The organism is Nocardia nepalensis (assembly GCF_048910785.1).
GTDB lineage: Bacteria > Actinomycetota > Actinomycetes > Mycobacteriales > Mycobacteriaceae > Nocardia > Nocardia nepalensis.
Map to the genome: position 1 here is coordinate 420,900 of NZ_JBKBET010000040.1, position 57,671 is coordinate 478,570.

35 protein-coding genes and 1 pseudogene (1 of these 36 only partly in view) are annotated in these 57,671 nt (G+C 66.6%); 11 read left to right on the top strand and 25 right to left on the bottom strand.

The window, feature by feature from the left end; genetic code table 11:
* From ACHQ4I_RS39285 to ACHQ4I_RS39295, 3 genes are all read right to left on the bottom strand, one after another.
* Positions 1-23,980: WXG100-like domain-containing protein (locus tag ACHQ4I_RS39285; RefSeq protein WP_476445420.1), on the bottom strand; the 23,980-nt coding region annotated here is incomplete at its 3' end.
* A gap of 17 nt (positions 23,981-23,997) precedes the next feature.
* Positions 23,998-24,513, bottom strand: coding sequence for a YbaB/EbfC family nucleoid-associated protein (locus ACHQ4I_RS39290; RefSeq protein ID WP_420776987.1), 516 nt, complete (start codon positions 24,511-24,513; stop codon positions 23,998-24,000).
* 18 nt (positions 24,514-24,531) lie between these two features.
* Positions 24,532-24,846 carry a hypothetical protein gene (locus ACHQ4I_RS39295; RefSeq protein ID WP_420776988.1) on the bottom strand — a complete coding sequence of 105 codons (315 nt, stop codon included), beginning with the start codon at positions 24,844-24,846 and terminating at the stop codon, positions 24,532-24,534.
* Between the two features lie 676 nt (positions 24,847-25,522).
* On the opposite strand from ACHQ4I_RS39295, the gene dtd reads away from it, so the two are divergent.
* Both dtd and ACHQ4I_RS39305 read left to right on the top strand, forming a co-directional pair.
* Positions 25,523-25,954 (top strand): D-aminoacyl-tRNA deacylase, encoded by a 432-nt coding sequence (gene dtd, locus ACHQ4I_RS39300; RefSeq protein ID WP_420776989.1) that lies wholly within the window; start codon positions 25,523-25,525, stop codon positions 25,952-25,954.
* A gap of 243 nt (positions 25,955-26,197) precedes the next feature.
* Positions 26,198-27,697: a hypothetical protein gene (locus tag ACHQ4I_RS39305; protein WP_420776990.1), complete on the top strand. Its 1,500-nt coding sequence runs from the start codon at positions 26,198-26,200 to the stop codon at positions 27,695-27,697.
* A gap of 52 nt (positions 27,698-27,749) precedes the next feature.
* Here the strand turns inward: ACHQ4I_RS39305 and ACHQ4I_RS39310 are convergent, their stop codons facing one another.
* A complete protein-coding gene (locus ACHQ4I_RS39310) occupies positions 27,750-28,547 on the bottom strand; it encodes an ESX secretion-associated protein EspG (protein ID WP_420776991.1) in 798 nt (265 codons plus the stop codon).
* Positions 28,544-30,421, bottom strand: coding sequence for a PPE domain-containing protein (locus tag ACHQ4I_RS39315; protein WP_420776992.1), 1,878 nt, complete (start codon positions 30,419-30,421; stop codon positions 28,544-28,546). Before ACHQ4I_RS39315 ends, ACHQ4I_RS39310 begins: the two co-directional genes overlap by 4 nt.
* Positions 30,422-31,099: 678 nt before the next feature.
* Between ACHQ4I_RS39315 and ACHQ4I_RS39320 the strand changes: the two genes are divergently transcribed.
* Positions 31,100-32,068, top strand: coding sequence for a class I SAM-dependent methyltransferase (locus tag ACHQ4I_RS39320; RefSeq protein ID WP_420776993.1), 969 nt, complete (start codon positions 31,100-31,102; stop codon positions 32,066-32,068).
* A gap of 1,070 nt (positions 32,069-33,138) precedes the next feature.
* Here ACHQ4I_RS39320 and map read toward each other — a convergent pair.
* The 9 genes from map to rpsH all read right to left on the bottom strand — a co-directional run bounded on the left by map (position 33,139) and on the right by rpsH (position 38,648).
* On the bottom strand, positions 33,139-33,936 hold the full coding sequence (gene map / locus ACHQ4I_RS39325) for a type I methionyl aminopeptidase (protein ID WP_420776994.1): 798 nt from the start codon (positions 33,934-33,936) through the stop codon (positions 33,139-33,141).
* Positions 33,937-33,966: 30 nt separating this feature from the next.
* Positions 33,967-34,512 carry an adenylate kinase gene (locus ACHQ4I_RS39330; RefSeq protein WP_420776995.1) on the bottom strand — a complete coding sequence of 182 codons (546 nt, stop codon included), beginning with the start codon at positions 34,510-34,512 and terminating at the stop codon, positions 33,967-33,969.
* Positions 34,509-35,831, bottom strand: coding sequence for a preprotein translocase subunit SecY (gene secY / locus ACHQ4I_RS39335; RefSeq protein ID WP_420776996.1), 1,323 nt, complete (start codon positions 35,829-35,831; stop codon positions 34,509-34,511). Before secY ends, ACHQ4I_RS39330 begins: the two co-directional genes overlap by 4 nt.
* 135 nt (positions 35,832-35,966) lie before the next feature.
* Positions 35,967-36,410, bottom strand: a complete 444-nt coding sequence (gene rplO / locus ACHQ4I_RS39340; RefSeq protein ID WP_330252248.1) for a 50S ribosomal protein L15 — start codon at positions 36,408-36,410, stop codon at positions 35,967-35,969.
* 1 nt (position 36,411) lies between these two features.
* A complete protein-coding gene (rpmD, locus tag ACHQ4I_RS39345) occupies positions 36,412-36,591 on the bottom strand; it encodes a 50S ribosomal protein L30 (protein ID WP_062983142.1) in 180 nt (59 codons plus the stop codon).
* Complete coding sequence (gene rpsE, locus ACHQ4I_RS39350) at positions 36,592-37,254, bottom strand: 30S ribosomal protein S5 (RefSeq protein WP_420776997.1); 663 nt, start codon at positions 37,252-37,254, stop codon at positions 36,592-36,594.
* Positions 37,255-37,285: 31 nt separating this feature from the next.
* Positions 37,286-37,693, bottom strand: a complete 408-nt coding sequence (gene rplR / locus ACHQ4I_RS39355; protein ID WP_420776998.1) for a 50S ribosomal protein L18 — start codon at positions 37,691-37,693, stop codon at positions 37,286-37,288.
* 2 nt (positions 37,694-37,695) lie between these two features.
* Positions 37,696-38,235 (bottom strand): 50S ribosomal protein L6, encoded by a 540-nt coding sequence (rplF, locus tag ACHQ4I_RS39360; RefSeq protein ID WP_420776999.1) that lies wholly within the window; start codon positions 38,233-38,235, stop codon positions 37,696-37,698.
* A 14-nt stretch (positions 38,236-38,249) separates the two neighbouring features.
* Positions 38,250-38,648, bottom strand: a complete 399-nt coding sequence (gene rpsH / locus ACHQ4I_RS39365) for a 30S ribosomal protein S8 (RefSeq protein ID WP_062983150.1) — start codon at positions 38,646-38,648, stop codon at positions 38,250-38,252.
* Positions 38,649-38,931: 283 nt separating this feature from the next.
* Here rpsH and ACHQ4I_RS39370 point away from each other — a divergent pair, with 283 nt between their 5' ends.
* From ACHQ4I_RS39370 to ACHQ4I_RS39380, 3 genes and pseudogenes are all read left to right on the top strand, one after another.
* Positions 38,932-39,495: a DUF3916 domain-containing protein gene (locus ACHQ4I_RS39370; RefSeq protein ID WP_420777000.1), complete on the top strand. Its 564-nt coding sequence runs from the start codon at positions 38,932-38,934 to the stop codon at positions 39,493-39,495.
* A pseudogene (locus tag ACHQ4I_RS39375) lies at positions 39,431-39,688 on the top strand (hypothetical protein); the annotation flags it as partial. The gene ACHQ4I_RS39370 and the pseudogene ACHQ4I_RS39375, both read left to right, overlap by 65 nt.
* 28 nt (positions 39,689-39,716) lie before the next feature.
* A complete protein-coding gene (locus ACHQ4I_RS39380; RefSeq protein WP_420777091.1) occupies positions 39,717-39,881 on the top strand; it encodes a hypothetical protein in 165 nt (54 codons plus the stop codon).
* A gap of 133 nt (positions 39,882-40,014) precedes the next feature.
* On the opposite strand, the gene ACHQ4I_RS39385 is transcribed toward ACHQ4I_RS39380, so the two are convergent.
* Genes ACHQ4I_RS39385 through rplN form a run of 4 tightly spaced genes read right to left on the bottom strand, consistent with a single transcriptional unit; the run spans position 40,015 to position 41,457 of the window.
* Complete coding sequence (locus ACHQ4I_RS39385) at positions 40,015-40,200, bottom strand: type Z 30S ribosomal protein S14 (protein WP_062983162.1); 186 nt, start codon at positions 40,198-40,200, stop codon at positions 40,015-40,017.
* A gap of 4 nt (positions 40,201-40,204) precedes the next feature.
* The gene (rplE, locus tag ACHQ4I_RS39390; protein WP_150404096.1) at positions 40,205-40,768 is read right to left on the bottom strand and encodes a 50S ribosomal protein L5; all 564 of its coding nucleotides are present in this window, start codon (positions 40,766-40,768) and stop codon (positions 40,205-40,207) included.
* A 1-nt stretch (position 40,769) separates the two neighbouring features.
* Positions 40,770-41,087 (bottom strand): 50S ribosomal protein L24, encoded by a 318-nt coding sequence (rplX, locus tag ACHQ4I_RS39395; protein ID WP_420777001.1) that lies wholly within the window; start codon positions 41,085-41,087, stop codon positions 40,770-40,772.
* Between the two features lies 1 nt (position 41,088).
* Positions 41,089-41,457 (bottom strand): 50S ribosomal protein L14, encoded by a 369-nt coding sequence (gene rplN, locus ACHQ4I_RS39400; RefSeq protein WP_040686591.1) that lies wholly within the window; start codon positions 41,455-41,457, stop codon positions 41,089-41,091.
* Between the two features lie 345 nt (positions 41,458-41,802).
* On the opposite strand from rplN, the gene ACHQ4I_RS39405 reads away from it, so the two are divergent.
* The 4 genes from ACHQ4I_RS39405 (at position 41,803) to ACHQ4I_RS39420 (ending at position 46,686) form a co-directional block, all read left to right on the top strand.
* Complete coding sequence (locus tag ACHQ4I_RS39405) at positions 41,803-43,848, top strand: M13 family metallopeptidase (RefSeq protein ID WP_420777002.1); 2,046 nt, start codon at positions 41,803-41,805, stop codon at positions 43,846-43,848.
* A gap of 96 nt (positions 43,849-43,944) precedes the next feature.
* Positions 43,945-45,981 (top strand): M13 family metallopeptidase, encoded by a 2,037-nt coding sequence (locus ACHQ4I_RS39410; RefSeq protein WP_420777003.1) that lies wholly within the window; start codon positions 43,945-43,947, stop codon positions 45,979-45,981.
* A 111-nt stretch (positions 45,982-46,092) separates the two neighbouring features.
* A complete protein-coding gene (locus ACHQ4I_RS39415; RefSeq protein ID WP_420777004.1) occupies positions 46,093-46,374 on the top strand; it encodes a type II toxin-antitoxin system RelE/ParE family toxin in 282 nt (93 codons plus the stop codon).
* 15 nt (positions 46,375-46,389) lie between these two features.
* Entirely contained in the window at positions 46,390-46,686 is a 297-nt protein-coding gene (locus ACHQ4I_RS39420) for a HigA family addiction module antitoxin (RefSeq protein ID WP_420777005.1), read from the top strand.
* Positions 46,687-46,803: 117 nt separating this feature from the next.
* On the opposite strand, the gene ACHQ4I_RS39425 is transcribed toward ACHQ4I_RS39420, so the two are convergent.
* A complete protein-coding gene (locus ACHQ4I_RS39425; protein WP_420777006.1) occupies positions 46,804-47,130 on the bottom strand; it encodes a hypothetical protein in 327 nt (108 codons plus the stop codon).
* Positions 47,131-47,317: 187 nt separating this feature from the next.
* Between ACHQ4I_RS39425 and ACHQ4I_RS39430 the strand changes: the two genes are divergently transcribed.
* Positions 47,318-48,301: an ABC transporter substrate-binding protein gene (locus tag ACHQ4I_RS39430; RefSeq protein ID WP_420777007.1), complete on the top strand. Its 984-nt coding sequence runs from the start codon at positions 47,318-47,320 to the stop codon at positions 48,299-48,301.
* Here the strand turns inward: ACHQ4I_RS39430 and ACHQ4I_RS39435 are convergent.
* The 6 genes from ACHQ4I_RS39435 to ACHQ4I_RS39460 all read right to left on the bottom strand — a co-directional run.
* Entirely contained in the window at positions 48,253-49,404 is a 1,152-nt protein-coding gene (locus ACHQ4I_RS39435; RefSeq protein ID WP_420777008.1) for a DUF6545 domain-containing protein, read from the bottom strand. The two genes, ACHQ4I_RS39430 and ACHQ4I_RS39435, sit on opposite strands and share 49 nt — an antisense overlap.
* Positions 49,405-49,446: 42 nt before the next feature.
* Positions 49,447-51,216, bottom strand: a complete 1,770-nt coding sequence (locus ACHQ4I_RS39440; RefSeq protein WP_420777009.1) for an MFS transporter — start codon at positions 51,214-51,216, stop codon at positions 49,447-49,449.
* 87 nt (positions 51,217-51,303) lie between these two features.
* On the bottom strand, positions 51,304-52,068 hold the full coding sequence (locus ACHQ4I_RS39445; RefSeq protein ID WP_420777010.1) for an ABC transporter permease: 765 nt from the start codon (positions 52,066-52,068) through the stop codon (positions 51,304-51,306).
* On the bottom strand, positions 52,065-52,829 hold the full coding sequence (locus ACHQ4I_RS39450) for an ABC transporter permease (RefSeq protein ID WP_420777011.1): 765 nt from the start codon (positions 52,827-52,829) through the stop codon (positions 52,065-52,067). Before ACHQ4I_RS39450 ends, ACHQ4I_RS39445 begins: the two co-directional genes overlap by 4 nt.
* Positions 52,826-53,785 (bottom strand): ATP-binding cassette domain-containing protein, encoded by a 960-nt coding sequence (locus ACHQ4I_RS39455; RefSeq protein ID WP_420777012.1) that lies wholly within the window; start codon positions 53,783-53,785, stop codon positions 52,826-52,828. The genes ACHQ4I_RS39450 and ACHQ4I_RS39455 overlap by 4 nt, the downstream gene beginning before the upstream one ends.
* On the bottom strand, positions 53,782-57,671 hold the 3' portion of the coding sequence (locus ACHQ4I_RS39460) for an amino acid adenylation domain-containing protein (protein WP_420777013.1). Its footprint extends 685 nt past the window's final position; 3,890 of the gene's 4,575 nt are visible here — the last part of the coding sequence; its start codon lies beyond the right edge, outside the window; it ends in the stop codon at positions 53,782-53,784. The genes ACHQ4I_RS39455 and ACHQ4I_RS39460 overlap by 4 nt, the downstream gene beginning before the upstream one ends.

Sequence of the window (57,671 nt, forward strand, 5' to 3'; positions counted from 1 at the left end):
GGTGGTGGTCTACTCGGGGTGGGGCGTAGGGGATTTTGGTGCGCCAGTCGGTGCGGGGTGGGCGGTTGGCGTTCCAGTCGAAGCCGATGCGGATGCCGTGTTGGTTGGCGTCGTGCCAGGCGGCGATCGGGTTGCGGTGCAGGTAGTTCGATTCGGCGAGGGCGTCCTGTAGGAGCAGGATGTCTTGTGGGAGTGGATTTCCCGCGATGAGACGGTTCCAGGCCTCGGCGACGTCGGCAACGGCGTCGAGGGGGCGGCGGCGCAGGATGCCGTCCTCGGGGTCGTGCACCAGATGCGGGTCGCGCATGAGGTGGTTCTTGATCTGCTCGATTTCTTCGCGGGTGAAGCCCGGGGTCGAGTTGTCGAGTCGGTCCGCCACCAGGCGGGTCAGTTCGGCGCGGTCGGTCTGCAGGTGGCCGAGGCGGTCGCGGATATCGTCGACCAATCTTGTTGCGTCGCCGGGCTGTTCGTCGCGCAGGTGGCCGGTGAGCGCGTCGGCGATCGGGGCGAGGTCGCCGGAGCTGTCGAGTCGGCGGGCGATCTGATCGACGATCTCCGCGGCACGCACCGTGCGTGCCGCGTCTTCCGCATCCGGGTGCGTGGCAAGGTGTTCGGCGATGCGGTCGATATCGCTGTCGTCGGCGCGGAACCGCCGGTACTCGGTGTCGGCCCAGTCCTGCACTCGCGCCCACGCCGCTTCCTGATCCCGCTGGCGCTGTTTGAACTCCTCGGACAACTCGCCGCGATCGGGCACCCGATCCTGCGGATCCCATTCGCGCGCCATCGGCTGCACATCCGCGGCGCGCGGTCGGAAGTAGGGATGTCCCTTGAATCCCGGGCGGATTCGTCCCGGATGGTCCTTATCGCTGAACCAGGTGAACCCGGTCAGCTTCGCCGTTTCGAGGACGATGCGCATGGTGTTGTAGAACACGCCGGCCATCGGCGGTTCGAAGGTCGGTACGCCGGGATCGAGCGGGTCCATTCCGGGTATCCGCGGCAGCAATTCCTCATCGATCGCGCCGGGCGGCGTATCCAGGAACGGGTCGACAATGGAGGATTGGAACGGATCGACCGCCCAGCCGCTCACCCCCTCCGGCAGTACGCGCGGCTCGAATTCCTTTGGCACCCGGGGACCTTGACGGTTGTTCGTCCAGTCCGGCCGGGTCGGGTTGACCGGATGCCACTTGCCGTCGCCGTCCTGCCACCGGGTGAGGTGCATGCCGGGCGCGCCTTCACGCCAGCCCGCGGTGAGATATTCGCGGCGCGGGGGCGCGAGTTCACGCAGTCGCACGGGCTCCTCCCGCTCGGCGATGATCTCGCGGTACTCCACCGTCGTCTCGGGACGTGTCATCGCCTGTGCCACTGCGGAATTGCGTCGGATCGCATCGGCGAGCGCGGCATCGTGGCCGGCGCGGGGATGCTCGAGCGTGCCGCGTGGGGCCACCACGATGATCCTGGGCCGTTCGCCATCGACGATGCCGACCCGATCGGTGATCCGCCTGGCCCCCTCGGCCGCCAGTGCGTCGCGACCCGCTCCGGCCAATTCGGCCATCTGATCCTGGATGCGCCCGATCCTGTTGTCCGCCTGGCTGACTCGGTCGGCCGCCTCCCGCAGTAGGCGCAGCTGCCTGGTGTCCTCCGCGGTCGGCTCCAGGCGGTTCGCCGCCTCGCGCAGGGTTCGGTCGATCTCGCCGGGGCCCAATGCATCTCGGTTCACACCGAGGCGGTCGGCCACGTCGTCGCGCATGCCGCGCCAGGGCTTAGCGGCGAGCACTTCGGTGGCGCGTTCGGCACCCAGTTGGTCGAGTTCGGCGCGCACCTCCGCCGAAAGTGGCCGGTGGGCACCGACATCCGCGCCTTCGAGAGCGGCGATGCGCCGATCCAGTTCGGCGAGTGCGGAATCGGCTTCGTTGAACCGTTCCGCCGCGTCTTGCAGCTTGAAGACGGTGTTCTCGCGCTGCGTGCGTTCGGCGGAGCCCACCAATTCCGGCTCCGGCCTGATGGTTTCGTCACCGGTACCGGCGATGTCTCTTGTGCCGACGATATCGCCGCTGAGCCGCCGCAGGGTCGGCTCCAGGTTGTCCTGGTTCAGCGCGCGGTCCGGATCGCGAATATCGAAGCGCTCGGCCCGGTCATTTCGCTTGGCCCGCCAGAACTCTCGCTCCGCCGCCAGCGCCGCCCGCTCCCGAACCATTTCGGCGTGCACCGCCTCCGGCGTTCCGGAGAGCTCGAGCGTTGCGATCGCCTCTTCGAGCCGCACCACCTCGGCTTCGGCACGGTTGAATTCGTGGGCTGCGCGCTCGAGTGCGTCGATCCGCGCGTGCCGATCCGCCTGCTCGTGCACCAGCATTGTCCGGTTGCGCAGCTCTTCGAGCGTCGATTCCAGCGGCTGACCCGGCCGCAGCCCCTGCTCGACATCGACCGGCAGACCTGCGGCACGGATCCGGCGCAGATCGCGCAATTCTTCGCGGTCGGCGACGGCCACGGCGCGTTCCGCGCGCAGCCGCTCGAGTTCGGCTCGCTTCTCGGGAGTCAGACCGTCCGCGTCCCCTTCGGGTACCGCTCCGGTATCCGGCTCGGAACCGGTGTGGGCCTCGCGGGATTGTGTCGCTGGATCCGACTGCGCCGCACCGTGTTCCGGAGCGCCCGGTGTTTCCGGCCCGGCCGGGCGAGCCGCTGCTGCGCCTTCCTCGGGCGGGCGGATCGGGGTAACGGTGACGACTCCGGATTCATCCACCACAACGTGCCGGAATTCGACCCCGATGCCCTGCTCGGCCAGCTGACGCCGCACCTCGGCCGACATGACCTGCTCGGGCGCCGACGACGGCGAGGCGACTATCACCCGCTGTCCATCGGGCGCAATCCCGACACCCTCGGCGACCATGTGCACGCGTTCGCCGGTCAGCACATCCCGCGCCGCGAGTACGGCCGCGCCCTGCCTGGCAACGGCCTCGTCGTTTACTGCCTGGATGTAGCGGCGAAGCTCGGCCGCATACGCGCTGGTGGCAGCCCTGACCTCGGCGGCATGTTGTTCGGCGGCGCGAATATCGGCGAAATGTTGCACCATCTCGTTGGCCGGGATGCCTTCGCGATCCCGCAGCGCCGCGACACGCCCCTCCGCCGCAGCGACCAAACCGTTGACGGCACGTTGTATTTCATGTGCGCTCAATCCATCGGGATTGATTCCGAGCCGTCTTGCGCCGTCTGCGATACCGGGTTCCATGGCCTGACGGGCGGCAGTGGTTTCCTCGATCCGGGCGGCCAACCCGGGCAACGCATCTCGCAGTTCTCGCGTGACAGGTTCGTGTACTCGTGGCGGTCCGTCCTGCGGCCAGCCGTGCGAATCGGGCTCGCCGGGCTCGGGTTGCGCTGGGCTCGGCGGGTCTTGCGGCGGATGTTGCGATCCCCCATCGCCGCTCGCCTCGGGCGCACTCGATCCGCGCTCTTCGTCCGGTGTTTCGATCGATCGGACTCGCGCGTCGCCGGGCTCACCGCCCTGCCCTGTTGACGGCTTTCGATCGCGGTTGGATGCCGGATCTTGCTGCCCATCAACGACTTCCGCCGGACGGGAGTCATCTCGCGTCGGCCGCGCGGGCGATCCCGGCTCACCGGAGGATCGCATGGCCTCGTCGAAACGCCGGTTGTTCTCAGCCAACGCCTCCGCATGCCACGCATCGATCCGGTGCTGCAATTCATCGAACCCAGCCTCCGCCCGCTGCCGCGCCTCCTCGATCCGTCGAATCGGATCAGACTGGGCAGCACCGTCATCCGGATCGACCGGCCGCAACCGCTCATCCAGCGACCGGATCGCCTCCTCGTGACGCCGGTTGTTCTCCGCCAGCGCCTCCGCATGCCAGGCGTCGATCCGACGCTGCAGCTCATCGAACCCTGCTTCGGCACGCCGGTGCGCCTCCTCGATCCGACGTTGCGGATCTGCGGTCGGCTCGGCAGCACGCGGCGGCGCCTGCGCCTCGCCGCCCCACACCGGCGCCTCCGGCTCGCTCAGCGACCGAAGCGCCTCCTCGAAACGGTGTTGATTCTCCTCCAGCGCATCCGCATGCCAGGCATCGATCCGACGCTGCAGCTCATCGAACCCAGCCTCAGCGCGCCGATGCGCCTCCTCGATCCGACGCAGCGGATCCGCAAGATCCGCCGTCGACAGCGCCGACTCATCGCGCCACACCGGCGCCTCCGGCTCGCTCAGCGACCGAAGCGCCTCCTCGAAACGGCGTTGATTCTCCTCCAGCGCATCCGCATGCCAGGCATCGATCCGACGCTGCAAATCATCGAACCCAGCCTCAGCGCGCCGATGCGCCTCCTCGATCCGACGCAGCGGATCCGCAAGATCCGCCGTCGACAGCGCCGACTCATCGCGCCACACCGGCGCCTCCGGCTCGCTCAGCGACCGAAGCGCCTCCTCATGACGCCGCTCATTCTCCTGCAACGCATCCGCATGCCACCCATCAATCCGACGCTCCAGCTCATCGAACCCGGCCTCAGCACGCTGATGCGCCTCCTCCATACGGCGTACTGGATCGCTGGTGTCACCGGATTCGCCCGACTCGCGGCTCGCGGGATCTCGGGACGGTCGCTGAGCCGGATCGTCCGCCTCGGTGTGTCCGATGTCGTCGGCGACCGCGCGGCTCAGTTCCTCGTTCAGGCGCGTCAAATCCGCGTCGGCTTCGTCGAATCGGCGTGCGGCAGTTTGTCGTTCATCGGCACGCTGCGGACTCGAGTCGGCCATGGCTCGGTCGAGGGCGGTCCGAGCGTCTTCGCGGGCGACGAACGCGGCGGCCCATTCCCCCGCGATGCGCTCGATGTCGGCCTGTCGAGCCGCAGCTTCGGAAGGCGGCGCAGCAGCCTGCGCGCGCATCTCTGGCGCATCCCCTGCAGTGCCGCCTGATTCGGGCGGCTCGATCGCGCGCGGCTCGCCCAATGCGTTACTCGGCTCGGCGCTTTCAGGGTGGCGCGTACTGCCACCGGAGCTCGAGGTGTCCGGCTTCGTCGGGGTGACCGGCGCGTCCGGCGGTGGCGGCAGTTCCGGGCCAGCGCTCCGGGCGTCCGGCTTCGACGGGGGAACCGGCGCATCCGGCGATGGCGACAGTTCCGGGCCGGAGATCGGGGTGTCCGGCTTCGACGGGGCGACCGGCGCATCCGGCGATGCCGGCAGTTCGGGGCCGGCGCTCCGGGTGTCCGGCTTCGACGGGGCGACCGGCGCGTCCGGCGATGCCGGCAGTTCCGGGCCAGCGCTCCGGGTGTCCGGCTTCGACGGGGGAACCGGCGCGTCCGGCGGTGGCGGCAGTTCCGCGCCGGCGCTCGGGGCGTCCGGCTTCGTCGGAGTAACTGGCGCGGGTGGCAGTTCGGGGCCGCCGGGCCGGGTGGGGGGCGACCAGGACGGGTCCGGCGCGAGGAAATCGACCGCATAGGGGATGTCCGCGCGCCAGTCGGTGAGTGGTGGACGGTTCGCGTCCCAGTGGAAGCCGAGGCCGATGGCGTGCGTATTGGCCGCGGCCCACGTGGCACCGGGATTCGCGCGCAGGAAGTCGGCTTCGGCGCGCGCGTCCTGCAGCAGGACCAGATCCTGGGGCAGCGGCTCGCCCGCCATCAGCCGGTTCCACGCCTCGGCGACATCGGCGAGACGATCCATTGGGCGGCGGACGTATGCGCCGTTCGGATCGGTGTAGTCGCGCACCAAGTGCTCGTCGACCATCAGGTGGTTTTTGATCTGTTCGATCTCGGCGCGGGAGAAATCCGGCACGTCATGGCGCATGTGCTGGGCCAGGATCTCGGCGATGGCATCCGGATCCGCGCCGGCGTGCAGCAGTTCGCGAATGTCATTGATAGTGTCGCGCACCGCGATCGGGTCGTCGACGGTGAAGCGATCGGCCATATCGGTCGCGACGCTGTCGATTCCGTCCTGAATTCGCCGCAGCTGCGCATCGACGTCGCGGGTCGGATCTATACCGCGGTCCGGCGCGACCAGCCTGTCCTGAACAGCCCCGACCACATCGCGCGCCGCGTCGACCTGTTGGGCGCGGCGATGGGCGTCGAGACCGTCCATGATCCGGTCGATATCGGTGTCGTCGGCGAGGAATCGTTCGTACTCGGTGTCGGCCCAGTCCTGCACGCGGCGCCAGTTTGCGACATCGCGATCCCATTCCCGTTGCAGCCCTTCGGAAATCTCCACCCGATCGGCGGGACTGCCGTGTTCGGCCGGATCCCACGGCCGATGCAGCGGCTGAATATTGCGCTCGGGCCCCGCGAACCATGCGTAGTTGCGGAAGACGGTGCCGAACGGCGGAATCTTCTGCAGCCACGGCCGGGCCTGCACCCACTCGCCGATCTCCGGATGGCGCTGGATCCACGCCTGCACCGCGGGATGCTTCGGCGTCTGCGCGGCCATCAGGATCAGCCTGGTTATGTTGTAAGCGTCACCGCCCCAATGCTGTTCGAATATGCCGGTCCCCGGCGGCACGCCGGAGGTGTCGTAGCGCTCCGGCGCCTGCGGCATATTCACCGGGAGCGTGCTCTCCGCGATCTCGCCCGGTGGCACGTGATCGGTCGGCAGGGTGATGTCGTTGACGACATCTTCCATGGCCCAGCCGCTGACGCCGTCCGGCGGATCCTTCGGGGTGAACTTCTTCGGCACGGTCCCGGCGTCGCGATTGCCCACCCAATCGGGACGCGTCGGATCAACGTGGTGCACAGTGCCTGAGGCGTCGACCCACGACGTCATATCCATGCGGCGGCCGTTGTGCCAGCCGGTACTCAGCCGCCTGATCTCCGGCGGCGCCATGCGCACCGTCCGGGTATTGCCCTCGCGATCGGCGAGCACTTGGCGGTATTCGACGCGAGTTTCCGGACGCACCATCGCCTGCGCGACCGCGGGATCGCGGCGCAGTGCGTCGGCCAGGGCCCGATCGTGATCCGCGCGCGGCGCCGCCGGATCGCTGCGCGGACCGTAGACGATGATGCGGGGTCGTTCGCCCTGCACGATCCCGACCCGATCGGTGACCATCCGGCCGCCCTCGGTTTCGACCTGCTGTCGCCATACGCCTGCGGCTGCGGCCATTTCGTCCTGCAGTCGGCCGATTCTGTTGTGCGCCTGGTTCACATCGTCGGCGGCGTCGAAAAGCGCGTCGATCTCGCGATGGCGAGCGGCGACATCGTGCGCATCCTCGCTCACTTGGCGGCGCAAGTCGCTTATCGTGGCGTGCAGCCGATCCGGTTGTAGCGCAGCCTCATCGGGGCGACCCGACTCGTCGACCACACCGAGCCGGACCGCGAGATCGTCGCGCATGCCACGCCGCGGCTTGATCTGGCGCAGCTCCTCGGCCCGTTCGCGGGCCATCCGATCGACTTCGGCGGCCGCATCCTCCGATGGCGGGCGATGGCGGGCGACGCCTTGGTCTTCCAGCTCGGACAGCCGCTGATCGACCTGGCGGATCTGATCGTCGAGGGTTTCGAAATCCTCGGTTGCCGCGATGAGTTTGCGCAGCGCCTCCTCGCGCCGCCCCTGCTCCCCGGCCTCGACCGGGCTGCGCACCTGCCGGTTGGCCTCTTCGAGACCGCCCTGCACCTCGACGACATCGGTACGCGCACGAGCATGCAAGGCCTGGATCGCCTGGTCGCGTGCATCCGGATCCTGGTGCACCCATTCACCGGAATCATCCAGGCCCATATTGGCCGCGCGCACATTGGCCTTGGCCCGCACGAACTCCCGCTCGCGCACCAGATCGCGACGCTCCTGCAGCAACCGGTCGTACTCGTCGACCAGCCCGATCCGCGCCGCAAGCTCACCGACCTCGGCATCAACCCGCGCGAATTCCGGTGCGATCCGCTCGAGTTCGGCGACAACGGCACGATCCGCGTCCGAAAGCAGCCGCCGCCCAGCGAATTCGGCAACGGTCGTCCGAATCCGCCGAGGCGACCAGGCATCCGCATCCTCCTGCGCCGGAAGCCGATCCGCCAACTCGGCAACCCGGGCCGCCAGCGCATCCCGCCGCGCAACCGCATCCGCATGCGCCCGCACCGCGTCCGCATGCTCCGGACCGGTCCGCCCCTCGGCACCCTCGTGGCCCGCCCCCGACGGATCCTCGGGCTCGGACACCGTCGGACCAGGCGGCTCGGACGGCGGCTTCTCCGCCCCACCACCGGCCTCGGCCACCGGTTCTTCGGCCGCATCGGCATCGACGGTCTCCGGACGCGCGGGCTCCACACCATCCGCACCCCCGTGGGTGTGAACCAGGCCAGGCTGCCCGGTCTCATCGGAACCGACCGTCTCCCGACGCTCCGTACCATCCGCACCCTCATCGGCACGAACCGAAACAGGCTTCGGCTCAGCTTGCTTCGCGGCCTCGGAGTGGGGCAGCTCGGCCGCCTCATCCGAACCGGCCGACTCCAGTCGCACACGGGCCGCGTCGTCCGAAACCTCTTCGGCGCGAGACGAATCAGGCTGCCGGACGGTCTCATCGGACGCTGCCGTCTCCGGCTTCACGCCATCGGAACCCTCAACCGCGCGCGTCGAACGCCCCTCAACGGCCTCGCCGCGCCGTGACTCGGTCGGCGGCGAGTCCGGCGACGACTTCGCCACTCCCCCATCGGCATTCGTATCGCGCACCGCGTCCGCAGCTTCCGAGGCGGGAATCGGTTTCGCACCGGAGCCCGGAGTGTCCGATGGGTCGTGCGGCGGGCCGGACGGTCCGGCGGCGGGCTCGGGACCGTCCTCGTCCGGCCCCTCATCCGACTGCCGGAGCTCGTCGAAACCCTGCTCGAGCCGACGCGCCAGCTCGTCGAGGTGATCCATCAACTCCTGATGCTTGGCCTCGGCCGCCTCATCACGACGCCGGAAATCCTCCTCCGCAGCGGCCTGCTCACGCGCCAACGCCTCATCTATCCGCGATGGCGGATCCCCCTCTGGCACAGCGTTTCGCGGATCATCGAGTTCTCCGAAACGCTCCTCGAGCCGACGCGCCAGCTCATCGAGATGATCCATCAACTCCTGATGCTTGGCCTCAGCCGCCTCATCACGACGCCGGAAATCCTCCTCCGCAGCAGCAGACTCACGCGCCAACGCCTCATCGATACGCGAACGCGGATCGGTCGCATCCTCGCCCCCACGCATCTTGGCGACCCATTCATCGAGTTCCGCGTGCATGCGCGCGTTCCACTCGGCCTGTTCGGCGTCCATCTGCCGCTTCCAGTCCGACCGCGAATCCGGCTCGGACTCATCGCTCCCGGGCCGGACCGACGTATCGCCCGCACCACCCGATCCAGACTCCGGGCCGATAGGCTTGGGCCCGGGGCCACCCTCGTCAGCCGCACCCAACTCACCGGGCGCACCCGCCAACTCAGCCGGAGCGTTGTAGAACTCGTCGAGGAGTGCGGCGAGTCTTCTGATCTGTTCGGCGCGCGTCTGGATCTCCTCGCGCATGCGGCCGAGTTCCGCGGTGAGTTCCTTGGGGCTGAGGCCTTCGTGTTTCTCGATCTTTCCGTCACGGTATGCCTCGTACACCTTGCGGAAGGTCGCGTCGTCTGCGCCCGCGATATCGACACCGACGAGCCGGGCCCAATCGCGATTCGGTTCGGGCCGTCCGCGCCCCTCGCCGGGCGTAGTATCGCCCTCGGCGCGGCCGGGATGGTCGGCGAGCACCTTGCCGAGATCGAGCATGTCACCGGATTGCATTGCCTCGGCGACGATTTCGCGTAGTGCGCGCAGGGCGGCAAGTTCGTGGATCGGCGGTTCACCCGCGGCCCGCGGGTCGGCGGACAGATCACCGCGCGGCACATCGGAATACGGATCGATGTCGGTCAGCGCGCGCATGTATTCGGTGAGCGCGTCGACTACCTGATCGCGCTTGCCCTCTCCTTCGAGGCCCGCGATCACCTTGCGCAGCTTCGCCGGATCCAGTCCGTTCGCATCGTTGCCGCGAATGATCTCGCCGTCCTCGGCGATGCGAATCTTGGGTGGCAGCAACGGTTCCGAGTCGACCAAGCCGAGCTGGCTCGCCAGCCGATCGCGAGCCGCATTGACAGCGCCGAGATCGATATCGCGCAACCGCTTGGCGTAGTCGGCCAGATCCTTGAACTGCTGCTCGCGCCGGGCACTGCGCCATTCGGGATCGGCCAGCGCCTCCGCGACCCGCCGCGGCGTCAGCTCCGCCTCCGGGATACCGAGCCGGTGCGCGAGTTGACCACGCGCATCGCCGATATCGTTGAAGTTCTCGATGTCGTTCATCGTGCGGGCAAAGTCGGCCAGCGCCTCGATCTGACCGGCGCGCAGCGCATTGGCCAACTTCAGTTCCGCGATGGTCCGCGCGATCCGATCCGGGTGCAGCGCCGCCGGATCGAGTGGTCCGAGTTCCCTTGCCAGATCGACGAGTTCGCTGACGATCTCGGCGCGCGTGCGCGGTGGCGCGTCACCGTCGTGACCGGCTTCGTGGCCCGCGATCGGCTCGTCGACCGGAGCCTGGACGGCGCGCCAGTTGCCGTCGTTGTCGCGCACCATCGTCACGACCAGTTCGCGGCCATCGATCGTTTCCCGATGGTGGTACACCTCGGGCGTTTCGACCGGATCCAGGTGGATCTGGCCCATGCGATCGGTGCGCGCGGTCCGGTAATCGAGTTCGACCTCACCGCGGTTGAGCGCATCGGCCAAGGCCGGATCGTCGGCGAGCGCCCTGGCCAGCGCATCCGCCCGCTCCAGCGGCCCGTTGATCACCAGCAGCCGGTCGGGTGCACCGTCGCCGACGGGTACCCGCGCGACCTGATCGCCATGGATCTCCCCGACCGGCTCCTCTTCCCCGGCGCGCAGGTGCGGTTCGGCGGCCGCGGCGAATTCGGCGACCCTGGCGGCGCGCGCGTCGTTCGCGTCCCACAGCCTGCGCAGCGTGGGCTCCAGATTCCGCGGATTCACATCGTTGAGGTCGAGACCGAACATCTGTGCCCAGGTCGAGGCCTCGTCGCGGAGTTGGTCGCGGCGCAGGGCGTGCTCGAAGAACACCCGAGGGCCTTGGTCACGGCCGAGTTCCTGGCCGGCCCCGATATCGCCCCATTCGCGCAGCGGGTCGGCGCCGTTGCCGACCGGGGTGTAGTTCTGCAGGCCGGGATGGCCGTCGAAGGCGCTGATCAGCTCCTTGAGGAACCGGCCCATCGGGTTGTCGTCGAAAATGCTGACCCGATCCGTCAGCGGCACCGGACGGCCCGTGGCATCCGGCACACCCCACTTGGGGCCGGGCTCAGGCTCGTCCTCGTCGTAGAAGTCGTCCTCTTCGGCCTGTCGGCGGGCGTCGGGATCGTCGATCTCGCCCGCGGGCGACTTGCGCCCGTTCAGCTCGGGGCCCGACTCCCCCACCAGGTCGGCATTGACATAGGGGCGGGTCACCTCCTCGTTGAAGCGATCGGCCGCCTCCGCGAGACCCGCGATCGCCGCCGCCTCACGCAACGTCCGGTATTCCTGCTCGTCGAGCACCCGGCGGATGGCCTCCGGGCTTTCATCGGGCAGATCGAAGCCGAGCCGGTGCGCCAGATCGGTAAGCGACTCGTCTTCGGGTGGCGGACCGTCGAATTCGGCGTTCCGTTCCGGCTGCGCGGGTTCCTGTTCGAGCGCCCTGGCCTCCTCATCGGAGACCAGACCGAAGTTCTCCAGATCCTCGATGATGCGCCGACGCTGTTCCGGATCCGCGACGGCGAGCGCCTCTTCGAGGACCGCCCTCGCCTCCTCCGGCGCGATCGCCTCGACCTCGAGTAGTTCGGTCACCGTCTGCCGCACCAGATCCGGATCGGCATCGCTCACCCAGAACCGATATTCCTCACCATCTGGCGTGCGCGGCACCACGAAATCGCCTGCCACATCCCGGATGCGCCCGGAGAGACGGTTCAGGATCGGCAGATGCTCCCGGTTGCGCCAAGCCGTCCAGCCCTCCTTGGCGATTCGGGCCATATTGAGGCCCTGGTCGTGGCCTTCCGGGGCGGGCCGGAACTCTGGCCCGTGCGGCACCGTGGCTTGCGGCGGGTGGGCTGCGTGCGGATGGTTTTCGAACAGCTCCGGCGCATGCTCCACCCCATCCTTCACCGCGTTCTGGCCGCGTCGGTCCTCGCCCGAACCCGACGGATACTTCGGGTAGTCGCCAACGTAGCCGCGCACGCGCAGCTTCTCCCGAATCCGCTCCCATGCCCGGCGTAGCGGCGACTTCCGCTCGAGCGGCTCGGATTCCGTTGCGCGAGTGGGTGTTCCGGATCCCTCGGGCGCCTCGACCCGCCAGCGGCCCTCGCCGTCGGGCGTCACCCGCAGCGGCACCTCGTCGCCGTGCGCGTCGATGACGATGCGGCGCGGCTCGTCCGGGACCGGCTGACGGGCCGTAGGATCCGCGGACCCGTTGCTCTCATTCCGCGAGCGATCCGGCTCGTCGGGTGTCCCGGCGGGAACCGGAGGTTCGGCGGGCGGCTTCTTCCCGCCACCACCGGCCTGGGCCGGTCGCTCGATCTCCGAGCCGGACGACCGTTCCTGCCGAGCCGGCGATTTATGCTGCGCCGCAGGATCATCCACGCGCAGAACGCGCGTCTGGCCCTCCGGACCGATCCGCAGCTCGCGTACGACAGTTCCGGGTTCGGCCCGCAATTCGGCGAGCCGAGGATACCTCGCCGCGGCGGCGTCCAGCAGCCGAACCGGATCACCGTCGCCCCAGCCGACCACGAAGACCCGGGCGGGCTCACCGGGCACCACACCGACCCGGTCGGTCACCGGAATCGCACCGGCCCGCAGCAACGCATCGCGCTGAAGGGCGCTTGCCATTGCCGCATCGAGCCGTTCGACGCGCTCTTCGGCCCTGGCGATCCGCTCCGGATCGCCTGCGGCCCTCGCCTCGTCGCGCTCGCGCACCGCGGCGGCGTTCTCGGCCGCGAGCCGATCGAGCGCGTCCTGACGCTGCTGTTGCGCCTGACGTTCCTGCGCACCGTCGTCCGGATGCGTCGGCGGGAACTCCGGTGCGTCGAACGAATCGTCGCCGGGCCGTGGCCGATCGATCGGGCGCGGCGCGGAATCGCCCTGATCCGAACGGTTTCCGAAGGGGAGCCGGTCGGTGATCCTGCGCAACAGGCCCTTCGGGGCGCCGTGGTCGTTCAGATCGGCCGAGCCGTCGAGCAGGATCCGGCTGATCCGCTCTCCCAGCCGCCCGGTATCGGTATCGGTCATCCCGTGGAACTGCCTGGCCAGCACATCCGAGGCGCCGCCATCCCCGATGGGCGGCGCGATCCGCCAGCCGCCATTGCCATCGGACTGGAGTGTGACCCGGAAGCGCCAGGCGCGGGTCTCGACGGAGGTGTGGGTGAACTGGGGCCAATGGCGCTCCCGCGCGGAATCCCTTGTCGTACCGGTAGATTCGGGCAGCGGCACCTGTCGGGTCATCAGGCGGCGGGCCACCTCTGCCGGATGCGGCTCCGCTATCGACGGATTCGACTCGGCCAGTTCGTAACCGCGGGCGATGAAGTCCAGGCGCAATGTGCCGTCGAGGTTCGGTGACGCATTCTCCCTGGTATTGAAGGCATCCGGGCCGAGCTGGCGCACCCAGGCGTCGAAGCCGAGATCCGTCTGCCCGGCCGCGCGGTAGCGCAGGTAGTGCGCGAGCAGTTCGGTGGCCGCCTCGTCTTCGGTCGGGCGACGGTAGGGCCCCTCGGCGATATCGGCGGAGATCCACCTGGCGTCGTGCAGACCATCGGATCCCGGGCCCACCTGTAGGTATTCGATCCGTTGCGTGCCGTCCCACAGCGCGGTGGCGTACTGCGGATGCGTGGCCGCCAGTTCCCGCAGCGCGTCCATGTGCTGGCCCTCGGGTGCCACCACCACTAGCCTGCCGCGTCCGACAGGCCGGTGACCAGGGAATTCGGCGACCCGATCGGTGAGCCGAGCACCGCCCGGATCGTTGGCCAGCTCATTGTCGACGGCTCGGCGCACTCGGTCCGCGGCCTCGTTGCCGCTCATCTGCCGTGGTGTTTCGTCCGGCTCGGCGGAATGCCCGGTCTCGGAATCGGTCCGATCCGACCACGGCCGATAGCTGTCGAGGTTGTCGTCGGCGCGCCGCGCGACATCGAACGCGACCTCGGCGGCCTCCAGTCCGACCTTGTCGAGGTATTTGCGCAGTGCCTCGCGACCGGCCTCGTAACCCGCGCGCTCCGGCCGGATCGCATTCGGATCATTCGAGCGGGCCGCGGCACGCTCGGCCCGCTCGTATGCCCGGTCGTAGGCGTTCGTGTAGGCCCGTTCCGCGGGACCGACGGGCACGAATCGACCCGAATCACGCAGCAGCCGAAGGGATTCGATCTCCATGGCGTACTGGCGGCTGCGCTGTTCCACCACCGCCGGGGTCTCGGTGCGGCGCGCTGGTGGCGCCTCGCCGTGCTGTGGGGTGATCCCGTGCGCACTGTCCCACTGCGCCCGATGGAACGCGGCCAGGTCGCGGCCGTCGATGTGCGGCCCCAACTCGACCAACCGATTTCGCACCGCACGCGCGGCGGCCTGGTGCGCGGCGGCATCGATCATGGTGTCCGCGATCTCACGGTTGTCGCGGTAGGCCCGCTCGGCCTGCTGCTGTGCCTGTTTGAAGGCGTCCTTATACGCCTTGGACAACAACGTCTCCGGGGCCGGGACGGCTTCGGTCCCGAACTGGCGCCACCGGTCGAATTCGAAGGCTCTGGCCTGCGCCACGGCCTCCCGGTCCAGCATGGCATCGACGTATTCGTCGCGGCCGAGGGTGAATCGCTCGAGCGAACCGTTCGGCGCGCCGAGTTGTTCGGCCAGATAGGCCGCCCGGATCGCCGCCGCGGCGTGCTCGGCGGGTGTTTCGGTCAGGCCGAGCAGCACCGTATTCGACGCCGGATCGTATCCGGCGTCGAGGCCGCGCTGCTGTCTGCCGTCGTAGCGGCTGGAATCAGTGTCGAGCCCGAAGCGGATCTCCACCCCGTGCCGAGCCAGGACATCGCTCGCCCACCGGCCGAGATCGTTGGCGCCGAGGACGCGCCGCAGCCGGTTCAGCGCGACCTCGGCGGTGTCGGCCATCGACTGGCCGAGGTCCGGCGGCACCCCGGCGGGCTCGTCCGGCGGTCGCGGCGCCACCTGGTGTTCGGCCTCGGCACGCACCGCCGCGGCCGCGTCCTCGACCCAGGCCGCACGCAGATCAACGCCCTCCCGGCCGACATGCACGACCCCGGAATCGTCGACGCGCACGCGCAGCCGTTCCGCGACAGCCTCGCCGTACCGGACAGCGCGGTGCAGGTCACTGCCGCGGTCCGCCGCCGCACGGGATATCGCGGCATGATCGCCGCGGCCCTCCACCACGACCACTCTCAGCGGCTCGCCCGGCAACACGGCTACTCGGTCATTCGCCCAATGTCCTTCGCCCGCCCGGACTTCCGCGTCGAGCACATCCCGGCCGACTCGTGCGGCGATCTCGTCGACGAGACGGTTGCGTCGTGCCTCGACCTCGGCATGCTGGCGGGTCACCTCGGCAAGTGCGCGCAGCTGAGTCGCCCGCTCGGATGTCGTCCCCAGCGCAGCGGTTCGCCGGATTCTATTGTCCGTCACGGCCTGTCGGCCGCGCTCGAACAGATCGCGATCGCCGCGGTGGGTATCGGGATCGAAGGCGCCCAGCCGTCGAACCGCTCGATCCCAATCGCTTTCGACCGCGCGCAGCTCCCGCGTCAGCGCGGCATGCTCGCGAACCAGGCGCTGTAGTTCCCGTGCCGATTCCGCGGATGTCGGCTCGTGCTGGTGCATTCCGTCCGGCGCGTCCGGATGCTGGTGGGCATCCCAGGTGCCGCCGTGGATATCTCGCAGGCTCGCGCCCTCGCTCGGATACCGCGGCGAGTCGAACATGTCGCCGGATAGCAGCGCCTCGACGCCCGCCTCGCGGCCGATTCGGCGTAGTTCGTGCTCGCCCAGCGCCGGATCCGCGGCGGCCACGGCGGCGTCGTGGGCGGCCAGGTATTGCTCGTGCAATGCCCGGGTATAGGCCGAATCGGCGACATCGTGTGGGGTCGGGGCCGCGTCCGGATATCCGGCCGCACTCAGCTCCCGGCGGAATTCGGCCTGCCTGCCGAGCGCCTCGGCGTCCGTACGTAGCTGCGCCGCAACATAATCCGCGCGCTCGGTGGCGCGGATGCGGGCCGGATCGACCTCGACCCGACCGGATAAGACAGCGTCGGCCAGCACTGCGGCGCGCACCATTGCCTCGGCCTGCGCAGTCTGACTGCGGTCGTGGGTGTCGACGGAGACATCCATGGTCCGGCCGTTGAACGAATCCCGTTGGCCCGCATCATTTCCGAGATCACTGAAGCGCACCGACGCACCGGCGGCCCGCAGCGTATCAGCGGCCTCGCGCCCGGTTGCGCTGCGCCCCAGCAGTTCCCAGACCGGGCCACCGGCCGGATCGCGCGGCCGCGACTGCCAAGCGCCGGTGGCATCGGGTTCGGGAGCGTCGCTTGTCGCGGGACGGAACTCGGGTGAATCGGCGCCGTCGCCGGGTGCCTCCGGCCGGTGTATCGGTTCGGGGCCAAGGGTTTCCGGCCTGCTGAAATGCGCGACGACCTTCTCGTATTCGCCCGGCCTGCCGTGCATCGCCTCGTGATCGAAACTCACCTCGGTGAAACCGAGTTCGACGGCCAGCTTGCCGGTGAAGGTGTTGCGCGCCGCCTCTTCCGGCGTCAGATACAGCTCCTGCACACCGGCGTTGAAGGTGTCGAGGTTGTCGCGGACCCGATCGTCGGCATTCCATTCGGCGCGGATCTCGCTCACCTGATGTCCGAGCTCGCGCATCATGTCCCGGAACATCTCGCGCCCGGTCGGGGTGCCGTCGCCCACTCGCACCGTCGCACGCAGCACGCCGTCCGAATCGACCCGGCCATGGATGCCGTGCTGGTTGTCCCCGCCGTAGCGGTTGGTGTACGCGTTCGGTCGGTCGTCGAATTCCTCCTCGTGCCTGCTCGAATCCTCGGGCCGCATTGCGATATCGCCCGAGCCGTGGTCGGGCGGCACGTCGCTGGCGTGCTCCCGGATTTCGGCCAGACGCGACATGACGGTGTCGTGCCAGCCGCCGCGGCCGTCCTTCTCGAATTCCGGGCGCAGCGCGGCGACGCGTTCGATAATCGCGTCCACGACCGAACGCGGCAGGTGGTGGTCGATGAACTCGACGCTGTCGCCATTGCGGCGCAGGAAGTGTTCGGCGAACGGGCTCAACGCATTTCGCGCGGCCTCGCTCTCCTCGAAGCCACGGCTGTGGTCGATGCCGAGCACCTCGCGCTGCGGGCCGATCATCCAGCCCTGCGCATCGCGGTCCGGAATCCGGATCAGGGTGTCGAGCAGACCGAGCGCACGGCCCGCGACGGTATCGGCGTAGCCGAGCTCATGCACATCCACGAACTGCGGATGTCGCTCGGCCGCAACGCGTCCCGCCAGCTTCTCCATGTACACGACATTGGATTTGGCGTGGAATACCTCCGGCACATTCGCACCGATAGTGCGGCCCAACAGCGATGCCAGCCGCTCGGCTACGGCATGGCGCGGATTCATGACGGTCTTGCGGATCAGCTCGGTGCCGTCATTGAAGGTGACCAGCTCGACCTTCCTGGCGGCATGGACCGAGGAGCCCTCGCTGAGCACGGTGACCGAACGCTCCCCGGAGGCGATGGCCGACCTGACGATATCGTCGAACGAGCGGATGCCGTGCGCGTCATCCCAAGCGTTGCCGTAGAACTCGGCATGGGTTTCGGTGGAGTGCTCGGGGCGATGTTCGGCGACCTCGGGGCGGATGGCATCCATGCCCGCTTCATTGCCGATCCGATCCAGTTCCGCAGCAGACGTTTTCGGATTCTCGTCGTGCGCCTTCGCTCGGGCTTCGTCGTAGGCGCTGGTGTAGGTGCGCTCGAGCGCGGTCTCCGGGAATTCATGGCCCGCTGCCCGGAGTTGCTTCGCCGCAACGATTTCCAAGGCATGTGCCCTGGTCTCCTCGTCGATCATCCGGGCGACGTAATCCTCCCGCGGCAACCGCATGCGCTCCTGCGCGCCGCCGGGGGTCTCGCGGGCATGCGCCAGTTCGACGTGGATTGCGCCGTGCACCAGCGCGGCCATCTGCGCCGCATCGGAGGCGCCCACGTCGAGCGCGAGGATGCGCCGACTCGGGTAGTAGCGGTCGTCCGCGCCGGATTCGTGCACGATGCGAACGTCGTGGCGGGTCAGCACCTCGTCGGCCCAGCGGCCGATTTCGGTTTCCACCAGCTGTTCCCGAATGCGCGCGATGCGCTCGCGGGCGGCTTCACCGGCACGATCGAGTGGTGTCAGATCGGCGGCTCGATCGAACTGACGCGCCGATGGCTCGTCGATCGCCTCGACCCGGATTCGACCGGTCTGGTCGGTATCGACATTCAGATGTTCGCGCACGACATCCGGTCGCGCCAACAGGTCCCGGATCTCGGGGTTCCGCCGCGCCTCCTGCAGTACCCGCTGGTGGTCGTCGGTGCCGGAGGCGATGATGAGCCGATCGGGTTCGCCGGGGATATGGATGATGTGCTCGTTGAGCATTCGGGCATTCGGGTTGTCGCGCAGGTGCTCGCCGAGCACCTCCCCGAATGCCGTCGTGGCCAATTGATCGGCACGGTGATCGTAGGTCGCCTGTGCGTGCTGGCGTTCGTCCGCGAGATCGGCGAGCCTGCGCAGATCGTGCGCTTCGCTGCGCAGCTCGGCCTGTCGCTGCGGCGAAATATCCGCTCCGGCAAGTTCATTCGTGATCCGCTGCAGGCGGTCGGTGATCTGCCGCTGCAATGGCTCTCTGGTGAGGGTCGGATCCAGGTGCAGGTCCGCGGCCCGTCTGGTCACCTCTTCGGAAATCTCCCGCAGATGCCGCAACGCTGCCTCGCGCTCGATGGCCGCGGTGCGCATTTCCGCGATTCGATCCGCCGAATCGGGTTGGTGCATCCGCTCCGGCGGCGTTTCGGCCATGGCGGCGTGTGCGCTATCCCAGGCGGAGCCGTAGAAATCGGTGTAGTTCTTGCCATTTCGCCACTCGTAGGTCGCGATCTCCCGACGCAGTGCGTCGACGCCGACCTCATGTGCGGCCTGCCGGATCTCGGCCGGGCTCAGCCCGGACCCGGCCAACTCCGCCGCGGCGCGGTCGCGGGCGACGGTGTAGGTCTGCTCGAGTGGGTGCACCTTGATGTCATGGCCGAGATCCCGGAATTCCTGCGCCAATTGGAATCGTCGGCCGGTCGCCGCCGCCTCCTCATCGACCATGGTCCGCACGAATTCGTCCCGCGACATCGACCTGATATCGCCGGTGCGGCCCTCCACATAGCGTTCGGCGTGCACGGATTCGTGGGCCAGGGTGAGCGCCTGCTGCACATGGTCGGCACCCGAGGTATACGCGACCGCGGTGAGTTCGCGGCGCCGGAACTCACCGGCCCGACCGTCGTCGGCGGTCGATTCGAAGCCGTCACGCACGGGACCGCTGTCGAAGGCCGCCATCATCCGCCGACCGATCTCGGTCTGTCGCAGCAGCTCACGGACCTGATCGGGCTGCGCGTCCAGGGAGCGACCGATCCGGACCGCGGAATCGGCGGCATGCTCGGAACCGATGGGGTGCAACGGATTTCCCGCCGCATCGAAGGCAATCGCATACGTGCCACGGAGTTCGCGCGGCACCGTCGGCGGGAAACCCTCTACCCGGCCCGCCTCCGGATCGCGCACCACGATCGAGCCGTTCTCGTGCACCAGCACATACGCGTGCGCGCCGACCTTATAGGCGTCGACCGCACCGCGGTACTCATCGACCACCAGCGCCGAGGACCCCTCCGGCATGGAAAGCAACAGTCTCGCGATCTCCGCGTGATCACCGAACGAACGCAACTGCCCACCCGCAGCCGTCTGCACCTCAGCGGCGGTCATACCATCCAGGCCGATGACTCGCCCCGGCAATGTGATCGCCGAACTACCGGTGAGCGCCTTGATCAGCCGCAACGACAGCTCGGCGCAGCGGCCTCGATTGCGCTCCGAAATCGTCCGGATCTCATCGCTCGCCCCTTGACGATCCTGAGCATCCGCCCCCTCCCGCGCGGATCGATCGGTGGACGTATCCCCCGCCGCCCGATGAACCGCTTCCGCACCCGGCTGCGGTACGAAAACCACCGAGGGATCCACGGATTCCGCCCGATCCCGCGCCGCCGCCCGCCGAGCCGCAACATCCTCATCCCGACGCCCCCGCTCGGCATCGGAGCTATCCGCACGATGCGTCGTAGGCGAGTCGGCTTCCGAACTATCCGCACGACGCGCCTTCGACGACTCGGCATCCGAACTGTCCGGGCTATGCGTCGTGGGCGACTCCCCATCCGGATTTTGTGCGCCCCGCGCCGTGGGCGACTCGGCAGTCGGACCATCCACACGATGCGTCGGGGACGACTCCGCATCCGAACCATCCACACGATGCGCCGCGGACAACTCCGCATCCGAACCATCCACACGATGCGCCGCGGACAACTCCGCATCCGAACCATCCACACGATGCACCGCGGACAACTCCGCATCCGAACCATCCACACGATGCACCGCGGACAACTCCGCATCCGAACCATCCACACGATGCACCGCGGACAACTCCGCATCCGAACTATCCGCATGACGCGTCGCGACCGGCTCTGCATCCGAGCTGTCCACGCGATACGTCGTGGGCGAGTCGGATTCTGCGCTGTCGACACGATGGTCCGGACTAGAGTCACCAACCGCTCTCGGATCCGTCGCGCGCCGTTCCTCGGCAGTTTCGGCGCGCACCGCCCCCTCATCGTGCACGCGCGCCGCCCCGACGCCATCAGGCCTCTCCACACGGTCACCGTCAGTCCGCACGGCGGCATCACCGTCGGCACGAACGGCACCAGCGCCATCGGGCCGAACCGCGGCACTGCCCTCCCTCGCCGGGCCGTCACTGTTGGGATGCACCGAACTGTCACCATCAGGCCGCACGACGCCGTTGCCGGCGGGCGTCACCGCACCGGCATTGTCAGGCCGCACAGCGGCATCGCCGTCGGCACGAACGGCACCAGCGCCATCGGGGTGGACCTCGACATTGCCCTCGGGGCGCGCCGCGACGTCGGCATCTGGCCGGACGGCGGCGTTGTTTTCGGGCTGTGCCGGGCGATCACTATCGGCAGGCGCTGCACTATCGGCGTCAGGCCGCGCTAGGACATCGCTGTCCGAGCGCTGCGGTGGATCGGAGTTGGGGTGGGCGGTGGTCTCGCTGGTGGGGTGGGTGGTGACCGTGTTGTCGGCGTGTGCGTCGGAGTGGAGGGGGGCGGGTTCTGAGCGTGGGCCTGCCACTGGTTCGGCGGCGAGTGGGTGGGGGGTGGATTGTGCTGCGGCTGCGCGGGTTTCGGTTGTGTGGTTTGCCTCGGATGCGGTTCGTGTGTCTGTGCGGAAACGGTCTGTGCCGGTGCGGCTGTCGCTGGTGGTGCGCGCGTCTGGGCTGGATGCTGTCGGGCGTGGCTCGGCCGTGCGCGGTTCGGCGGTTGATTGGGGACGGGCCTGCTCGCTGCGCGGGGTTTCGGAGTTCGCGGGCGTGCCGGGCTGCGGGCGCGCCTCGGTGGCGGCGTTGGGGCGGGGCGTGGATGTTGGTGCGCCGGTCCGGGGGTCGGAGGCTTGCGTCGGGGATGTTGAGGTGTGGAGTGGGGCAGCGCCGGTCTGGGTGGCGGGCGAGGCTGTCGCGGCGGCTGCCTGCGCTGCCGCGTTGTCAGCGGAGACGCGCGATCCATCTGCGGTCGACGTCGAAGTGTGTTCTGCGCCTGCGGGAGTCAGTTCGGCGCGGGTACCGGCGTCGAGCCTGTTCTGGCCCGATTCGTGCGACTGCGATCCCGCGTTTTCGACCGACGCGGAGTGCTCGGTCGAGTTGCCACTCGATTCGCCCGCCGACGAGTTCGTGTGTGCCGCAGCTGGATCCGAATGTGCCGTGGCGGCGCCTGCGGGTCGGACGGCACCATCCGATCCGATTGCGCCTTCCGAATCCCGCGCACTCGACTGGTCGACTCGACCATCCGCAGACACCTGCCGATCCGGGGTCCCATCGCCCGCGCTCTGCGTATTCCCGGAGCCTCGGTCATCAGCGCGCGCGTTCGAGGAGCTGTCATCTGCAGCGTGCGCAGTGCTCGCACCATCGTCTCCGCGCGCGGTCGTGCCATCGCCACCCGCACGCGCACTCGCACCGTCATCACCCGCACGCGCACTGGCACCGTCACCACCCGCACGCGCACTGGCACCATCGTCACCGGCACGCGCGCTGGCACCGTCATCACCGGCACGCGCGCTTGCACCATCGTCACCAGCACGACCGGCACGCGCGCCTGCGCTGTCATCACCAGCGCGCGCACTTGCGCCGTCATCACCAGCACGCGCGCCTGCGCCGTCATCACCGGCACGTGCACTTGCGCCGTCATCACCAGCACGCGCGCCTGCGCCGTCATCACCGGCACGTGCACTTGCGCCGTCATCACCAGCACGCGCATTCGCACCATCATCACCACGGGCAATCGCACCATCATCACCACCACGACCGGCACGCGCGCTGGCACCGTCATCACCCGCACGCGCACTGGCGCCGTCATCACCGGCCCGCGCACCAGCACCATCATCACCAGCGCCCACCTTCGACATACCACCGTCAGCATGCGCATGCGCCGAATCATCGCCCGCACCATGACCATTCGAAGCCGCGTCAGCACCGAATGCCGGCGAACCACCGTCAACAGCATGCGCAGTCGAACCATCGGCTGCCCCCGCACCAACGGTGTGATCGGGCGCAGCCTCCCCCGACTGTCCCGCGTGCGGCGCACCCGCACCGGCCTGCCCGGCTCCCGAACCATCACCTGCCCGCGCATGCCCATTGACATCAGCACCGTCGCCGAACGTACCCGCATCAGGCCGAAAACCGACGCGGGCCAGCGTATTCGGATCAACCGGCGAACCGTTCGGCCGAAACCACTCCGGATGTCTCTTCTGATAGAACTCCTCGGCCCGCGCCCGATTCGCACCGGACATCGCGCCGTTCGACGCCCCCGCGGTCAACATGCGCAGGTCGAATTCGGTGTGCTTCAGACCGTCGACGGCCTTGTCCCAGCCGCCCTCCGGCCCATCCTTGGCCCAGGTGAACGCGAATTGCGCGCCGACGCTGCCGCCGAATCCGGCGATGGCGCCGATCGTGCCCGCCGACGCGCCGGTGAGCAGCCCGCGCAACCAGGCCTTCATCTCCACTTCGGCGAATTTCTTGCCCAGCCGCTCACCGATCGGACTGGCGACTCCGGCTCCGACCGCCGAACTGATCGCGGTGATACCGACCTGCTCCCAGTTGACTTCTTTGCGATGCCCCGAATCCACCTGGTACTGCTGAATACCCCAGTCCTGGACCGTTCCGAGAACGGTATCGATGGCAATATGGCGTACCAGAAAATTCGCCAGTCGCCGCCCAAGGAACTTAGCGACGATATCGACGATCTTGTCCATGATCCGCTTGGCGATGATCCGGATCGCCACGCGAGTCCCGGCAATCGCCAATGCCTCCTCGGCGGGCGCGGTCGGCGGGAAAATCCACGCGATCGCGATCTCGGCCGCCAGCAGTGCCAAGGAGGTGATCAGCATCAACTGGCCGTATTCGATTTCGGTGCCGACACCGGTCGCCGAATCAGCGAGCTTTTCGAAATCCTTGGCCAGATTCTCCAGCGACTGCGGCCCCTCGAGGTAGCTGTCGAAGTTCTCCAGAATCTTCTCGATGCCGTCGCCGTCTTGATATGCCTTCAGCGACGCCGTTTTCGCATCTCTGATGTCGGGCAGGATATCGCGCAGTCCGGCCGCGGCGGCACGCCAGTCGTCGGCCAGGCCCCACATGCCGTCCGGGTCGCCAGCGGGCCAATCGGAGCCCGCCACCCACTCCAGCCATTTGAGATATCCGGGCAGCTCAGCCATCTGCGCTCACCCCTGGGTCACCAACTGGAATCGGTGACCCCGCGGTTCGCGCCCGGCTGCCGAGACACGACCTCGACATTGCTGAATTCCATTGGTGCGCTGTCATCGTCGGCAGCCCCACGCCGCTCTTCCGAATTCGGCGGTGCTAGGGAAACCTTCGGCGCCTTGGGCATTTCGGCGCTCAGGTCGGGCATGCCTTCGATCAGATCGGAGAGTTTGGGCAGGCGCGCACGACGATCGTGCAGCGGCATCATCAATTCCCGCGCCTTACGCATCACCTCGGCGGTCGCCTTCTGCGCCGCTTCCGTCACGCCCTTGGCGATCTCGCTGTAGCTCAATTCCTCCACGTCGGAGGCGAATTTGGTCTCGATAATCGTGCCGTCGGCATTCACGGTGACCGTGATCCGCTTGCGCACCGTCGCGCTGGCGGTCAGCTCCGCGCGCTGCTGCTGCACCTGCGCGATCGCCCGAAACTGTTGCTGGACTTCATCGAGTACCGCGGCCATCTCGGCCTTGGCGAATTCGTTCGTCATGCGCTGTGCCGACCTCGACTACCGGAAGCCGTCGCCATTGGAGGTGTCCATGCGCCGCAACTCTTTTGCCGTCTTGGTCTGGCCGGTGTAGAAGTTGTCGAAATTCGTCGCCGTGGTCTTGATGTTCGCGGTCATCTGCCGCCGCGCCACCTTGTAACCCTGGTCTCCCTCGGCGAACTGAGCCCCCAGCTTGTCGTTACCCCACGGTTCGCCACGACCCGCGAGCGCCGAATCCAGCGTGCTCAGCACGGAATTGACCCGATCCCGGACCGCACTGGTCCGCTCCGCGGCCTTCTCGAACAGATCCGCGTCGTGCCTCAACTTGTCCGACATCGCGCCACTCCTCGAGCTCCTGCGGTCACCCGCACCCAACACCATCGAATCCTCTGACTCGACTGTGACAGCGCTCGGCAACCCGTCAGTGGCTCAAAAATGAACGAAAGGTGCCGCAGCAGTTACACACCCGCTCCCCCACGGGCTGAACCCCCGAGATGCACTACTGGACAAGTGATCACGTGGAACTGACGGCGGCACTCTCTCGGCCGATGCCGCCACCAGTTCCACGTGATCACCTGTCCAATTGAGGGGGGTGGGTGGTGGCGTTCGGGTTGGGTGGGCTGCGGTAGGTCCTGTTGTTCTGCACCGACTCCCAGGGGGTGCTGGACCCGGATGGTTTGGTGTTCCGTGGTTTTGCCGGTGCAGTGCTGGGCGCGTCCGGTGCCGTACCCGGCTTACCTCCCGCAGTCAGGTGAACAGGCAGGCGGCTTCCAGCTCGGTCGACTGGCTGTGGTTGCGTTCTCGAGCGTTTCGAGGCGAGTCGCACAGGGATCAAGATCAGGTGGCACTGGGGGCGGAGGCTACTCGGCCGATGCCGCCACCAGTTCCACCTGATCGGCCGACCAACAGCGCGGAGGTGCGCCAGCTCTGCGCGGGCTTGTTTCCCGCTACTGGGGTCGGTCGGATCGGGTGCATCAACGGTGCGGGGATTTCTGGATGCGAGGATCGGGGGATGCGAGTACTGGTGCAGCGCGTATCCGCCGCGCAGGTGACCGTGGGCGGACAGGCTGTTGGGTGGATCGAACCGGATCCGCAGGGGCTGGTGGCCCTCGTTGGGGTGACGCATGAGGACTCCGAGGCAACCGCGAGGAGTCTGGCCGACAAACTGTGGCGGTTGCGGATTCTCGACGGGGAGCGATCGGCCGCCGATCTGAATGCGCCGATTCTGGTGGTGAGTCAGTTCACCCTCTATGCCGATACCCGCAAGGGGCGGCGGCCGTCCTGGTCGGCGGCCGCGCCCGGATCCGTCGCCGAACCGCTGGTCGAGACATTCGCCCAGGCGCTGCGTGAACTCGGCGCGACCGTCGCCACCGGGCGATTCGGCGCGCATATGCATATCGAGCTGGTCAACGACGGGCCCGTGACGCTGCTGCTCGAGAGCTGAGCGCAACCACCCCTGACAACTTCGCGCGGCACTTGTTTGCTCGACGAGAGCGTGTGGTCTGCGCGGAACAGCCACAGCGTGCGGGAGCAGGGTGTGCGCGCCTGTCAACCGGTCGATCGCGGCGGCGGCGGTCGCCGGTGGATTGCCTGCTCGTTCCGGCCATTTCTATGGCAAACTCGGTCGAGCAGAATGCGGCCGCTCGACGACCGTGACGCGGAAGGTGATGCGGGAGTTGAGGTCGCGATGGATCTGAGTGCACTCGAGCGTCGGGTAGCCGAGGATCGCCGGGCAGCCGTCGACCGAACGGTCGAGAACGAGTTGCGTTTGGCCACGTCGCTCTGCGACCTCGCCAAGGGTTTGGTCGCCACCAAGAACGGCTCGGGGCGTGACCGCACGGCCGAGGCGCTGGCGCCCTCCCAGGAGTCCGTCGGCATCCGACTGCACTGGCTGGCCGCCGGACGCGTCACCGCGCAGTTCGCGGGCGAGGTGCAGGAGGCGCTGCGGGTATTCGAGCAGGCGGCCCGCCACATCGGGCATCGGGAACTGGCGGCCAGCACCATCCGCAATGCCTGTCATACGTATCGCCAAGTGGCGCATACACATCCGCAGGTGGCCGCGGTCTGCGCGGACGGGTTGTCGAAATGCGGCGTGTGGCTGTGCCGTCTCGATCCGGGTGCCGCCGTCGCCGCCAGCGAGGACGCCGTCCGGATCCGCAGCGGACTGTTCGCGGCGAATCCGGACCAAGCCGGTAAGTACCTCGCCAGCCTGAACATGCTGCTGCGCACACTGATGGTCGGCCGGCAGCGCAAGCAGGCCGTCGCGATGTACCGCGAACGGTATGCGGCACTCACCTCGCCCGAGATGACGGCACGACTGCGCGAAACCCGGATCGAGGACATCGACCTCACCAACAAGACCTTCACGGCACTCACCAAACTCGAAGGCCGGACGCTGCAGCGCGCGGGACACCTCACGCAGCAACAGATCCTGTACCAAACCTCGGGCGACCTCTCGACGATCGAGGAGATCAACTGGAAGCTCGCACTGGTCGGCTTGAAGCCGTTGGCCGCGGGCGCACTACCCGATCCCCCGTCGCGACCGGTCGAGATCGGTGCGACGTTCGGCGCATTGAGCGTGCGCTGCAGCTCCAAGGACGCCGTCGCCCAGGTCCGTGCCGCAATTATCGCGGCCTACGCCACCGATAACGCACGCCAGGTCGACCGCACGGCCGTGCGCGGCGCGCACGAAACCCACTGGCACACCTTCGATCCCGAACTGAACTCGACGGAATCCCTCGGCGATGACGTGGTGCTGATCGAACAGCCCTACGGCGGTTCGGTTGTCGTCATGAGCCTGAACTGGGAGATGGCACCTGTCGGCAAACACCCACTGGCACAACGCCTTTCCGCCCGCTGGCCAGTGCTCAGCGTGACCGCGAACGAGAAGATGTCCTACGAGCTGTGCCGCTACGAGGACGGCGTGGCCATCCAATACGCCGCGCTCGGTCGCCCGAGCGGCCAAGCCCCACTCGATGCACCACTCGCGCCGTTGGACTTCGCCGCCTTGGCCGACTACGGCGCGGATTACGCGTCCGAAACCCAGGTCCGGGCCGCGTTCGGCAACACCGACATGTTCGCGAAACTCACCCATCTACCCGCCAGCGGCATCAGGCAAGCCGCACTGGCGATTCCGCTCGCCGACTACGGCGACAATGTCCTGTTCTTCCGAAAGTCGGCCAGCTGAGCAATATCCGACGTGCGAGGTCGGCGGCCGTAGTTCGCCGCCGACCGGGCGGTTAATCCGTTGACTCCCAATGGGTTTCCAGCCGCTGGAGCATTCCGGCGATCAGGTCATCTATCTTCTGCACCAGGCGCCCGTCACCGATGCCGACCGCGACCGGAGCTTGGTCGAGCTCGATCACATAGCGGCCGTCCTCGGGCAGGTCGCGCCACACCAGAATTCGCTCGAGGATGCCGCGCGGGCCGAACTTCGAATGGCCCTGGTGAATGGTGATCACACCGGTCCGTGTCGCGGGGACGGCGAAGAATTGGTCACTGCGGCTCACCGTCGACGTGCTCGCGGTCTCGGTGATCCGGGAGCCGCCGAAGTCGAACCGCTCGTGATCCGCATCCCGATCGGTCAGGATCGGGATGCTGGCGCTGCGGCCCGGTAGCGTCTTCGGCAGCAATCCGACGACAGCGTCGGCCACGCCCCATGGACCGCATTCGGTGATCGTGTAACCGCTACTGTGCCAAGGGGTTTCACCGGGCTTCTGGGCCAGCAGAAAGCCGCGGGCACCGGACCGGACCCCACGCGCCCGGATCCACTGCTGCGGATCTTCCTGGTCCGCGTCGTTCCACCCGAGCACTTTCACCAGGACCTCGGGGCGCGAGATGACCTCGAGCACCTCGCGCATCGAGCCGTCCACGGTATCGCGCAGAAGCTCCCAGGTCTGGAACTTCTCGCGCTCGTAGTCGTCGCGCAAGGGCGTGCGGCTCATGTAGGTGAGCGGCTCGGGAAGAATCCGCGACTGTAGCTGGCGTTCCCACAGCACCTTGAACTCCAGGTCGGTGAACTCCCAGGTCCGGGTCACGACCGACCCAGCGGTAGCGCCTGCTCGACCTGTGTGGCAGCCGAATCGCCGCCCACCTCGGCCCGGGCCACGACGGGTTCGGGCCGATCCTGCTGCGCGACACCGGGAATGCCTACCTCCCAGCCGGTCGACTGCTCGGCGAATCCGGGCAGGCCCGCACCCGACGACACACCCGGAATCTCCAATCCGACACCGTCCGCGATACCGCGAATCGTCGACTCGAGCAACCGCTCGACCCTGTCGACATCGGGACTCGCGAAACCGGGGATGCCCGGCAGGGAGGCCCGCGGAAACAGTCGAGCCGCAGTGGTCGGCTGCGCCGGATTCACCTGTCCGGCGGGATCGGTCGAACCCGCCGCCTGCGCCGGTGCGTCCTCCTTGACCGGGATGTGGAGTAGATCGGCCAGCGGCTTCAGCTGTGGGTTCGTGGCGATCAGATCCTTGATCTGGGGAAACTTCTCGAAGAAGCTGTTGAAATCGATCGGCGCCGACGCGGGATGCTGGGCCTGGAATTGGGTAAGAGCCTGCATCAGGCCGGGGATCGCCTGCATACCTTGCGACAGGGCATTCACCAGCCCGGAGATCATCTCCTGGCCCGAGGACGACGTGCCGGTTCCCGTTCCCGTCCCAGTACCCGTCCCGGTGCCATTGCCAGTGCCTGTCCCTGTGCCATTGCCCGTCCCGGTACCTTTGCCGGTCCCCGTGCCGGCCGTCGGATCCCCGGCGCCAGGAATCGAGGCTTTGCCCGCACCGGTACCGCTCCCCGTTCCACCGCCGGTACGCCCACCGTTCCCGCCACCGGTGTTCCCACCAACGCCGCCGCCGCGCTGGTCGCCCTTCGGATCGCCCTTCGGGTCACCCTTCGGATCGCCTTTAGGGTCCCCCTTCGGATCGGTCTCGGGCTTCGGCGCGGCAGGTGGCTTGGCGGGCACCGGAGGCCCGGGCAGCACCGGAAAAGCCTTGTCCGACTTCGGCAGATTATCGCCGTACAGTTCGTCGAACTTCTCCTGATAGTGGGACAGGCACACCGAATCCCAGTGGGCCATGCCGTTGTGCACCGCGTTCGACGGCATCGCCTCCCTGGTCGCATGCAGCCAGCGCGAGGTGTATTGCAGGTTCTCCGCGACCACGACCATCGTGTTACTCAGCTCACGGATGTTGTCGCTATACCTACCGATGTTGGCGACAGCCTGATCCGCGCCGTATCCCTGCCACGCGTCCGCGGTCAGCTTGCGCAACGATTCCTTCAGCGTGCCGCCGGCCTTATCGATCTCGGTCGCCAAGAAATCCCACACCCCACCGGCATCCGACGCTGTGCCGGACTTGATGTGCTCGTACAGCGCGTTGAGACTGTCCCACCCCTGGTTTTCCCCGCTCTCGACCCTGATGTCGGCCTTGTCCATGCCGCCACCCTGCTGCAGCGACTTGGGGACCTTTGGATTGTCGTCATCCGGCGCTGAATATTTGGGAGCATCGAATTTCACGGCGGCCTTGTCGGGATCCGACTTGACCTGGGCCAGATGGGTGAAGACATCCGCCGACGTTTGGTCGGTGCCGCGGTACGCGGCGCCCGCCGCCTTGAACAGATCGGTGAGGTCGGCGAGGGTATCCATATGGGCGTCGAATGTCTCGTTCATCGACGTCAACTTCTCGTTGAACTTCGTCGCCAGCTGGTTTCCGGACCGGAAGGTCCCGAAGTCCCCCAGGTTCTTGATCTCGGCCTGTGCGGCGATCGCCTTGTACGCCTTCAGCTTTCCGATCATCTCCGAACAGGCTTCCGCACAGGCCAACGCCACATTCGCCTCGACCTTGATGCTGTGCCCATCCTGCGCGGTCTTCTTCAGACCATCCCATGGCCCGTTGTCCTTACCCACTCCGACCGCTCCTCCCACGCCCGTGAAGCCCCGCACCGATCCTCGCCTCGGATACAGGGCAATTTCCGAGTCTAGGACACCGATCCGAGCGGAACCGAGGGTCTTAACCAAACCTTATGTTCGGGTTCATCCGTTGGCCCCCAACAAGATCGACTCCACCCAATCGGCGATATCCGCGACGACTCTCGAAGGCCACGGTGTACCGCCACGTCGAATTGCTCGCATCCGGCGGCATCCTCGGAGGTCGTCGAGGAACAGCGAGTGCGCGGCGCGGTGGAACGGCACTACCAGCTGCGCCGCGCGCGGTGATCGATGCCGAGCAGGCCGCGTCGGCCTCGCCCGAGGATCATCGCCGGGTCTTCGCCGCCGCGATGGCCACCCTGCTGGGCCGAGTTCAACGCTTACCTCGATCGCGAAAACGCCGATCCGGCAGCCGATCTCGTCGGCTACCGCCAGCACGCGCTGTGGCTCGACCACGACGAACTCCGCGGCCTGATCGCCAATATGCGCGATCGTGCCCCGGCTGAAAAATGAAGCGGCACTGGGCCGTTCGCAGTACTTGCTCAGCCCGATCCTGTTCCCCATCGGCGGATCGGAGGCCGCTGCGCCCGCCTCGTAAATGACATGCGTCGGCACGCGAGCGCACGGTACCGTCGTGACGTGGTGGGATTCGGGAGTTTGTCTGATCAGAGCGCGGACCAAGCCGAACTTCGGGCACGGCGCGCGAGCTCATTCGGCGCGCAGGCCGCCGTCTACGCCGCACACCGGCCGGGCTACCCGGCCGCGGGCATTCGATGGGCACTGGAACCGCTCGACGGGCGGCACTCGCCGGTCGTCCTCGATCTCGGCGCGGGGACCGGCAAGCTCGCCGAGGGTCTGCTCGCCATCGGCATCGAGGTGATCGCCGTCGAACCCGATGCCGCGATGCGCGCCGAGCTGATTCGACTGTTTCCGCAGGTGACCGCGCTTGCCGGTGCGGCAGAAGCGATTCCACTGCCCGATGCTTCGGTGGACGCGGTAGTGGCCGGGCAGGCATTCCACTGGTTCGATGCGGCTCGGGCGTTTCCGGAGATCGCGCGCGTGCTGCGGCCGGACGGTGTGTTCGCCGCGTACTGGAATATGGACGACGACAGTGTCGAGTGGGTCGCGGAACTGAAACGCATCTCGCGCTCCAACGCGCCGCTACCCCCGCCCGAGCCGAACGCACCGGTGCCCGCGCATCCGCTGTTCAACGAATTCGAGCGGGCCGAGTTCTCGCACGCCCTCCGCCGGACCGCCGAATCCCTCACCGCGACTATCGGAACCTACTCACACACGATGGTGATCTCCGCACAAGAGCGGACCGAGCTGCTCGGCCGAATCAGCGACTACTTGCTCGGCAGGCCGGAAACCGCCGAAGGCGAATTCGACTTCCCCATTCGCACCACAGTGGTCCGCGCCGTGCGCCGCGATGCGGCGGCACCGCAGGCGGATCGAGCCGAAACGCACGTCCGGACATCTAGCACAAGCGGCTACCTACGCACCGCGGCGCACACCCCACAGCACCGCCCTGAGCTGTGCGGAGACGGCATCACACGGCCGGCAGGACCAACTGCCCGACCACCTCTCGACGCAGAACTACGCAATCCCACAACGGAATTCGAGTAGCTATCTACTCGCGTTCGCACACATCCCCGGACATACGCTTTCTCCAACGTTGAAGTTCAGAACGAATCGGAGGAAAGCCATCGCCATTGCGGTAGCGGTCGATCCCCTACCCGACCCCCGAGGTGCGGCAAGACGCACGAGCGCGGGTGCAAGGAACGACGTCACCGATCCAGCGCGAGCTGGGTAACGTCAGGGCTGGCAGCGGACGCATCGTGTCCGAAGGCCGTTGTCCACCGAACGTTGACGACCTGCGGGCGTCGGTGCGGCTCGGCTCCTCGCCGCGCGACGTCACCGACCCCGGAGCCGGAACCGTGACCGCCCCGCCCGACACGTGAAACGTAATGTCCGCCGGACCCGGGGCCCAGCGGGTGCGAAAGTCGTTCGCGCGAACGACTTTCCAGCGCCGATAGTTGTACGGCGCGGACGCACACGCACGGCGCCACCGAAACGCATGGCGCCACCCAACGTACGGAGCCACTCAACGCACGGTGCCGCCCAAACGTACGGCACCGCCCAACGCACGGTGCCGCCCAACGTAAGGCGCCGCCCAACGTACGGAGCCACCCAAACGTACGGTGCCACCCAAACGTACGGCGCCACCCAACGCACGCCGCCACCCAAACGTACGCCGCCACCCAAACGTACGGTGCCGCCCAACGCACGGTGCCACCCAAACGTACGGTGCCGCCCAACGTGCGGAGCCACCCAAACGTACGGCGCCACCCAAACGTACGGCGCCACCCAAACGTACGGCGCCGCCCAATGTACGGAGCCACCCAGACGCACGGCGCCACCCAAAACGTACGGAGCCGAGAACGTTTCGGCTCGACGAATGTAGGCCGCCGAAACCATGGCGCCGAAACACCTACGGCACCACGAAGGCCAAGGTATCGAGGCAATATTCGGTACCGAGAATGGCCCGGTACCGAGCAACGTCCAGCGCCGACGACTATCCGGCACCAGCAACGTCGTCACATGGCGCCCAATGTCCAGCACCAAAAGACCGCCGATTACCCGATACCGCGCATTGCTCGGCATCGACCAAGGCCCGACACCGAACTACCGGCAACCTACTCCGGACGCAGCGTGAGAATCCGCGGCCCGTCCTCGGTAACCGCGACCGAATGCTCCCAGTGCGCGGCCCGACTACCGTCGAGCGTCACCACGGTCCAATCGTCGTCGAGCACCTTGGTCTGCGTAGTGCCCAGCGTCAGCATCGGTTCGATCGCGAGCACCGATCCGACAACGAGTTTCGGGCCCTTACCGGGCGCGCCCTCGTTGGCCAGGAACGGATCCATGTGCATCTCCCGGCCGATGGCGTGCCCACCGTAACCGTCGACGATCCCGTAGGACCGGCCGTGTTCCTTTTCGGCCGCGCGCGTACCCAATTCGATGGCATGCGAGACATCGGTCAGCCGATTACCGGGCAGCATTGCCGCGATTCCGGCCTCCATCGACATCTTCGTGGCCTCGCTGAGCAGCTGATCGGCCTCGAGGATCGAGCCGACGCCGAAGGTCCACGCCGAATCGCCGTGCCAGCCTTCGAGAATCGCGCCGCAGTCGATCGAAACCAGATCGCCCTCGGTCAGGATCTCCGCGGCGGTCGGAATCCCGTGCACCACACGGTCGTTCACCGACGCGCAGATCGAACCGGGGAAGCCGTGGTAGCCCTTGAAGGACGGCACGGCCCCCGCCTCGCGAATCACCTGCTCGGCGACCTCGTCCAACTCCAGAGTGGAGACCCCGGGCTTGGCGGCGGCGCGCACCGCGACGAGCGCACGCCCGACCACCGCGCCCGCCGCCGCCATCGCATCCAGTTCACCTGCCGTACGAAACGGCACGACCTTCTTCTTGCGGTTGAAGACCATCCGGCCTCAGTGCTCCATTCCGAGCAGCATTCAGTGACCAAGGGCGCGCAGAGCGCGAGCGTTGACCTCGTCGATCTCGCCGACACCGTCGACTGAGACGACCAGACCGTCGTAATGCTCCAGCAGCGGCTCGGTCTCCTCGCGATACACCCGCAGCCGGTTGCGGATCACATCTTCGTTGTCATCCGCGCGACCGCGAGCCATCATCCGGCCGACCACGGTGTCCTCGGGCACGACGAAGCACAGCACCGCGTCGAGCTTCTTGTCCATATCCGCGAGGATCTTCTCCAGCGCGTCGGCCTGGTCGACCGTGCGCGGGTAGCCGTCCAGCACAAAGCCGTTCGCGGCATCGGGTTCGGCGACCCGGGCCTCGACCATGCGGTTGGTCACATCGCTCGGCACGAGATCGCCAGCGTCGATGTACTTCTGCGCCTCACGCCCCAGCGGGGTCTGGGCGGAGATATTGGTGCGGAACAGGTCCCCGGTGGAAATGTGCGGGACGCCCAGCTTTTCCGACAGGAGGTCGGCCTGGGTACCTTTACCGGCGCCCGGCGGTCCGAGCAGTACAAGTCTCACTTGAGGAACCCTTCGTAATTTCGATTCATCAGCTGGCTTTCGATCTGCTTCACGGTATCCAAGCCGACACTCACCATGATCAGCACCGAGGTGCCACCGAACGGAAGGTTCTGGGTGCCACCGGACGCGCCGATATCGAGGAACAGGTTCGGCATGACGGCCACGAGACCGAGATAGATCGAGCCGGGGAGGGTAATTCGGCTCAATACGAAATTGAGGTAGTCGGCGGTCGGCCTACCGGGGCGATACCCAGGAATAAACCCACCGAACTTCTTCATCTCGTCCGCGCGTTCCTCCGGGTTGAAGGTGATCGCGACATAGAAGTAGGTGAAGAACACGATCAAACCGAAGTAGATCGCGATGTACACGGGGTTGCCCGGGTTCACCAAGTATTTCTGGATGATCTCCTGCCACCAGCTCTGATCGGCGCCGCTCTTCGAGGAGGTCAGCTGCGCGACCAGGTTCGGCAGATACAACAGTGAGGAGGCGAAGATCACCGGAATGACGCCGGCCTGGTTGACCTTCAGCGGCAGATAGGTCGAGGAACCGCCGTACATCTTGCGGCCGACCACACGCTTGGCGTACTGCACCGGAATTCGGCGCTGGCCCTGCTCGACGAAGATGACCGCGGTGACGATCGCGAACGCGGCGACACAGACCAGACCGAAGACCAGTCCACCGCGGTTCTGCAGAATGTTGTTGCCCTCGTTCGGGATGCGCGCGGCGATACCGGCGAAGATCAGCAGCGACATGCCGTTGCCGACGCCGCGCTCGGTGATCTGCTCGCCGAACCACATGACCAGTGCGGCACCGGCGGTCATCACCAGCACGATGATCACCATGCCGAAGATGCTGGTATCGGCCAGGATGTCCTTCTGGCAGCCCCGCAGCAGCTGACCGCGGGCCGCGAGCGCGACCAGACCGGTGGCCTGCAGGATGGCCAGCGCGATCGAGAGGTAGCGGGTGTACTGCGTCATCTTGTTCTGGCCCGACTGGCCTTCTTTGCGCAGTTCTTCGAAGCGCGGGATGACGACGGTGAGCAGCTGGATGATGATGCTCGCGGTGATGTAGGGCATGATGCCGATCGCGAAGACCGACAACTGCAGCAGCGCACCGCCGGAGAACAGGTTGATCAGCTGATAGATACCGGCGGAATCACCGCCGGAGACCAGGTCTATACATTCCTGGACGCTCTTGTAGTCGACACCGGGGGACGGCAGCGAAGCACCCAAGCGGTACAGCGCGATCAACCCCAGCGTGAAGAGAATCTTCCGCCGTAAGTCCGGAGTCCGGAAGGCCGATACGAAGGCGGAAAGCACAGATCCTCCTGGCGAACGACATGGTCATGCCATGGAAATAACCCATGACGAGGCTTTGGCAGACAACAATTGAACTCTAACAGTGGCACCGGACGAGCTCGTCACTCATCCGGTGCCACTATCTGCAGAGTACCGTCAGCCCAGCTCGGTGACAGTGCCACCGGCCGCGGTGATCTTCTCCTTGGCGGCGCCGGTCACCTTGTCGACGGTCACCTGGACCGCGACGCCGATCTCGCCATCGCCGAGAACCTTGACCAGCTGGTTCTTGCGAACCGCGCCGGCGGCCACCAGCTCCGCCTTGCCGACCGCGCCGCCCTCGGGGAACAGCTTGGCGATCGAGCCGACGTTCACGACCTGGTATTCCGTGCGGAACCGGTTCGTGAAGCCCTTGAGCTTGGGCAGCCGCATGTGAATCGGCATCTGCCCACCCTCGAAGGCGGCCGGGACGTTCTTGCGAGCCTTGGTGCCCTTGGTACCACGGCCCGCGGTCTTGCCCTTGGAGCCCTCACCGCGACCCACGCGGGTCTTCTCGGTCTTGGCGCCGGGAGCCGGACGCAGGTGATGCAACTTGATGGTCATGTCAGACCTCCTCAACTGTTACGAGGTGGCGCACGACGTTGATCAGCCCACGGTTCTGGGGGTTGTCCTCCCGAACCACGGTCTGGCGGATCTTGCGCAGGCCGAGCGTACGAAGGCTCTCCCGCTGGTTCGCCTTGGCGCCGATCGACGACTTGATCTGGGTCACCTTGAGATCTGCCATTTACCGACCTCCTGCTGCCTGAGCGCGCGCACGCAGCATGCCAGCCGGAGCGACATCCTCGAGCGGCAGGCCACGGCGAGCCGCGACCTCTTCCGGACGCTGCAGCTGCTTGAGCGCCGCAACTGTCGCGTGCACGACGTTGATGGCGTTGTCGCTACCGAGCGACTTCGCCAGAATGTCATGGATGCCAGCGCATTCCAGCACGGCACGGGCCGCACCACCGGCGATCACACCGGTACCGGGCGAGGCCGGACGCAGCATGACCACACCGGCCGCCGCCTCACCCTGAACCGGGTGGGTGATGGTCGAGCCGATCATCGGGACGCGGAAGAAGCCCTTGCGAGCCTCCTCGACACCCTTCTGGATGGCCGCGGGAACTTCCTTGGCCTTGCCGTAGCCGACGCCGACCAGACCGTTGCCGTCACCGACGATCACCAGGGCGGTGAAGCTGAAGCGACGACCACCCTTCACGACCTTGGAGACGCGGTTGATCGCGACGACGCGCTCGAGCTGGTTCTTGTCCGTCTGCTGGTCGCGACGGTCACCGCCGCCACGGCGGTCGCGGCCACCGCCGCGGCCGTCACGGCTGTCGCCGCCACCGGCGGCACCGTTCTGCTGTCCGGCGGGTCCGTTGCCGCCGTCACGCCTCTGACGTCCCGGCATCAGACGTTCCTTCCGTAAATGTTTGCAGTCATCAGAACTTCAACCCACCTTCGCGAGCGGCATCGGCGAGCGCCGCGATGCGGCCGTGGTAGTCGTGGCCACCACGGTCGAATACGACGGCCTCGATGCCGGCGGCCTTGGCACGCTCGGCGATCAGCTGACCGACCTTCTTGCCCTTGGCGGTCTTGTCGCCCTCGGTGGCGCGCACATCGGCCTCGATCGAGGACGCGGCGGCAATGGTCTTGCCGAGCGAGTCGTCGATGAGCTGCGCGTGCAGGTGACGCGAGGAGCGGTTGACCACCAGGCGCGGACGCTCGGTGGTGCCGACGACCTTCTTGCGCAGACGGAAGTGACGGCGGGTCTTCGACAGACGACGCGTCGTGGACACGTCCTTGCCACGCGGAATGCGCTTGGCCTTCTGGTTTTCGGTTTGCGCCATGATCACTTACCCGTCTTTCCGACCTTGCGGCGAACGACTTCACCGGCGTAGCGGATGCCCTTGCCCTTGTACGGGTCGGGCTTGCGCAGTCCGTGGATGACAGCGGAGATCTGGCCGACCTTCTGCTTGTCGATACCGGACACGGAGAACTTGGTGGGCGATTCCACCGCGAAGGTGATGCCCTCCGGGGCCTCGATCGGCACCGGGTGCGAGTAGCCGAGGGCGAACTCCAGGTTGGAGCCCTTGGCCGCGACACGGTAACCGACGCCGAAGATTTCCATCTTCTTCTCGTAGCCCTTGGTCACGCCCTCGATCATGTTCGAGACCAGGGTGCGGGTCAGGCCGTGCAGCGAGCGGTTCTGGCGCTGGTCGTCCGGACGGGCGACCTCGAGCTGGCCGTCCTCGCCCTTGGTGACGGTGATCGGCTCGGCGACGACGTGGGTCAGGGTGCCCTTGGGACCCTTCACCGACACGTTCTGGCCGTCGATGTTCACCTCGACACCGGCAGGAATTGCGATGGGCTTCTTACCAATACGCGACATGTGTCCTACCTCCCTTACCAGACGTAGGCGAGGACTTCGCCGCCCACGCCCTGCTTGGCCGCCTGACGATCGGTGAGCAGACCGGTCGACGTGGAGATGATCGCCACGCCGAGGCCGCCCAGGACCTTGGGCAGGTTGGTGGACTTCGCGTACACACGCAGACCCGGCTTCGACACGCGACGCAGACCCTGCAGGCTGCGCTCACGGCTGGGGCCGTACTTGAGGTCGACGACGAGGGTCTTGCCCACGGTCGCGTCCTCGGTCCGGTAGTCGGCGATGTAACCCTCGCGCTTGAGGATCTCGGCGATATTCGCCTTGAGCTTCGAGTGCGGAGCCTTCACCTGATCGTGGTACGCCGAGTTGGCGTTGCGCAGACGTGTCAGGAAGTCTGCGATCGGATCAGTCATGGTCATGGTTCGACCTTGACACCTTTCTCGCTACGGTTCCCATGCAACACCGGCGTACACATCGGCACGCCAGCCGTGGGCCTATAGCAATTCGGCGGTCCGGCCGACACTTGCCGACCGGATTGAGTTCTCATATGAGCTCTCGGTGCGAGGGCCGTCCGCACGTCGATGCAGCATCGCACCGAGGACATGCGGACACAGAGGTGCCCAAGCAACCGCTCTAGTGTAGACAAGCCCCAGCTGGGGGCCAAATCGCCCCCGGCCGCGCACCCCGGCGTAGGTTGCACTGATGCGTCGTCTCGACCTGCAGCCGAAGAAGAAGCTTCGCAATCCGGGACGTCACCTGCGTCAGCTCGCTCGTTGGCCAGAGCGAATCGTTGAGCAGATTCCCGACGCGTCGCGCCTCGTCGACCAACGCTACTGGAATTTCAAGCTTCCGGTCATCGCCAAACTGGTCGAGCCCCCGTACGCAACGAATGCGATCCGCACAGCGTGCCTTGCCGCTGTTTTCGCTGCTGCCGAGGCGGTTGAACGCTCGGCGCGACGCCCGGAAAACAGCCGCGTCGCGTGCCTGGTTACGACGCCCTTCCTCTTCAACTCCGAAGTGACGATTTTTCTATCGGAAGACTATTTCCATGGCTTCCTTCCGGTGGCAGACGTTGGGCGCACGACCTACCAGGGCGGATGGGTCGAAACCTCGCCCGCCGACGCATCGCTGCTTGATCCGATTCGCCCACCAGAACCGAACGGCCTCGAATTCCTCGGCGGAACGCGGTTCCTGGAGTTCGATGAGGATTTGCCCGATCACCTGTTCGACAGCATCAACTGGATCTGGGCGTTTCCGCGCAAATGAGATCGAACACACCACCGATCGCATCGACATCCGCGTGGATGGATTCACGGACACCATTGCGGAGGACATCGAGCACGCCAGGTCCGAACATGGCGGGCTTGGATTGTTCCCGCGGTCGCTGTCCGGGCTCGAACCGGCCGCAGTGTCAACGGCTTTCGCGACGTTCCTGACCGGAAAGAACCTCACTGCCAACCAGCTGCATTTCCTCGACATGCTTATCGATGTCGTTGCCCGAAACGGCATTGTCGATGTCGGCGCCCGAAGGGCCGGAGCAGCTGTTCTCCGATCACGACGTCGACCGCATGGCCACGGTACTGGAGAACATTCGCATGACGGCGGTTCCCGGCGATTCAGCGGCACATGAGTCGGACCGGATCGCCACTTAGCGAACCTCAGGGCAGGCGCTGCGGTCGAATTCTGAACCGGCTCAATCCAGTTGAAACGCACAAGGGCACGGCCTCCGCTGGAGACCGTGCCCTTGTTCAGTTTCGTGCGGGTGCGCTCACGAGGAGCGCGGGCTCACCAGGAGCTCTTGTGCACGCCCGGGAGCTCACCGCGGTGCGCCATTTCGCGCAGGCACACGCGGCACAGGCCGAACTTGCGGTACACCGCGTGCGGGCGGCCGCAGCGCTGGCAGCGGGTGTAGGCGCGAACGGCGAACTTCGGCTTGCTGTTGGCCTTGTTGACCAGTGCTTTCTTAGCCATGTGCTCAGTTCTCCTTGAACGGGAAGCCGAGGTGCTTGAGCAGGGCACGGCCTTCTTCGTTGTTGGTCGCAGTGGTCACCACGGTGATGTCCATACCGCGCGGGCGGTCGATGGAGTCCACGTCGATCTCGTGGAACATCGACTGCTCGCTCAGGCCGAACGTGTAGTTGCCGTTGCCGTCGAACTGCTTCGGCGACAGGCCGCGGAAGTCGCGGATACGGGGCAGCGCGATGGAGACCAAGCGGTCCAGGAACTCCCACATGCGGTCGCCGCGCAGGGTGACCTTCGCGCCGATCGGCATGCCCTCGCGCAGCTTGAACTGCGCGATCGACTTGGTGGCCTTGCGGATCTCGGGCTTCTGACCGGTGATCAGTTCCAGATCCTTGACCGCGCCGTTGATGAGCTTGGCGTCGCGCGCGGCGTCACCGACACCCATGTTCACGACGACCTTGACCACACCCGGGATCTGCATCACGTTGGCGTAGTCGAACTCGCTGTTCAGCGCGTCCTTGATCTCGGCCCGGTAGCGGGCCTTCAGGCGCGGCTGGGTCTGCTCAGAGGTGGTCATATCAGATGTCCTTCCCGTTCTTACGGGAGATCCGGACCCGCTTGCCGCTCTCCTCGTCCGTGCGGTAGCCGACGCGGGTCGGCTTGCCGTCGGAGTCGACGACCATCACGTTGGACACGTGGATCGGAGCTTCCTGGGTCACGATGCCGCCCGACGAGGCGCCGCGCTGGGTGGCGGAGTTGGCAACGTGCTTCTTGATCCGGTTCACGCCCTCGACCAGGACCCGGTTCTGCTGCGGGTAGGCCTGGATGACCTTGCCCTTCGCGCCCTTGTCCTTACCCGAGATGACGAGCACGGTGTCGCCCTTGTGCACCTTCATGTCAGAGCACCTCCGGGGCCAGCGAAACGATCTTCATGAACTTCTTCTCGCGCAGCTCGCGGCCGACCGGGCCGAAGATACGAGTGCCACGCGGGTCGTTGTCCGCCTTGATCAGCACGGCCGCGTTCTCGTCGAACTTGATGTACGAACCGTCCGGGCGACGACGCTCCTTGACGGTGCGCACGACGACGGCCTTGACGACCTCGCCCTTCTTGACGTTGCCACCGGGGACGGCGTCCTTGACGGTGGCGACGATGATGTCGCCGATACCGGCATAGCGACGCGACGAACCACCGAGAACGCGGATGCAGAGGATTTCCTTCGCACCCGTGTTGTCGGCGACGCGCAGTCGCGACTCCTGCTGAATCACTTCAGCCTCCTTGACCTGGATGTATACGCACGCCGGATTGCCGACCCGACGGGCATGGTCGTGTCACCACCCGAACGCGCGCCTGCCAGCGGTTATGTGGATCTCGATGACCCAACCACTGGGGGTTCGCGGCCGGATTGCGGGCATAGCTCCCGCAGGCAACCGGTTCAGTGTAGGTGAATGCCCAGGTCGTCCCCAAATCGGGTTCGTCGACGCAGGCTGAACTTCCGCTGTGAAACCCGCGCGGATCAGTGCTCGCGGCCTGCCACGTTACTACCCTCGGGACCAGCAAGATCACCGGAAGACCTGTGCACATTCCACATCGCCGCTGGAAAAGGGGTTCTCTTGAGTTCGTCCGCGCGTTCCGTCCGGTTCGGTCGTCGCACCTTCCTGATCGCACTCGGCGTGATTCCGGCCACCACGGCGCTGGTCTCGTGCTCGCGGGATCAGCCGGTGCGGCTCACCGGGGTCGATATGCGGGGCGAGGACCAGGCGATCCGGCCGCAGGACGATCTGTTCCGATACGTCAACGGCAGCTGGCTGCGGGATTATCAATTGCCGCCGGATAGGCCGTCCTACAGCACATTCGACGAGGTCGGCGATCGCGTCGAAGCGCAGTTGCGGGAAATCGTGGCGGGTATCCGCGATCCGAGGCCGGGGTCCGCCGAACAGCAGATCCGCGATCTCTACGACGCGCGGCTCGATTCGGCCGAGATCGAGCGGCTCGGCCTCACCCCGCTGGCCGATCTGTTCGCCGCGATCGATGGCGCGGCGAATAAGGCGGATCTCGCCCGGGTGATGGGCGGGCTGCCGATCGGCGGGCTGATCGGATCGGACGTCGGGGTGGATCCGAAGAACTCCGCCCAATATGTCGCCACCATCACCCAGTCCGGCATCGATCCAAATATGGGTGAGCAGTATTACCGCAAGCCCGCGTACGCCGAGCAGCGCGCGGCCTATCTGACCTATTTGGAGCGCGTCGCCGCCGGTGCCGGCTTTGCCGATCCCGCGGGCACCGCTCAGCGCGTATTCGAGCTGGAGACCAGGATCGCCGCCGCTTTCTGGGACGATGTGCGGCTGCGCAATCCGGACGCCACCTACAACCCCATGAGCTGGGCCCAATTGACCGCGCTCGCACCACAATTCGACTGGGAGCCGTGGCTCGCGGGCGCTACCGACCGACCGCACTCGCTGTTCGACAGGGTGGTGGTCGGTCAGCCGTCGTTCGTGGCAGCGGCCGGAGCGCTCTGGACCGAGGTCGATATCGCGGTCTGGCGGGAGTATCTGCGTATGGCGGTGGTCAAACATTTCGCGTCGCTGCTGCCCAAGGCCATCGCCGATGCCGAATTCGATTTCGTCGGCAAGGCGCTGCAGGGGTTGCGCGAACGCCAGGAGCCGTGGAAGGACGGGATCGAGACCGTCAATGTGCATCTCGGGCAGCAGCTCGGGAAACTCTATGTGGCCGAACACTTTCCGCCCGCGGCCAAGGAACGCGCGCTGGCGATGGTCGCCGACCTCATGGCCGCCTATCGGGCCGACTTCACCGATTCGACCTGGATGTCGCCGCCGACCAGGCAGGCCGCCATCGCCAAACTCGACAAGATCGTCACGAAGATCGGCTATCCGGATGCCTGGATCGACTACTCCGGGTTGACCATCACCCGCGGCAAATTGATCGAATCCGTCCGTGCCGCCGAGAGTTTCGAGAACAAGCGCCATTTCGCGCGGCTCGGCACCCCGGTCGACAAGTCCGAATGGGTTATGCCGCCGCAGGTGGTGAATGCCATGTACGACCCGAATGCCAACTCGATCACCTTCCCCGCCGCCATTCTGCAGCCACCGTTCTTCGATAAGGACGCCGAGGCCGCGGTCAATTACGGCGCGATCGGGGCGGTCATCGGGCACGAGATCGGGCACGGGTTCGACGATCAGGGGTCGCGTTACGACGGAGACGGCAATCTGCGCGACTGGTGGACACCCGAGGATCGGGCCGCCTTCGATATCAAGACCAAACAGCTGATCGAGCAGTACAACGGGCTGGTCCCGGCGGGCCTGGATCCGAGCAAGCACGTCGACGGCGCCCTCACGGTCGGGGAGAACCTCGCCGATCTGCGCGGTCTCGGCATCGCGCTGGCCGCCCTGGTGATCGCCGGCAAACGCGACGGCAAGGACAATTTCGACCACCGGACGATGTTCCTGTCCTGGGCGCGGATCTGGCGGAACAAATCAACGGCGCAGCAGCAGGAATTGCGGCTCGCGATGGATGTGCACGCGCCCAACGAGTTCCGCGCCAATCAGGTGGTCCGCAATATCGAAGAGTTCTACACCACGTTCGGCGTCCAGCAGGGGGACAAGCTGTTCCTGCCCCGGGACCAGCGCGTCTCGCTCTGATACGACGGGCTGGCCGGGCCGGGGGCAGGTAGCCTCGGGCCAGCACTATCGCGCCTGACGCGGATGCGGCCCGACCGCATCGGGAGAGGAATCCTCGTGACATCAACCGGTCGTGCCGGTCAGCTGGACCGTCGTGCCTTCCTGGTGGCGCTCGGAGTGGTGCCCGCCGCCGTCGCCCTGGTCTCCTGCTCCGAGAATGAGCATTCGGTGCGGCTCGCCGGGGTCGATATGGGCGGCGCGGACGCGGCGATCCGGCCGCAGGACGATCTGTACCGGCATGTCAACGGCACGTGGCTGCGCGAGTACCAGCTGCCGCCGGATAAGGCCGCGGTCGGCGCGATCAGCGACGCCAGCGATCGGACGCTGGATCAGCTGCGCGAGATCATCGAGGGCATCCAGGACCCGAAGGCGGGTTCGGAGGCGCAGCAGATTCGCGATCTCTACGACGCGCGACTCGACGAGGCCACCTTCGAAACGCTCGGCATGACACCGCTGGCCGATCTGTTCGCCAAGATCGACGGCGCGGCCACCAAACCGGATCTGGCCAAGGTGATGGCGGAGCTGCCGATCTCCGGGCTGATCGGCATCGGTGTCGGCATCGATCGCAAGGACTCCAATGCCTATATCCCGACCATCAGTCAGTCGGGTATCGGGCTGAGCGAGCAGTACTACCGCAAGCCGGAGTTCGCCAAGCAGCTCGGCGGCTACAAGTTCTATCTCGAAAAGTTGTCCGAGGGTTCGGGTTTCGCCGATCCGGCGGGCATTGCGCAGCGCATGGTCGATCTGGAGACCAAGATCGCGGCGGCGCATTGGGACAGCGTGCGCAATCGCAATACCGATGCCACCTACAACCTGATGAGCTGGCACGATCTGGTCGCGCTCGGACCGCAATTCGATTGGGATCCGTGGATGACGGGCAATACCGATCGGCCGCGCTCGCTGTTCGACAAGATCGTGGTGGCGCAGCCGTCGTTCGTGACCGCGGCGGCGCAGCTGTGGGCAGACACCGATATCGCGCTGTGGCGGGAGTATCTGCGGGTCAATGTGGTCGCCGAATACGCCCGCTTCCTGCCCAAGGCGATCCGCGACGCACGCTTCGACTTCGTCGGCAAGGTGCTCAACGGGCTCGAGGAGCGGCCGGAAATCTGGAAGTCCGGTGTCGGCGTCGTCAACGAGAATCTGGGCGACCAGCTCGGCAAACTGTATGTCGACAAGCACTTTCCGCCCGCCGCGAAGGACCGGGCGAAGGAGATGGTGGCCGACCTCATGGCCGCCTATAGGGAGAACTTCACCCACTCGTCGTGGATGTCGCAGCCGACCAGGGATGCCTCGATCTTCAAGCTCGACAAGATCGAGGCCAGGATCGGCTATCCGGACAAGTGGGACGACTACTCCGGGTTGAAGATCACCAGGGGCAAGTTGATCGAATCCCTGCGCGCCGTAAACGCTTTCGACTCCAAGAAGGCGTTCAACCGGCTCGGCACCCCCGTCGACAAGTCCGAATGGGGTATGTCGCCGCAGACCGTCAATGCCTACTACTCACCGACCAGCAACCAGATCACCTTCCCCGCCGCCTATCTGCAGCCGCCGTTCTTCGATAAGGACGCCAGCACCGCGGTCAACTACGGCGCGGTCGGCGCCACCATCGGCCACGAGATCGGCCACGGCTTCGACGATCAGGGTCGCAAGTACGACGCCAACGGCAACCGCAGTGACTGGTGGACGCCCGAGGACCTGGCCGCGTTCGAAGCCAAGACCAAACAGCTGATCGATCAGTTCGATGTGCTGGTTCCCGAGGGCCTGGATCCCAAATACCATGTCGACGGCGCACTCACCGTCGGCGAAAACCTCGCCGACCTGCGCGGCCTGCAAATCGCCGTCGAGGCATACCGCATCGCCGCCAAACGCGAGGGCATCGACCCCGACTACCAGCAGATGTTCCTCTCCTACGCCCGCAGCTGGCGCGAAAAGCAAACCGAGGAATCCACCATCAGCCTGCTCCAGGACGTCCACGCCCCCAACGAATTCCGCTGCAACCAGATCGTCCGCAACATCGCCCAGTTCTACAACACCTTCGCGGTCAAGGAAGGCGACAAACTCTTCCTCCCGGAAAACCAGCGCATCACCCTCTGACCCTCGCCCCCACTGAAGCCCGGCCACCACGCCGGGCTTCACTGCTATCGGACCAAGTCCGCGAAGCGCGACCCATCTCCAGCTATGACGCGGCGCGTTATAGTGGATGGCGTGATCCTAACGTTCACAGGCAAGGACGCCGAAGACGTGTGGAACCGGCAACGATGCCGACGACTGAGCCCTGAGCTGCAGCGGTCCGCCTACCGAAAGCTGCTGATCCTCGACGCCGCCGATCACCTCAACGATCTGCGGGTGCCGCCAGGAAACCGGCTCGAGAAGCTGACCGGCGACAGGGAGGGCCAGTACAGCATTCGCATCAACCAACAGTGGCGAATCTGCTTCACGTGGACCGATGCGGGGCCGCATGACGTCGAGATCGTTGACTATCACTGAAAGGAGAACGGCGATATGGCCACGGTGATGGACCCGATTCATCCGGGAGAAATCCTCAACGAGGAGTACCTTGTGCCGCTGGGGATTTCCCAGAACGGCCTAGCAGTCGCGCTCAGTGTGCCACCGCGCCGGATCAACGAGATCGTGCATGGCAAGCGACGCATCACCCCGGACACAGCATTGCGGCTTGCGCGATACTTCGGCACCAGCGAACGCTTCTGGATCAACCTCCAGGACCGGTACGACATCGAGGTCGAACGCATCCGACTCGCCAGCGTGCTGGCCGCCATCACACCGCTGCAGTCGGCGTAGTCGTCGAACCGGGTTCACGAAACTATCCGTGGCGCAAAAGAAGCCCGGTGTTGGACCGGGCTTCTTTTCATGCAATCGCGTTTTGACGAACAGGTGTCGCCGCCGAGGCGATTCGGGTCAGAAGGCGCTGCCGGTGGAGGGGAGGGGGACGTAGCCGGGCCAGATGCTCGGGTAGCCGGGCCAGTAGCCGGGGTAACCGGGCCAGCCGCGGTGGCCCCACCCGCCCCAGCCACCCCAGCCGCCGTGGCCCCAGCCGCCGTAGCCGGGGTAACCGTGGATGTCTTCCGGCTGATCCACTTGCACGATCGCCGGGGTCTGGGTGTCGACCGGTTCGGCGAGGGCGGGGACGGTGACCGCGGCGATGGGGGCCAGTGCCAGCGCGGAGGTGATGGCGATGCGGGCAATCAGGGGCCGGACGGGTCCGGTGGAACTCTTTCGATTCATCGGAACTACCTCAATTCGTAATTGACGCATTTAACGTACCGCTAGATAGCGGCACGTTCAATAGGTCTACGAAAATCAATGCCGATGCCGACGGCGGGTCATGGAGGGAATGTAGGTTAGGCTCGCCTATGCTGTTGCGATTCGGAGGGGTCGGTCGGGGAATTCCTCGATGAAGGAGAGGGTGAGGATGGAGTCTGTTCGGGCGTCTCGTGGCTGGGCGCGGGCGGCAACTGCCCTGCTGGCCGGTGTGCTGACCGTGGGTCTCGCCGCCTGTGGGCCGTCGAGCGAGGACGCGGGGTCCGACGGTGGCGCGCCCGTCACCATCACCCACACACGGGGCACGACGACCGTGACCGGCACCCCGAAAAAGGTTGTCGCGCTGGGGAATCAGTGGCTGGATGCGACGCTCGCGCTCGGCGTGACACCGGCCGGATACGTCGACAATGTCGCGGCGGTGTCCAAGAGCACCCCGCCGTGGGAGCCGAAGGCGCTCGAGTCATCGAAGGCCTTGAATACCACCGGCAATATCGCCGAGCAGGTCGCGGCGCTGGAGCCGGATCTGATTCTGGTGGACGGATTCCTGGCCGACCAGAAGACCTATGACGAGTTGTCCAAGGTCGCGCCGACGCTGCCCGCACTGACGAAGGAGACGGTCGCCCCCTGGCAGGATCAGGTGACCGCGCTCGGCAAGGTGCTGCACAAGCAGGATGCGGCGACGCGGGTGATCGCCGATGTGGACAAGAAGGTGGAGTCCATCGGCCAGGCGAATCCGGGACTGAAGGGCAAGACCTTCGCGAGCACCTGGCTGGCCAGCCCGGCCCAGCTGATGGTGCTGACCGACCCGAACGACGGGTCGAGCAAGATCTTCACCCAGCTCGGGCTGAGCATTCCGAAGAACCTCACCGATAAGCCGTCGAACCAGGGCAGGCTCGCGCTATCGCCCGAGCGGGTCGACGAGCTCACCGCCGATCTGCTGCTGGCCGGCTACTCCCCCGGCATGGACGAAAAGTACCGCCAGCTGCCGGGATACGCCGATCTGCCCGCGGTGAAGAAGGGCTCGGTGGTGTTCCTGACGGTGCAGGAGATCAGCGCCGTCAACCAGCCGACCGCCCTGTCGGTCCCCTACATGCTGAACAAACTGGAGCCCGCCTTCGTGAACGCGGCGAAATAGGTTCGCCGCGCCGGAGATTCGAGGCCCGCACTCGCCAGAGCGCGGGCCTTCGGCCATTCCGCGGCCAGGTCGAGCAAATAGCGCAGTTCGTCGGACCGATCGCGGGCGCCGACTACCACCGCAGTACCGGTGTGCCGGACCGGTTCCGGGACACCGCCCCGGGTCTTCGCCTGTGCGGCATAGGCAATCGCCAGGGCACGCTCGCCGGCATCGCCGTGGAAGGGAGCGTCCGCCCGATACTGCTTCAGATGCAGTAGGGCATCCCAGATCTCGACGGTCATGCGGTACAGACGCAATGCCGATCCCCCATCACGCACGTGGCCCTCGCGCAGCACGACCTCCGGTACCGCGGCCGTGAGATCTCGCCACAGCGGCCGCAGCGATCGGCAGGCCCGGCCCGCCCGATCCAGCTGTGCGCGGACGAGCACCACGTCTACCAGCGGAAACGAGATCAGCACCGCGATGACGGCGAAGTTCACGAAAGCCACGACTGCCAGGGCTTTTCCGGGCTGCTCCGGAGAGACGCCGATGGCGGCTCGCACCAACGCGACACATGCCGAAACGACCCAGAAGCAGGCAACCGCCAGCAGGGCCGAGTAGGCCAGCCGCTCGGTCACCGTGTCACCGGGGAGTCGAAGTTCCCGGACACAGGCGCGGGCGATCAGCACACTGGCCACCAGGATCGGCAGATACGAACCCGCCCAGATCGCGGCATCCCAGCGCAGCCCGCCCGTGACCGAGAGTCCCAGAGCCTGCGCCACCGCGCCGAACAGCACGACGCCGCTGACCGATGCCGCGACCGCGTTGTAGCGGCGTTGTCTGTGGGCCGCACCCGCGGCAGGCGCTCCGTCGAGCAGTCTGGCCAGGCCGTACAGGTACGCGACCGCGATGAGCCCACCGCTGAGGAACAACTGATGCCCGAGTGCGGCTTCGCCGAGGGCGAAGGCGGGCCCGGCCAACAGGAGTCCGATGAGATTCCAGCCCAGCGCCCGATTGACGAGCCGATCCATCGTCACTTCGTCCAGCAGGAACCAGCGAGCCGCGGTGATCACGGAGACGAATACGAAAGTCGACACTGCGACCACGGGCGGCACACTGTTCATCGCGCTCGACCCTAGAACTCGAAACGGCCGAACGCGATTCGGTCAGCGGACGGCGACCAGTTCGCTGGTCTCGGCGAGTTCGGCGTGTTCGTCCTCGACGTACTTATCGCCGGCGAAGTACGAGGCCGCGGCGGCCAGGAACATCATCACCGCGGCCGCGACGAACACCACGATCAGACCCGAGTGGAACGGTCCGGTGAGCAGATGCGGGAAGAACTCCTGACCGGTGAGAGTGTCGGCATCAACGCCCGGCCTGGCCAATTCGCCACTGGGGCCGAGCAATTCCTGGATCGGGTTGTAGCCGAGGAACGCCGCGAACATGCTCGCCACCGGCGGCAGATCCGCCAACTGGGACGCCGCACCCGCCGAAACACCCTGCGCACGCAAGCCACCCTCGAGCGCAGAGGGCAGGCTAGCGGCGAGACCAACAACCATGAGCGAGAAGAAGATCCCCATCGACAGCGCATTACCGCCGTTGAACAAGGTGCCGCGCATACCCGAGGCCGCACCACGCTGAGCCGCGGGCACACTCGACATGATCGCCGCGGTATTCGGAGAGAAGAACAATCCACAACCGACCCCGTTGAGCAACACGATCGCCGCGAACACCCAATAGTTGAAATCGACCGGGATCGCCAACAACAGCAGGAAAGTCAGCCCGGCCAGCGTCGCACCGCCAGTGGTGAACAGGCGCGAACCGTAGCGGTCCGACAGCCAACCCGAAACCGGTCCGGCAGCAAGGAATCCCACAGTCAGCGGCAACAGATAGATGCCCGCCCACAGCGGCGTCGATTCATAGTCGTACCCGTGCAGCGGCAGCCAGATGCCCTGCAGCCAGATGATCAGCATGAACTGCATGCCGCCGCGACCGATCGAGACCATCAGATTCGCGAAATTGCCGAGGCCGAACGCGCGATTGCCGAACAGCGACAGGTGGAACATCGGCTCGGCGACCTTGGTCTCCACCACGCAGAACACCGCGAGCAGGGCGATGCCACCCAGTACCGCGCCGAGCACCCATGGGTTGGACCAGCCGGTCGGGTGCCCGCCGTAGGGCTGGATGCCGTAGGTGATGCCGGTGAGCAGTGCGGTCAGGCCGAGTCCGAAGGTGATGGTGCCCGCCCAGTCGACCTTGCCCTTGGTTCGGGTGCCCACCTCGTGCAGCGAGCGGTAGGACCAGATCGCACCGACGACGGCGATCGGCACGCTGACCCAGAACACCGCGCGCCAATCCCATTCCGACAGCACACCACCGATGATCAGTCCGAGGAACGAGCCGGCGACCGCGGCGACCATATTGATGCCGAGCGCGGTGCCGCGCTGTTTGGCGGGGAAGGCGTCGGTCAAGATGGCCGTGGAGTTGGCCATCAGCATGGCGCCGCCGATGCCCTGCAGCACGCGCCAGATGATGATCCACATCGCGCCCGATCCGCCGTGGAACGGATCGAAGGACAGCGCGACCGAGGTCACCGCGAAGGCCGCGAAGCCGAGGTTGTAGATCCTGACGCGGCCGAAGATATCGCCGAGCCGCCCGAACATCACCACCAGCACCGCGGTGGCGAGCAGATAGCCCATCAGCATCCACAGCAGGTAGCCGACATTGCCCGCTTCCAGCGGGTTCAGCCCGACGCCGCGGAAGATCGCGGGCAGCGATATCAACACGATCGAGGCGTTGACCGCGCTCAGCAGCACACCGAGGGTGGTGTTGGTCAGGACGATCCATTTGTAGTGCGGGTGATCCCGGTCGTAGCGCAGGCGACGTCGGATGGTCTGGACGTCACCGAGATCGAGATCGGCGGATGGAATCGTCACGGCAGCCCCTTGCTGATTTGTTACCTCAGCAAACTATATAGTTAGCTGATGTAACGAACAAGCCGAGGGCCCACCCAGTGGGAACCCTCAGCTCGTCGCCGCCTTGCGGTAACCGCGCACGGCGAACACGCCGAAGACCAGAGCGAGCCCCACGGACCAGGCCATCGTCTGCAGCAGCGGGGTCGCGACCGGGCCGCCGATCGTACAGCCGCGCATCGCCTCGATGGCACAGCTCATCGGCTGGACGCGGACTATCGGCTGCAACCAGCTCGGATAGTTCTGCACCGGAACGAAGCCGGAATTGAAGAACATCCCGAGCAGCACGAGCGCCGCGAACAGCTGCACGACCTTATTACCCGCCTTGCTGACGCCGACCGTGATCACCATGGTGGCAAAGCCCGGAATCAGCAGTACCGGAACGGCGAGCACACCGAGCACACCCGGCCAACCCTGCTGGAAGCGCAATCCGAGTGCGACACCGAGTGCGACCACGATGATGGTGGCGATCAGCGTGCGCCCGCATTCGGCGAGCAGTCTGCCGATCAGTCCGGCCGCGCGGTGCACCGGCAGCACCCAGAAACGCCGCAGCAGACCGCTTTCCCGCTCCGCGTAGAGCGAAAGGCCGGTGCCCATCGCGCCGTACATCGCACCGGTGACCGCGATCATCGGGACGAAACCGTAGATGGTGTCGACGCCGGAGGATGCGCTGAGGAATTTGTTGAGCACCAGTTGGTACATCAACAGCAGCAGCACCGGCAGGATCAGCGTGGAGGTCAGCACCTCCTGCTCGCGCGGCCAGCGCCGCAGCAGTCGGCCCGTTTCGATGAGACTCTGGTCGATCAGCGTCTTCACGGCCGCCGCCTTTCTACCCGAACCGAGACGGCGGTGAACGCCACGATCAGGCCGAGGATCCAGGCCAGCGCGATGGCGACGGCCGAGGTGTAATCGCCCGCGGCGAGATCGCGCAGCGCGGCCGCCGCCTGGGAGACCGGTTGATTGCGGACGAAGGGCTGAATCCAGCCCGGAAAGCCCTCCGCCGGAACGAAACCCGTGGACATCATGATGAGCAGGAGTTGGGGGGCCAGCAGTGCGGACGCGCCGATCTCCGGCTTGCCGGTGGCGACCCCGAGTGCGTCCGCGCCGACTACCAATGCCACACCGAAGGCCACGGACAGTGCGACGAATACGAGAGCCGCTGCCCCGCTGTGGAATCGGAAACCGAAGGCCGTGCCGATCACCAGCGCTCCGGCCAGCCCGGCGAAGGCGCGGACCAGGTTCGCCGACATTCGGGCCGCCAGCGGGATCCACGGTCGCACCGGCATCGACCGCATGCGAGTTCCCATGCCGCTGAAGGTGTCTCGGGCCGCGCGGTCGCCCGCCGACATGGCGGTGAAGAACATGCTCTGCAACACGATCACCGGCAGCAGGTACTGGGCGTAGTCCGCACCCGCCTGCTCCATCGACTTGCGCAGTGGGACATAGAAACAGAGGAAGAAGATCATCGGGGCGAGGAAGCCGAACGCCAGATCGCCCTCGCGCAGTGCGGCACGCACGGTGCGGCCGCTCAGCGCGGACCATTGCATTCCGGCTGGTACCGGCGATATTTCGGTCATGCGGTGGTCACCAGTTCCGGTTGGTCGGTGGTGAGCTCGATGAAGACCTCGTCGAGAGATGGTCTGCGCAAGGCGATATCGATGAGTTCGATGCGAGCATCGGTGATGCGGCGCAGCGCCTCGGCCAGGGTGGCGGCACCGTCGGGTGCGGGCAGCGAAACCCGGTCCTTGGATTCGGCGATGGTGACCGTGCCCAGTCCGTTCAGCGCGGTGACGACGGCGGACAGGTCACCCGCGTCGAGCGGAACGACCTCGCAGTAGCTGGAACCCGAGCGGGCCTTGAGTTCGTCGGCGGTGCCCTCGGCTATTACGCGGCCCTTATCGATGACGATGATGTTGTCGCTCAACGCATCCGCCTCCTCGAGGTACTGCGTGGTCAGCAGGATCGTCACACCCTGTTCCTTCAGCGAACGCACCAGCGACCACACGCCCTGCCTGCTCACCGGGTCCAGACCGGTGGTCGGTTCGTCGAGGAAGACGACCTTGGGCGGGCGCACCAGACCGCAGGCGATATCGATGCGCCTGCGCATGCCGCCGGAATAGCCGCCGACGCGACGGTCGGCCGCCTCGGTCAGATCGAACTGTTCGAGCAGTTCGGCGGCGCGGACCCTGGCCTGCTTCGGGCGCAGACCCATCAGGCGGCCGAACAGGACGAGGTTCTCCCGGCCGGTCAGCACCTCATCGAGCGCGGCGTATTGGCCGGTCAGCATGATGGACGCGCGCACGGACGCGGCCTCGCGCACCACGTCGTATCCGGCCACCAGGGCGCGGCCCGCGTCGGGTTTGGTGAGCGTGGACAGGATGGAGACCGTGGTGGTCTTGCCCGCGCCGTTCGGGCCGAGCACACCGAGCACACTCCCGGCGGGCGCCGCGAAGGTGAGGCCGCGCACGGCGTGGACGTCGCCGAAGGACTTGTGGACGTCCTCAACGACGATGGCGTTTTCGGTCGCGTTCATCTTTCTCCCGGTGCTGCGGCAGCCACTGCGGTGATGCAGCGCTGCCAAATTGTGGCGAAATGGTCGATCTCGGTGGTGTCGAAAAGTGCTTCGCTCCAACGGAACAGGGTGGTCAGCTGCGGTCCGTCGGTGCCGGGGTAGACGGCGGTGACGAGGTCCAAGGCATAGCGCAGCGGCATATCCGGTTCGGGGGCGATCGGAAGCCGTTGGTGCAGGCTGAGATCGGTGATCGGAGACCATGGGCCCGATGCGCTGGCGGCGAGGTCCATGCGGCCGAGGTAGTCGAGCATGACCTGCGGATCGGGTTGTGGCGCGGTCTCGTCGTAGCGGAGCAGGCCGTAGTCCAAGCCTTTGTTCGGGACGGTGTCCAATTGGGCGGCAACGGCTTTCAGCAGTGTCGCTACTTCGGCCGGGTCGGATTCGGCGCGAGTGATGTCGAGCGCCTGGCCCGCGCCGACGCGCAGCGGATAGACGGTGGTGAACCAACCGACGGTGCGTGCGGTGTCGACATCGCCGATGATGGCGTCTTCGCGGCCGTGTCCCTCCAGGGCGATCAGTGCGCCGGTGGAGGCGTCCTGGTTGCGTTCGGACCGCCAGGTGGTGAGGGCGATCGTCAGTGCGGTGAGCAGGAATTCGTGCATGCCGAGGTCGGCGTCGAGGATGCGGCGGGTGGTGTCGGTCGGCGCGAAGGATGGGGTGATCCGATAGGAGGACCAGGTGTCGCGGGTCGGATCCGGGTGGCGCAGACCGAGTTCCGGGTCCGGGCCGGTCAGTTGTTCGGTCCAGAAGCCTTGTTGGGCTAGCACTTCCGGTGCCGTTCGGCGTTCTTGCAGCCGTTCGGCCCAGGCTCGGTAACCGGTGAATTCTGTTGCGATGGCGGGGATTCGGCCCTCGATGAGTTGCGACCACGCGTCGGCGAGATCGGCGAGGATGATGTGCCACGAGACGGGGTCCACCGCGAGGTGGTGGATCGAGAGCAGCAGGATGTCGGTGCCCTCGAAGCGGACTGCTTGAAGCATGGTGCCCGTCAGCGGATCGATGCGATCGATCGCCGTGCGCGAGTGCTCCTCGAGTGCGGCACCGAAGTCGTCGGGTACCGAGACCTCGTGGAGGATGTCGGCGGCGCGCACGCTGCCCGGCGCTCTGGTTTCGAGCCGCTGCCCGTCCGCGGTCGTCGACAGGTGGGCGCGCAGCATGTCGTGACCGTCCAGCAGCGCCTGCAATACCGATTCCAACTGCGCCCGGTCCATTTCGGCGGGCAGCGATACCAGGGTCGAGAGCGCGAGCCTGCGGAAGCCGCCGTGCTCGTACATCCACGACATGATCGGTGTCGGAAGCACTTCGCCGAATTCGGCCGGGGTGTTCTCCGAGTCCTGTTGTGCCACACGGGAATCGATTGCCGCAGCCAAGTCGCGGACGGTCGGGTTCGTCATGACCATGGCCGGGCTGACCGACAGTCCCGCGCGACGCACCGCGTTCACCAGCGAGATGGCCACGATGCTGTCCATGCCGAGTGCGATGAAGTCGTCATCGATGCCGGGCGCGGTCCCGCCCCATGCCTCGGCGAGAGCGCGGCACAGCGTCCGCTCGGTATCGGTATTCGGTGCGGTGCGACCGGCAGATCCGCGCAGCGCCTCCAGCCCGAGTGCGTTCAGCGCGCGGACATCGAGCTTGCCGTTGGGGGTGACCGGAAGCTCGGGCAGCGAGATGACCCGCGCCGGAACCATATACACGGGCAGACGCTCGGCCAGGCCGGCGCGCAGTGCGGTCGCGTCGGCCGCCTCGCTGACCGCGAAGGCGACGAGGCTCGGTCCGCTCGGCCGCTGCACCACCAGCACCGCGCCCGCACGCACCTGCGGCAATTGCAGCAAAGCCGTTTCGATATCGCCGATTTCGATCCGGTAGCCGCGAATCTTGACCTGATCGTCGGCGCGGCCCAGATAGGCGAGGTCGCCATTCGGCAACTGCCGCACCAGATCACCGGTGCGATACATGCGCGCACCGGGTCGGAACGGGTCCGCGACGAAGCGGTCGGCCGTGACGGCGGCCTTACCGATGTAGCCGCGCGCCACCTGGGCACCGGATAGGTACAGCTCACCGATGACCCCACGCGGTACCGGCCGCAGCATGGCATCGAGGACATAGGCGCACATGCGATCCACCGGTCCACCGATGGTCGGCTGCGCACTGCCGAGCTCGTCGCGACCGGTATTCACCGTCGCGACCAGCGCCTCGACCGTGGTTTCGGTGGGGCCGTAACAGTTGTAGACGGCGGTGCCGGGCAGGGCGCGCAGCCGCTCCCACATGGGCGCACCGATGGCCTCGCCGCCGAGGGCCAGCACGGTCAGCCGCTCGCCGTCCACCAGACCGGCCGCGGCGAGCTGAGTGAACATGGACGGCGAGGTGTCGATCATGTCGATCTCGTGCCGGACGATGCCCTCGACCAGGCCCTGCGCGTCGCGCATTTCGGTCTCGTCGAACAGGTGCACCGCGTGGCCGTCGAATAGTCCGATCATCGGCTGCCAGGACGCGTCGAAGCTCAGCGACCAGGCGTGCGCGATCCGCAGCGGGCGGCCGAGCCGGGCCACCGCCGGGCGGTAGACGCGCTCGCGGTGGTCGGCGAAATAGCTGGTGAGGGCGGCGTGGGTGCCGATGACGCCCTTGGGTTCACCGGTGGAGCCGGAGGTGAAGATGAGATAGGCGCAGGTCTGCGGATGGACCGGGCGGTAGGGCTCGATGGGCTGGCGCGCGATCCGCTCGGATGTGGCGGGATCGTCGAGTACCAGCAGCGGGCGCACGCTGTCGCCGAGCAGGTGTGCGCACTCCGACACTGTCAGGATGAGTTCGGGGTTCGCCTGACACAGGACGGATTCGATGCGTGCGGCCGGTGCCGAGATATCGACCGGCACATAGGTTCCGCCTGCTTCGAGCACCGCGAGAATCGCGATGATGGATCGAGCGGATCGCGGAAGCATCAGGGCGACAACGGTTTCCGGGCCCACACCGTGCGCGACGAGCGCACTCGCCAACTGCCCGGCGGCCGCTCGCAGCTCAGCGTAGGTGTAGCACTCGGGCTGTTGTCCACCATCAATTCCGGCGGCAGCTGGACGGTGGTGCTGCTGCGGCCCGCACCACGTGCTGAGTGCGATCGCGTCGGGGGTGCGGGCGACCTGGTTCAGGAAGAGTTCGTAAGCCGTGCCATTCGCGGTGGCTTCGGCGTCCTCGTCCGGACCGGCGATCCCGATGTTCTCCTCGGCCAGCAGCACATCCAACGCGTCGGGGCTCGATTCGCCATGGTCGGGCAACTGACGCAATACCGACAGGATCCGCTCGCCGATATCGGCGACCGGGAAGTGCGGCAGCGCCTCGGCAATCGCCTCGAGCATGACGACGAGCGTGCCGTCGTTCAGGTAGGACACCACCGAAAGCGGATAGTGCACCAGGCTTTCCATCGCGACCGGCAGAAAGCGAGTGCCGTCCGCGGTGACGATCGGATCGGTGGCCGCGCCGATGGGCGCGTTCTCGAAGACGAACAGCACGTCGAATAGCGCACCGTGGCCGGCCGCGCGCTGGATGGTCGACAGGCTCACGTATCCGGCATCGCGCATGGCCGCCGATTCCCGCTGCAGTTGCGCGCACTGCTCTGCGACGGTGTGGGTTCGGTCGATCAGGACGCGGGTGGGCACGGTGTTGATGAAGAGCCCGATCATCGTCTCGACACCGGGCAGTGCGTCCGGGCGGCCGGAGATGGTGGTGCCGAATACGACGTCGCGCCGATCGGTGAGCCTGCCCAGGACGACCGCCCATGCGTACTGCACAGCGGTATTGAGAGTCAGGCCGTTCGTCCTGGCCCACTGCACCAGCCGTGCGGTCTCGGTGGTATCCA

What these genes read in the sequence shown, in the direction of transcription:
- dtd (WP_420776989.1), top strand. Translation starts at nt 25,523, where the DNA reads ATGCGAGTACTGGTGCAGCGCGTATCCGCCGCGCAGGTGACCGTGGGC.
- rpmD (WP_062983142.1), bottom strand. Translation starts at nt 36,591, where the DNA reads ATGGCAGATCTCAAGGTGACCCAGATCAAGTCGTCGATCGGCGCCAAG.
- ACHQ4I_RS39425 (WP_420777006.1), bottom strand. Translation starts at nt 47,130, where the DNA reads ATGAATCGAAAGAGTTCCACCGGACCCGTCCGGCCCCTGATTGCCCGC.
- ACHQ4I_RS39380 (WP_420777091.1), top strand. Translation starts at nt 39,717, where the DNA reads ATGTCGTTGCCCGAAACGGCATTGTCGATGTCGGCGCCCGAAGGGCCG.
- ACHQ4I_RS39450 (WP_420777011.1), bottom strand. Translation starts at nt 52,829, where the DNA reads ATGACCGAAATATCGCCGGTACCAGCCGGAATGCAATGGTCCGCGCTG.
- rpsH (WP_062983150.1), bottom strand. Translation starts at nt 38,648, where the DNA reads ATGACCATGACTGATCCGATCGCAGACTTCCTGACACGTCTGCGCAAC.
- rplR (WP_420776998.1), bottom strand. Translation starts at nt 37,693, where the DNA reads ATGGCGCAAACCGAAAACCAGAAGGCCAAGCGCATTCCGCGTGGCAAG.
- rplE (WP_150404096.1), bottom strand. Translation starts at nt 40,768, where the DNA reads ATGACCACCTCTGAGCAGACCCAGCCGCGCCTGAAGGCCCGCTACCGG.
- rpsE (WP_420776997.1), bottom strand. Translation starts at nt 37,254, where the DNA reads ATGCCGGGACGTCAGAGGCGTGACGGCGGCAACGGACCCGCCGGACAG.
- rplO (WP_330252248.1), bottom strand. Translation starts at nt 36,410, where the DNA reads ATGACCATCAAGTTGCATCACCTGCGTCCGGCTCCCGGCGCCAAGACC.
- ACHQ4I_RS39435 (WP_420777008.1), bottom strand. Translation starts at nt 49,404, where the DNA reads ATGAACAGTGTGCCGCCCGTGGTCGCAGTGTCGACTTTCGTATTCGTC.
- rplX (WP_420777001.1), bottom strand. Translation starts at nt 41,087, where the DNA reads ATGAAGGTGCACAAGGGCGACACCGTGCTCGTCATCTCGGGTAAGGAC.
- ACHQ4I_RS39385 (WP_062983162.1), bottom strand. Translation starts at nt 40,200, where the DNA reads ATGGCTAAGAAAGCACTGGTCAACAAGGCCAACAGCAAGCCGAAGTTC.
- ACHQ4I_RS39455 (WP_420777012.1), bottom strand. Translation starts at nt 53,785, where the DNA reads ATGAACGCGACCGAAAACGCCATCGTCGTTGAGGACGTCCACAAGTCC.
- ACHQ4I_RS39420 (WP_420777005.1), top strand. Translation starts at nt 46,390, where the DNA reads ATGGCCACGGTGATGGACCCGATTCATCCGGGAGAAATCCTCAACGAG.
- ACHQ4I_RS39295 (WP_420776988.1), bottom strand. Translation starts at nt 24,846, where the DNA reads ATGTCGGACAAGTTGAGGCACGACGCGGATCTGTTCGAGAAGGCCGCG.
- ACHQ4I_RS39305 (WP_420776990.1), top strand. Translation starts at nt 26,198, where the DNA reads ATGGATCTGAGTGCACTCGAGCGTCGGGTAGCCGAGGATCGCCGGGCA.
- ACHQ4I_RS39290 (WP_420776987.1), bottom strand. Translation starts at nt 24,513, where the DNA reads ATGACGAACGAATTCGCCAAGGCCGAGATGGCCGCGGTACTCGATGAA.
- map (WP_420776994.1), bottom strand. Translation starts at nt 33,936, where the DNA reads ATGGTCTTCAACCGCAAGAAGAAGGTCGTGCCGTTTCGTACGGCAGGT.
- rplF (WP_420776999.1), bottom strand. Translation starts at nt 38,235, where the DNA reads ATGTCGCGTATTGGTAAGAAGCCCATCGCAATTCCTGCCGGTGTCGAG.
- ACHQ4I_RS39430 (WP_420777007.1), top strand. Translation starts at nt 47,318, where the DNA reads ATGGAGTCTGTTCGGGCGTCTCGTGGCTGGGCGCGGGCGGCAACTGCC.
- ACHQ4I_RS39370 (WP_420777000.1), top strand. Translation starts at nt 38,932, where the DNA reads ATGCGTCGTCTCGACCTGCAGCCGAAGAAGAAGCTTCGCAATCCGGGA.